The organism is Natrialba aegyptia DSM 13077 (assembly GCF_000337535.1).
Taxonomy (GTDB): Archaea; Halobacteriota; Halobacteria; order Halobacteriales; family Natrialbaceae; genus Natrialba; species Natrialba aegyptia.
The window spans coordinates 114489-170120 of sequence record NZ_AOIP01000014.1; the positions used below are offsets into that span (position 1 = coordinate 114489).

Genomic DNA, 55632 nt, shown 5'->3' on the forward strand with positions numbered 1-55632 from the left:
GGGAGCTCATCGGGGTGGCCGTAGACCGCGGCGCTCGAGGCGACGACGACCCGTGCGTCTTCCTGGCGGGCTTGCTCCAAGACGAGGAGACTGGCGTCGAGATTCGTCTCGTTGCTCCGTCTTGGCGCGTCGACGCTTCGGGAGACGCTGACGAGAGCGGCCTGGTGGAAGATCAGATCGACGCCGCGAGCGGCTCGCTGGAGCGCCATGGGGTCGCCGATGTCGCCGTCGATTACGGTGACGTTGTCGTGGATAGTCGTCGAGTCCGTCGAACCCATGGAATCCGTCGAATCCGTCGTTCCAGTCGATGTTGCTGATGATTCTGATTCTGAGGCCGATGTCGATGTTGATGTTGGTGTCGATGCCGGTACTGAGACCGCCGTCGACACGGGCGGAAGATACTCCCGAGAGCCGGTCGAGAAGTTATCGAGCACGCGAACCTCGTTGTGCGGAGCCAACGCGCCGACGAGATGGCTCCCGATGAACCCCGCACCACCGGTTACGAGGACTGTGCTGTCGCGGATCTCTGGCGAGGTCATTACTCCTGCGAGGACGGCCGCTCGGTTTAGTATAGCACTCGTACCGCCGCCGTACACGGAGCCTACACCGTACGCGAGGACGAGTCGAACTCGAGTAGGAGAGACAGAAGCTATATGCGCCCGCCTCGGCAACGCTACGGCACCCATGAGCGTCGACCTCGTCGTGCGAAACTGCACCGTCGTCACGCCCGCCGGGCGGTCGCCGAACTCGGGGGTCGCCGTCGAGGACGGAACCATCGTCGCCGTCGGCCGGAGTGACCGCCTCCCTGACGCCGACCGCGTCGTCGACGGCAAGGGCAACGTCCTCGTCCCCGGTATCGTCGACTGTCACATCCACAACCGCGAGCCAGGTCTCGAGTACAAGGAAGACTGGGAGTCCGCGACGCGCGCGGCCGCCGCGGGCGGCGTCACGACCGTCGTCGGAATGCCGAATACCGATCCCGTGATCGACCGCCCCGAGCACCTCGAGCTGAAGTTCGAGCGCGGCGAAGCCTCAGCGCACGTCGATTTCCAGAGTTACGTCGTCGTCACCTCGGAAAACCTCGACCGGATTCCGGCGCTCGACGAGGCCGGCGCGCTCGGCTACAAGATTTTCCTCGGCTCCACCGTCGGCGACGTGCCGCCGCCGAACGACGGCGAGATTCTGGAGGCGATGAAGCGCATCCGCGAGACCGGCAAACGACTCGGCTTCCACGAGGAAAACGGCGAGATCATCGATCACTACACGGCGCAGTTCAAGGCGGACGGCAAGACCGACCCGATCGACCACTCTCACTCTCGGCCCGTCATCGCCGAGCAAGAGGCGGTCGAGCGGATGATCACCTTCGCCGAGGAGACCGGCGCGAAGGTCCACATGTTTCACGTCTCCTCGGGGTCGGCCGCCGAAGCCGTCGCTCGCGGGAAGGACCGCGGCGTCGACGTGACGGCGGAGACGACGCCGCACTACCTCTGGTTCACCGAGGACGTCATGCGCGACGTCGGGAATCCCGCGCGCATCCAGCCGCCGATTCGGGACGCCGACGAGCGCGACCGACTCTGGGCGGTCGGCATGGACGAGGGCGCAATCGACTGTATCGCGACGGACCACGCCCCGCACACCCCCGAAGAGAAGAAAGTCGACGATCCGTTCGGCAACACCTGGGACGCAATCTCCGGCTTCGTCGGCCTCGAAACCGAGGTTCCCGCGCTGCTCACCTTCGTCGATCAGGGACGGCTCACGCTCGAGGAGTGGGTCCGCCGACACGCGGCGCGTCCGGCGCAAGTCTGGGGGATGTACCCACAGAAGGGATCGCTCCAAGTCGGGACGGACGCGGACTTCACGATCGTCGACCCCGACCGCGAGTGGACGCTCGACGACCGCGACGAACTCCACTCGAAAAACTGCGTCACGCCCTTCGTCGGCGAGACGTTCACCGGCGACGCGGTCGCGACGGTCGTCCGCGGCGAGTTCGTCTACGACAATCAGGAAGTCGTCGGCGAACCCGGATACGGGATGCGAGTCGACGTGAACGACGGCGACTAGTGCGGACGCTGTTTCCGTTACGCGAAGCCATCGCTCGAAGACAGCACATGCCGCCCGTATCGCAAAGCCGAAACCGACATTACCGAACCGACCACACTGTCTGACAGTGACCCGTGTCTGTCTCATCGGGACCGACGACTGTACCCTCCAGTACGAACTCCTCTCCCGCGAGACCGCTCGCGAGGCCCTGACGACCTACGATCTCCGACGCCCCTTCGAAAACACGATCGCACTACGAACCGTCAGCGTCGGCGCCGCCGTCTCCCTGCTCAACGATTTGGACTGGTATCTCACTCGCTTCGTCGACGCGGCGCTCGTCCAGGACCCCAGCGTGAGCGAAGACGAATGGCTCTCGCGTGAACTCGCGACGGAACTGCGAAACGGAGCGATCGAACCGGACGAAACCGCCGAGTTCTGTAAGATCTACGGCGTCGAACGGGTCGAACCGGCAGATGCGCCGGCGTCAGAGCCAGCGCAAGCGGACGAGTCGGCGGCGGAGATGGCTGAAACCACTGGGGTACCTGCCACAAGCGAAATCACCGAGACCACCGAGACCACCGAAACAGCCGGAGCAACCGACGAAACGACACCGCCCAACCGCCAATCGCAAACGCGGCGGCTCGTCGAACCGCTCTACGTCCGTCGAACGGACGGCAGCCTACCCGACTACGATCTCCGAGATGTCGACTCGACGCTCGTCGTTCGACTCACCGAAGCGGAGCACTCGCCCTGAACTCGGATGACCCGCCCGAACGCGTCACTTCTCTGTCTCTTCTTCCGAATCAGTATCTGACCCGGTGACGGACGTGGATGAACTCGCACTACCGCTCCCCGAAGCCATACTCTGGCTGTGTTCGTCTCCGTGTCGATCGACGACCGTCACCGAGAGTTCCGTCGTCGGTTCGTCAGGGAAGGTGGCGCGAACGAGCGCGCCGACGGTTACCTCCTGCTGGGCGCAGGCCTTTTCCGGCGACCGCTGATCGGTAACCGTTGCTTCGACCGTTAATACGCCGTCCGAGAGTTCGACCGAGTCGATAGCCATCTCGGTGCAGGGGTTCGGAGCGCCGGCCTCGATCGAAACGAGTCTCGAGTTCTCGAACTCGGTATCGTCGACGAATCGGGTCGTATCCTCGCCGACATCGCGGTCGGCGAGCCAGTCGTCAGCGTCGTCGCGCGAGTGTATGTACTCGATCGTGGGATCATCGGAGCGTGTCGGCTGTTGGTACTGGTGGGTTTTCGTGGACAGTTCGTCGTCGTTCTCGGTCTCGTCGCCGTCGCCGGTATCGTCTCCGTTCTCGTCGCTCTCGTTCCCGTTTGCCGACTCGTTCCCGTTTTCGTTCCCGTTCCCGTCGGAGTTGGACCCGGCACCGGGATCCGGATCGTCGTCATCGTCGCTGTTGTTCGCGACGCAACCGGCTGTGAGTGCAAGCAGTCCTGCGGTGCTACCGAGGAGCGTCCGTCTGGAGGGTGGTGACATTGCTATGCCGTCCTACATCGGGCCGGATAAAGACGATTACCCTAGGTGAAAGAGCGATTTTGGCTACGCGTTACCCGAACAGTCCGGTCGACAGATACCGCTCGCCGCTGTCCCAGAAGACCGTCACGACGAGCGGACAGTCCGCGACGTCCGTGCCGCCGTCGGGTTCCGGCGTCGCCGGCTGCTGGCGATCGAAGGCATCCGGGATTTCCGGACACCCACCGGCAGGGTCGGCGATTTCGGTGGCGATTCTGTTCGCGACTAGACTCGTCGCGCCGCTCGACTGCCCGACGAGAATGCCCTCTTCGCGGGCGAGGCGGCGACACTCGTCCTCGGCGTCTTCCAGTCTGACCGTCTCGACGCGGTCGACCAGGTCCAGATCGAGGTTGTCGCTGACGAATCCCGGCCCCATGCCCTGGAACTCGTCCTCGCCGGACTCGCCGGTCGAGAGGACGGCGTTTCGTTCCGGCTCGACGGCGATGATATCCATCTCGGGGAACGCTTCGCGGAGCCGGCGACCGGTTCCCGAAAGCGTGCCGCCGGTGCCGACGCCGGCGACGAACGCGTCGATTTCGCGATCGCCGACCTGTTCTAGAATCTCGACTCCGGTCGTCTGGTAGTGGGCCTTCGGGTTGGCCGGGTTCTCGAACTGACCGAGCTGAACCGCGCCCTGCGCCGCGAGTTCATCCGCGCGTTCGCGGGCGTCTTCCATCTCGCCGTCGACGAGTTCGAGTTCGGCGCCGTAGGCGGCCATGACGCGGCGGCGCTCCTCGGATTTCGAGGCGGGCATGACGATTGTGAGGTCGTAGCCGCGGGCGGCGGCGACGAGCGCGAGACCGATGCCGGTGTTCCCGCTCGTCGGTTCGACGAGCCAGTCGCCGGGTTCGATCGCGCCTTCGCGTTCGGCCGTGCGGATCATCTCGCGGGCCGGGCGGTCCTTGGCCGAGCCTCCCGGATTAAAGGATTCGACTTTTGCGGCGACGGTTGCCCCATCCGGTGAGTCGACCTGGACGAGCGGCGAGCCGACGGTGTCCAGGATGCTTCCCTTCATTAGACCAGGGTATGGAGTCGAGACGTAAACCCGTGCTGGACACAGGCAGGACGTGCCGGTGGTGTCACGGCCAGTGATAGAATCGCCGCCTCTGGCCTGCGGGGCGTCAGTTCGACGGCAGCGCCGGCGTCACCGTCTCGGACGCGTCGATGCGCTCTCGGGCGTAGGCGTCTGCCGCATCGAGGACCGTGCAGTCGTCGGTTTCGGCGCGGTCGATCATCTCGCCGAGTCGGTCACCGATCGCTTCGGCCTCCGCGTAGGCCTCGTCGTAGGTGCCGCCGAGGTGTTCCTTGCCGACGGTGATCAGCCCGCCCGCGTTGATCACGTAATCGGGCGCGTAGAGGATATCCCGCTCGGCGAGTTCGTCGGCGTGACGCCGCTCCGCAAGGACGTTGTTCGCGGAGCCGGCGACGATGTCGCACTCGAGTTGGTCGATCGTCTCGTCGTTGACGATACCGCCGATCGCGCAGGGAGCGAAGACATCACACGGCTGCTCGTAGATGTCGTCCGGTGCGACGACATCAACGTCGTGGGCCGCGGTGAACTCGTCGATAGCGTCCCGGTTCACGTCGGAAATCGTTACGGACGCGCCGTGTTCGAGGAGTTCTTCGGCGAGTAGATAGCCGACCTTGCCAAGCCCCTGGACGACGACGTCGAGGTCGCCCGCCGAGTCGGTGCCGTAGACGTGCTCGGCGCAGGCGCGGATGCCGTGGAAGACGCCGTGGGCCGTGACTTCGGAGGGGTTGCCGAGCCCGTCGCTGCCGCCGACGACGTGGTCGGTTTCGCGGGCGACGATGTCCATTTCTTCGGCTCCGGAGTTGATGTCGACCGAGGTGATATACCGACCGCCGAGACAGTCGACGGCGCGGCCGTAGGCCTCGAGCGCGTCTTCGGTTTTGACCTCGGCCGGATCGCCGACGATGACCGCTTTCCCCCCGCCAAGCGGCAGATCGGTGGCGGCAGCTTTGTAGGTCATCGCCTCGGAGAGACGAAGCACGTCCGTCAGTGCGGCGTCTTCGGACTCGTAATCACGGATGCGCGTCCCGCCGAGGCTCGGGCCGAGACTGGTGTCGTGAATCGCGACGATGGCCTGCAATCCCGTCTCCGGATCGGAAAAATACGATACTTGCTCGTGGCCCGGCTCGGCGATCGAATCGAATACCATGCTGATAACGCTTGTGTTTGGTGTAAAAATACCACCGACTCGGCGCGGGTCGCATCTATCGCGTGTCAGGTCCGCTCCGCAACTGCAATGCCTGTCGGAAACACGGGCGTTAAGCATCCCGGTTCCCAATCCGTGCGTATGAGTCTCGAAACCATGCAGCCGAACCCCGCGTGGGACGCCGCCTCTTACGAGGACGCGGTCGATACCTTGGGAGCACACGACGACCTGGTATACACGGTCTGGGGCGGAGACTGGTGTAAGGATTGCCGTCGACTCCTGCCGGACTTCGGGGCCGCCCTCGACGCGGCGGATGTCCCCGAAGACCGAATCGACGAGATCGCCGTCGACGAGGACAAGCAGGGCCCCGGCGTCGACGAGTACGGCATCGATTTCATTCCGACGATCGTCGTCGAAACGGAGGACGGCGACGAAGTGACCCGCTTCGTCGAGGAAGAAGACGTGCCGCCGGCGATCTGGCTGGCCGAGCGGATCGACGACGAGCGATAGACGATAGAGGATAGAGTCGGTAGACGCGCCGGAAGGTGCTGGCGGGACACGAGCGAGAAACGGCCCCATCCGACGCTCCGACGGTGCGAGCGAAACGGAGTCCGCTGGAGTTCTTTGCGTCGCCGTCCTGGGTGAGAGTTCAGGAGTGTATATGTGTCTAGCGGACGAGGGGACAGTATGGAGAGCCGGCTTCAGCGATTCGTGGCGGAGGAGCTCTGGCTCCTGGTCTCGATCGTGACGCTCGCGCTCATCAGTCTCGCGGGGGTGGCCGGATTCGAACTGCTCTCCGGTGCGATCGCCATCGTCGGCTGGTTTCTGCTCACGCCGATACTGCTGTTCTGGGGCGACGAGATCGCAGCGGCCCTCGGTAGCGAGCGCGAGACGCAAGCGCCGACGCGCGAGCACGATGCACTCGACGAACTCAAACACCGGTATGCAAGCGGCGAACTCAGCGAGGACGAGTTCGAACATCGGCTCAGTCGGCTGCTGGAGGCAGACGACGCGTTCGAGCGCAGCGGATCGAACGGCAGTAGCGAGAGGGAACCGAGAGCGGCCGAGACCGGGAACTCGACCGGACAGGACGCGACAGTGGATCTCGCCGGGACGGACGGGGACGATGACAAGGAGCGAGAAGTCGACCGATAGCGACGGGTTCGGGACCGAACATCGAACCCTCGACGACACCGACCGCCGACTCGTGTCGAGTCGACGCTAGAACGGACTTTCGGTCTCCGCCCCGCCGTCCTCGAGCCACTCGAGTGCCTCCTCAACATCGTGCGTCGGCGGCGAGCACGTCCGGTCGCGGCAGACGTACAGCGTCGGCTCGCCGTCTCTGGCTTCCCGTCCGGCCCAAATCGCCGGCTCGTCCGCGAGTTCGAGTTCGTCGAGCCACGGCTCGAGTTCGTCGTCGGTCGCCGGCCGCCGCGCGAACAGGCGGTCGGGAAGATAGCGCGAGGCGAACGGCTCGACGAACTCCGCGGGGAGGTCGTCCGCGGCGATCGTCACCTCGAGTGCGCCCGATTCGAGGCGGTCGGCGGCGAGACAGAGCGTCGCGTGTTCGAGCGAGTTCGTCTCCAGGCGGTTGGCGTGCGTTTCGAGCACCGTCGTGGCTATCCGTTCGAACTCGCCGCTCTCGCCGGCGAAGCCGTCGAGTTCGAGTAGCGTCTCGACCGCGACGCCCGCGGCAGAGGGCGTCGACTGGTCGCCCAATTCCTGCGGGCGGGTGACGAGGGATTCGCCGCTTTCGGGCGTGAAGTACAGCGTCCCCTGCGCTTCGTCCCAGAACTCGGCTTCGATGACGCGCGCGAGTTCGAGTGCGAACGCGAGGTGGTCGACCTCGCCGGTCGCCTCGTAGCAGCCGAGCGCGCCCCGGGCGAGGAAGGCGTAGTCCTCGAGGTAGCCGTCGATGGCGACGTCGTGGTCCTTGTACCGCCGCGAGAGGCGCTGCTCGTCGGCGTCCCAGAGCCGGTCGCGGACGAACGCGAGCGCGTCGGTGGCCATCTCGGCGTAGTCGTCCTCGCCCAGCACGAGCGCGGCTTCGGCGCAGGTCGCGATCATCAGGCCGTTCCAGCCCGCGAGCACCTTCTCGTCGCGGTTCGGTCGCGGACGCCGCTCGCGGGCCTCGAACAGGTCCCGGCGGGCGGACTCGAGCCGCTCTCGGGTCTCATCTGCGGGCAGTTCGGATCGATTCGTCAGATCGTCGATCGATGCGACGCGATTCGGCTGGTTCTTCCCCTCGAAATTGCCCGATTCTGTAATGTCGTATCGGGAGCAGAACAGTTCGGCGTCGGTCTCGTCCGCAAGGACATCGCGAACGTCGTCCGGCGTCCAGACGTAAAACGCCCCCTCCTCACGCTCGCCGGTTTCGGGATCTTCGCTCTGGGCGTCGAGCGTGCTGAAAAAGCCGCCCGCCTCGTGAGTCAGTTCGCGCTCGACGAAGTCCAGGGTCTCCGCGACTACCTCGGCGTAGCGCTCGTCGCCGGTCTGCTGGTAGCCGAGCAGGAACGCCCGCGGAATCTCGGCGTTATCGTACAGCATCTTCTCGAAGTGAGGGACCGTCCAGTCCCGATCGACGCAGTAGCGGTGGAATCCGCCGCCGACGTGATCGTAGAGCCCACCCGCCGCCATCGCGTCGAGCGTCTCGACGAGGACATCGCTGAACTCGTCTCGCCCCGTTCGGTCCGCGGCGCGGGCGAGGACGCGGAGCCGCGAGGGCTGGGGGAACTTCGGCCCGTCGGAACCGAAGCCGCCGAACTCGCGGTCCGCGCTCCGAAGGGAGGCGTTTGCGGCCGCTTCGAGCACGTCGCTCGACGGCGGCTGCGACGCGCCGACGGCATCCGGCGTCTCCTCAAGTCGGTCCGTTGCGGCTGCGGTCCACTGATCGGCGCGGTTCTCGATTTCTTCGCGGTCGCTCTCCCACGAGTTCGTCACGTTTTCGAGGATATCGAGAAAGCCGGGCTGCCCTCGCTTTGCCTCTCTCGGGAAGTAGGTGCCGACGTAGAAGGGCTTGCCATCGGGGGTGAGCCACGCCGAGAGGGGCCAGCCGCCGCGACCGGTGACGAGCTGGCAGACGGTCATGTAGATGCTGTCGATATCGGGGCGCTCCTCGCGGTCGACCTTGATCGGAACGAAGTGCTCGTTGAGTTGCGCCGCGACGGTCTCGTCGGCGAAGCTCTCGTCCGCCATGACGTGACACCAGTGACACGCCGAGTAGCCGATCGAGAGGAAGATCGGCACGTCGTGCTCGCGAGCCGTCTCGAGGGCCCGTTCGTCCCAGGGTTGCCAGTTGACGGGGTTGTCCGCGTGCTGGCGCAGATAGGGACTCTCCTCGTCCGCAAGCCGGTTTCGCTGCGTCGGGTGAGCCATAGATTCGCCTACGACTGGCAGTCCTAAAAGCCCGCCGTACCGTGGGTATGCGGGTTCTAGATCGTTACGGTCGGGTCCGCGATAGCCACTGGAAAAAACAGAGTCGGATGTGTGGTGTTGGCGTTAGTTGCCGCCACCGCCGCCACCGCCATCGCCGCCGTTGCCGCCGCCGTCACCGGTTTCGTTACCGTTACCGGCCCCGCCGTTACCGGCTCCGCCGTTTCCGTCGTCGCCGGCTCCGGGATCGTCGCCACCGTTTCCGTCGTCGCCACCGTTTCCGTCATCGCCGCCGTTTCCGCCGGCGGATGCGCCGAGACTCGCCTCGACCAGGTTCAACTCACCGCTACGGAACGAGCCGTCCTCGCCCATCGTCTCGCTGTCGCCGGCGCTGAGGTCGGCGTCCTCAGTCAGGAGGTAGCCAAGCGACGGGGCAGAACCGCCCATGTCGGTGTTGATGAGATAGAGGTCCCAGTCGTCCGGCGTGTCGAACTCGTCCGTCAGCTCGGCGGTTTCGAACACGTCGTCTTTCGTCCCCTGGTCCAGTTGCGAGGCGACTTCGAACTCGACGCCTGGGTGGTAATCGTCACCGAACACGACGACCATGTCTCCGTCTCCGCCATCGTCCTGTGCCGCAGCAGTTCCCGTCGCACCTGCACCGAGGGCAACCGCAGTCGTCGCGAGCGCGCCCTTTTTCATGAACGATCGTCTCGAATCGTCGAATAGTCCGTTATCATCGTCTGTCATATCTCTCACCTGAATCCCCGTGTCTGGGGCAAACGGTTCTTGAACCAATTTTCGCATAAGTGAACGACATTGTTTCACCGTCTAAGATAGACTGTATCTGGGAAACAGACGGTTTGATGCCCCCATACGGCCGTATTTCGGCGGAACTCGGAAACCGAAGAGAGAGCTATCAACAATGATTTTTTATCGATCCACCAGGGTACTCGGCCGGCCGAGTTTGGATCCGTTAAAACGTATCAGATACCGATAAGACGTTCAATCGAACCTGCCCTCGGAGATCGCCCGCCCCGACGCTCGAGTTCGGTGCTGTAGCCGATTCACCCGGTTTCCAACGGAAATACGGATAGGACGGCGGATCCATTATACAGTAAAACAAACGATTTCCCGGGGCTGTGCCGTCGAAAAGCGATACGAGAAACCGGATCTATCTCGTGACTGTCCACACGAGCAAGATCTCAGTCGTCGACCACCGCGACTGCGACCGACGAGTCGAGTTCCGACCGGACGCGAGCGACACAGCGCTTGTGGCGCTAGTCGGTCGTGGCGCCCCCGTCGCCGCGCGACCTAATTTCTACGACCACCGTTCCAAAACGGCGTATTGTGTCGGCGAAAGCGAGGCGTGAAACGGGATGCAACTGACGGCGCGAGCACCTGCGACGCCGCGTTTTCGCCGGTCGCGTTTTCACCGGCAACCTCTCACTCCCGACGAACGTATTCGACGAAGGTGAACTCGTCGTGTTCGTCGCGGCTCACCGTCTGAAATGACTCGCGATTCCAGTCCGGGAGACGCGCGTCGCCGTCCGGTTCGGCGTGGACCTCCGTGACGATCAGCCGGTCGAGTTCGGGCAGGAACTGTTCGTACACCGTCGCCCCACCGGCGACGAACAGGCGATCGGTGCCGCCGTGGCGCTCGTCCGCAGCGGTTTCGGCCGCCGCGATCGCTTCCTCGATCCCGTGTGCAACGACCGCGTTCGCGGGCGTTTCGAGGTCGCGACTCGTCAGGACGATCGTCGTCCGCCCGGGCAACGGTTCGCCGAGCGTGTCGACGATGCCCTCGTACGTTACCCGCCCCATGATGACGGGATGGTCCATCGTGGCTTCCTTGAAGTGCTGGAGGTCTTCGGGAATGTGCCAGGGCATGTCGCCGTCCTTCCCGATAACGCCGTTGTCGGCGACGGCGACGATGCCCACGAGTTCGCGATCGGTTTCGAGCGCGGGGTCGGCGGTCATTCGGCGACGGCGAACTCGAGTCCGTCGTGGGACTCGTAGTCTCGAAGGGAGATGTTGTCGGCGGACAGGTCGTCGATCGACGCGGCGTCGAGTTCGAGCGTCGGCCGGTCGAGCGGCTCGCGCGACAGTTGTTCGAGCAGGCCCGGGACGTGGTCCAGCCGCTCGTCGCCCTCGTCCTCGGCGGGGGCTTCGGACGCGAGCCACTCGCGGATCCCGCGGTAGTCCGCGCGCTCTTGGGCGTCGGCGAGTCGGGACTGGAGGGCGTCGAGATTGTCGGCGTACCACTCGCCGCGCGCGCCGCGGCCGCAGTAGACGTGGGCGTCGACGACGGTGTGGGCGAAGGTGCCGGGTTCGAAGCCGGTCTGCTGGGCGACGACTTTCGTCAGGAGCGCGTAGGCTGCGATGTTGAACGGAATCCCGAGCGCGATGTCGCCCGAGCGCTGGGTGAGGTGGCAGTTCAGCCGGTCGCCCTGGACGTTGAAGACGAACGAGTAGTGACACGGCGGCAGCGTCGAGACGGCCGCGTTCGCGGGGTGCCAGGCGTTGACCACGAGCCGGCGCGAGTTCGGCGAGTCAGAGAGCGTATCGATGACGTACTGCAGTTGATCGAAGGTGCGGCGGCCGTCGGCCTCTTCGGTGACCCAGCGGTGGCTCTCGTCGGGCCAGGACTCGCCGGGGAGCCGCGCGGGGTCGTCCGGAACCGGGTAGCGACGCCAGAAGCGACCGTAGGCGGTGTCGAGTTTGCCCTCGTCGTCGGCCCACGCGTCCCAGATTTTGGTCTCCTCGCGGAGGTTCTCGATGTGCTCCTCGCCGGAGAGGTACCAGCAGACCTCGTGGAGCATCGAGTTCCAGCGGTAGCCGTCCATCTGCTTGGTCGTCAGGAGGGGATAGCCCTCCCGAAGGTCGACCTCGTAGTGCTCGCTGAACGAGGAAATCGTGTCGACGCCGGTGCGATTGGGCTTGTATGCCCCCTCGCTGAGTGCCGCGTCGACGAGGTCCAGGTACTGTTGCATTGTCGCGGTATTCGCAGCGGTGACGTAAAATGGGTTTGCGTTTCCGGCGGGCGATCCACTTTCACCCCGGTGTCCAAACCGTCTTTATCCCCGCGCGCCTGCCACCGACTACGACTATGGCAGGTCGCACCGGCGCTCGAGTTCTCGCACTCCCGCCAGAAACGGTGCTCAAGCACCCGGTCGCGACCCTCCGAGATATCGACGCGACGCTCGATCCCGACGCGGTCTGGGTGCTCGGTCGCTCCCGCGAACCGACGGCCGCCGCCCGCGTCCGACACACGGTCGACGCGCCCGTGATCCACCCGCCGCTCGAAACGGGCGACGATCCGCTTTCCAGACGGTCGATCGGCGACGAACTCGCGTTCGCGGTCGCCCGGAGTGCGAGCGCGCTCCGCGCTGGCGACGGGATTCGCAGCGCTTCAGACCGGAACGAAGACGAGCGCGAGGTCGACGCCCTCATCTGCGACGACATCGCGACGACGACCCGTCCCACCGCGCTCGAGACGTCCCTCGATCACGCGGCCGAACTCGCGGCGGCGCTGCCCACCGGACGGACGACGACCGTCCTATCGGGCGGGCTACCGGCCGGCTACGACGAGCGCTGGCACGTAAACGCCGAGACGGGAACGGTTCGAACCGTCGAACACGACCCGCTGCTCTCCCCGGACTCCGTGGCCAACGACTGCGTCGCCGTTCGCGTCCGGGGTGCCGGCCCCGTCGACGGCTACGGCGGCCCGAACGCAGTCGTCGAACTCGAGTTCGCGGCCGACGGTCTCGTCTCGAGCACCGCGCACGCGGCGAGCGACTTCGGACTGGAAGCCATCAGCGGAATCGGCCCGAAAACGGCCGGCCGGCTCGCGGAGTGCGGCGTGACGACCCGATCGGAGTTGCTCGAAACGCCGGTCGCCGCGCTCGCGGACATCGAGGGCATCGGGCCCAAGGGCGCGCGGAGGATGCACCGATACGCGACGGTGCTCGAAACGGGCGAGCCGCGGCGGGTCGGCGACGCGTCGTTGCCCGGCGAGCACTGGTCGACGCCGCCGCTTTGTCTCGACATCGAAACCGACGGCCTCTCGCCGACGATCATCTGGCAGATCGGGGTCTACGACCCGTCCACGGACACCTACCGAGCGTTCGTCGAACGCGACGACCCGGCCGACCGGGCGTCGGTTCTCCGGGCGTTCTGCGACTGGCTGCTCGGCGTTCACCCGAACAGGGCGCTGCTCACCTGGAACGGCTGGGGGTTCGACTACCGCCACCTCGGGGCGTTCGTCGCCCGCCACTGCCCCGCCTACGCCGCGGAATGGGAGTCGATCCCCAAGTTCGACCTCTATCTCTGGGCCGACGGCGACGACAACGCACTCCTCCCCGGCCGGACGAACGAACTCGACGTCGTCGCCGCCGAACTCGGCTACGACGGCGCGGCGACGGGGCTCGACGGCGCACGGACTGCAGCAGCATATCAGCGATTTATGCGAACGGGCGACGAATCTGAACTCGACTGGGACCGCCACGAGGCCTACTGCGAGGACGATTGCCGGGCGCTGTGGCACGTCTACGAACGGCTTCGGGATGCGCCGCAGGTCTCGGTCTCAGCAGGGTCGTCCGCGAGCGGGACCGCCTCGAGTTCATCGACCGCGGAGCAGGCGAGCGGCGAGCAGACCGGATTGGGTGACTTCTGAGTATGGGGATCGATACCGACAGCGACACTGATGTAGAGGGGGACAAAGACAAAGACGGAGACGGAGACGGCGACGGAAGCACGGACACCGACGCCGATGTCGATACCGACCGAAGCAGCGGCCGAACCGACGACCGACAGAACGTTCCGATCACCGGCGACGAACTGCTCGAGACGTTTCCCCGCGCTCGTTCCCGCGAGTCCGACGACGTTTCTATCCTCGAACTCCCGGGCCGCGACGCATCGGCAGTCCCGAACGCCGAGGTGCTCCGCCCCGAACTCGCCGACCCGCTCGATGACGACCTCTACACTCACCAGGCCGCGGCGCTCAGGGCTCTGGGTCGCGGCGAGAACGTCTGCGTCGCGACGAGCACCGCCTCCGGAAAGACGCGCATCTACGCGCTCCAGATCGCGCGCCACTACCTGGACGCACGCGCCCGCGGCGACGGCACGGACGCGACCGCCTACGTCTGCTACCCCACGAAAGCCCTCTCGCGCGACCAGGAGCGCGAACTGAACGACTTCTACGATACCCTCGGGCTCGACATCTCCGTGCGCGTCTACGACGGCGACACCGAACGCGGGGACACCCGCCGCCACATCCGCGAGGAAGCCGACGTGATCATCACCAACTTCGCCGGCGTGAACACCTACCTGCACGACCACGACCGGTGGGCCCGCTTTCTCTCCGCGTGTGAACTCGTCGTCGTCGACGAATCCCACACCTACACCGGCGTCCACGGCATGCACGTCGCCTGGATCGTCCGCCGGTTGAAGCGCGTCCTCGAGTACTACGACGCCGACCCGCAGTTCGTGCTCACGAGCGCGACGATCGGCAATCCCGGCGCGCACTCGAGTTCGCTCGTCGGCGAGCCGGTGACCGTGGTGGACGAAGACGGCTCGCCGACGGGGCCGCGGGAGCTGGTGCTCTGGAATCCGCCGCCGCAGGCGCGCGAGGAGAGTGATGAGGAGCACGCCAGCGGCAGTTCGGGTGACGAGACTCCTGCCGATGGCGGCGAGGACGCCATCACCGACCGCGTTCCCGCAACCGTCGAGGCCCCGAAACTCCTCTCGCATCTGGCCTACCACGACGCCCAGACGCTCCTGTTTACCCCCTCGCGAAAGCTCGCCGAACTCTCGGTCAAGCGCGCGTCGAAACACCGCCGCGACCGGAGCCGGTACTACGCGAACCCCGACCGCGGAAGCGCCATCGAACCCTACCACGCCGGCCACTCGCGGCGAAACCGCCACGGAACCGAACACCGACTCAAGACCGGCCTGCTCGACGGCGTCGCCTCGACGAACGCGCTCGAACTGGGGATCAACGTCGGCGAGATGGACGCCACCGTCCAGCTGGGCTATCCCGGCCAGCGCCAGTCGTTCTGGCAACAGCTCGGCCGCGCCGGCCGCGGAACGAAACGCGCCCTCTCCGTGCTCGTCGCCGGCCACCGGACGTTAGACCAGTACGTCGTGAACAACCCCGACTACCTGCTCGAAACCGACGTGGAAGACGCCGTCGTCGACACCGAGAACGACGCCGTCTTCGCCCGACATCTGCTGTGTGCGGCGGACGAACTCGCGCTCGACGAGTCAGACGGCAGTGCCGCGGGATTCGCCGATCGCGACCGGCTCGAGCGCGCCGTCGAGATGTGGCGACGCGCAGGACGGCTGGCGGGATACCTCGAAACCGGCGTCTCGTACACCGGCCCGCCCAGGCCGCAGGGATCGATCTCGCTGTACGCCACCACTGGCGAGGAGTACGCCGTTGAACTCGCCGAGGGCGTCGACGAGCGCCACGATCCCGAGATGGAACCGCTCGCGGAAGAACGCGTCCTGCGGGACTTCCACGAGGGCGCGGTCAGACTGCACGAAGGCAAACAGTACGAAGTGTGTGCGGTCGACCACACGACGCCGCGACCGTCGGTGACGCTCCGGCCCACCGACGTGGATTACTACACGCGGACGCGCACGGACGTGACTGTCCTCGACGCCGTCTCGGAGGAGTCCCGCGACATCGGCTCCGTTAGGCTGCACTTCGGACGCGGGCGAGTACTCGTCTACCACGGTACCTACGACAAGGTCGCCGTCCACGGCGGGCAGAAAAAAGAACGGATGATTCCAACCGAGAACCCGCCGCTCTCGATGGAGACACAACTCTGCTGGCTCGAGGTCCCCGACCGCGTCGAAACGGCGCTGGTCGAGAAGTACCGCGAGTTCTCGGTTCCGGAGCTGGACGGCGGACTCGCGGAAACCGCTCACCTCGGCTACGCCGGCGGCCTCCACGCCGCCGAGCACGCCACGATCGGCGTCGCGCCGCTCGAACTGATGGTCGACAAGCGCGATCTGGGCGGCCTCGCGACGCTGTCGATCGATTCGCACCTCGCCACCGCGACGGAAAACGGCGAGACCGACGCCCGAGAGAACGCCAATGCCACTCCACAGAACATCGCCGCCGCCGAAGCAACCGTGAGGGAGATCGCAAGTGAACTCGAGCACGAACCCGCCAGCGGCTGGTTTATCTACGACGGCATCGACGGCGGCCTCGGCTTCTCGCGGGCGATTTACGAGAATTTCGAGGCCGTCGCAGCGCGGGCGCGCGACCTCATCGCCGACTGCGACTGCGGGCACATCGACGGCTGTCCTGCCTGCGTGATGGACGACCAATGCGGCAATAACAATCGACCGCTGCACCGCGACGCGGCCGTCGACGTGCTGGACCAGGTGCTCGGGAACGCGGACGTGGACGACCTCGAACCCTACCTGCCCGACGACGAGTTCGGCGGCGATCGGCGACCGCCGCTGTTCTACGCCTGACGGGTTCGGTCGGCCGCGTTACGACGAGGACGCCTCGTCCCGCAGTTTCCACACCTCGAACAGTCCGCGAGCGCACAGGCCGAGAAATCCGACCAGCAGCACCGCCGCGAGACTCGCACCGAGGAAACGGGGGACAGCAACAAGCGTTCCCTCACGAAGTCCGGTCACCAGTCGAAGCCCCGCCCAACAGCAAAACGCCGGGACGAAGTATCGGCGGCTTCGGTTGGTCTCGGCGATCTTCGGGAGGGTCACGAGCGCGAGCAAGCCGAACAGCGGGATGGCGAGATTGAAGACGTTCGACGTCCCGCCGAACCACTCGAGCATCGCCCAAACTGGTTTAGGAAGTGTCATAACTGTTCCGCACTCTCGAGGGTCACCGCTCCGAATCGCTCTCAGCGGAGAGGACCCGGTCGGCGATCGAGAGGTCGCCGTAGGTCGCGTACACCCAGAGGCAAAGCAGCGCGACGCCGAAGAGTAGCCTGACGAACCAGAACTCGACGCCGACAAGGAGCGACGGGTCGCTGGTCTGCTCGGCGACGACCAGCGACGGCAGCGTCAGTTCGGGATCGGTCGAGACGGGTTGCTGGTGAACGCTGAGGATGGCGACGCCGCCGAAGTGGACGCCGATCGGCAGCGCCAACTGGCCCGTGAGGACGTAGGCCGCCGCGAACAGAACGCCACCGATGGCGCTCGTGACGATGGCTGCGAGGCCGCCGCTAAGCAGGTGAAGCACGCCGAATACGGGAAGACTGACGGCGATCGCACCGACGACGGCCGCCGTCGGACCCACCGATCTGGATCGGAGCCCTTCGGCCGCGGTCCCGATCAGAACGGCGCGGAACACGATTTCCTCGAATGTATTGTTCGCGAGGAGGAAGACCACCAGCACCAGAAGGATGAGTCCGCCCAGCAGCGGGGAGTCGACGCCGACGCCGGTCACCGCCGTATCGAGCGTGGCGTACCCCCGAGCAACCTGATAGGCGACCGCTCCCGCACTGGCGACGACGCCGACGAGGACGCCCGCAGTGAAGTCCGCGACCCACCGGCGGGACGCGTCGAACCCGTAGCTCGAGAGGGGCCGTCGATCGAGCCGCGACGCGACGAGCAGTCCGGCGACGCCCGCGAGAGCGACCGCTGCCGCCAGCGCGAGGAGCAACGCTGCGGTCGCGATCACCTGCGAGGTTTCGTCCGCGAGCGGCTCGAGGGCCCCGGCTGCGTAGCGGGTGAGGAACTGCTGACCGACGACGTAGATTGCGACGGCGACGGCGAGCGGGACGAGCACCCGCCAAGTCGCGCGCAGCCGGTTTCGACTCGAGTCGTACAGGAGCCGCTTTCTGGCGGATCGATTCGGCGTTCCGTCGACCGCTGATTCGGTCATGGATCCGACTACCGGATCGGATTCCAAATACCGACCATCGCGGCTTCAAAAGCAGAAGCCGCGTTCGCCGAGAGCGTCCGACGCCGTGCGCGTGAGATCAGTTCGACGATTGACCGCGTCGGTCAGTAGTCGCGACGGCCGCGACCGTCGTCGGCCCGCGAGCGATCGGGATCCATCGTGATCGCGCGGAGGATACAGAGGAACGCGAAGACGTTCGTCACCTGGTAGACGGTCACCGTCTCGAACTGCGAAATCGCGACGAAACGCGTGACGACCGCCATCGCCATCTCGGGGACGATGATCGCGGCGAAGCCGATCGCGAGGAACAGCATGGGACGGCTCCGGTTCCGTCGGTATCCCTGAAACGCGAAGTAGACGATCGCGAGACCGAGGACACTTAGGACGAGAAACAGGCTTCCCTGAACGATCGCTTCCATCGGCAGGTCGGTGGTCGGAATCATGATTACATTTCCTCGATTAGTCGGGTGAATCGGTCGGCGGGCGTGTCCGCGCGCTCGATATCTAGCTCGAACCCCTCTTCAGTGAGCTCGACCGTCAGGCGACGGACGTTCGTCCGGTACACCTTGTAATGGTTCCCGTCGCTCTCGGGAACCGTCGACGCCGCGACGAGGTCGTGCTCGCGAAGCGTCTCGAGGCGCCGGTAGATCGTCACCGTCGAGACGTCGCACCGCTCGGAGAGCGTGCTCGCCGACAGCGCTTCCGTGCGAGCGTGAACGAGGATGGACCGGGCGACGTCGTCCTCCAGAACGCCCCCTATCGTTTCGACGTCGCAGTCCTCGTCCATGCGTGGCACTCCGCTTCGGACGCCGTAATGTAACCCCCGCAACTTCAGGATCTGAAGCCGCGAACACGGCGGCTCGAGGACCGGACCCGCGGCGGACGAAACGTGCCGAGTCCGAAATCGCCACTGCGTCCCCCGCTCCAAGACCGGCTATCGCGGCTCGCCTAGAGAGCGCGGTGGAGGGACGGGAGTCCGAATCGCGTTGCGAGATCATGAGGCGACGTTCCGTCGATCACGTGATGATATTCTCGGTCGACTAGAAGTCACGCCTCGCCGCTCGTAGTGACCACAATTGTGCATACTTTCGTTCGCGGAAAGAGCAACGCTTACAGGTTCGTGCGTTCCGATACCGACCATGACAGAGACCGTACTCCTGATCGGCGGCGGCGGTCGCGAACACGCCATCGCCCGCGCGCTCGCGGACAGTGAGATTGACCTCTACGCCTGCGCCGGCAACCGCAACCCCGGCATCGCCGACATCGCGACCGAGTTCGAGACGCTCGAGACGACGAACCCCAGAGCCGTCGTCGAGTTCGCCGAGTCGGTCGGCGCGACGCTCGCCGTCGTCGGCCCCGAAGCACCGCTGCAGGCCGGCGTCGCGGACGAGCTCGAGGCCGCCGGTATCTACGCGTTCGGTCCGAAGGAAGACGAGGCGCGAATCGAGACGGACAAAGCCTTCCAGCGGCGGTTTATGGCCGAGCACGACATTCCGGGCTGTCCGGATTTCGAGACGTTCGACGACACGGACGCAGCCTGTGACTTCATCGACGAGTACGACGGCGATCTGGCGATCAAGCCCGCGGGTCTCACCGGCGGCAAGGGCGTCAAAGTCATCGGCGATCAGGTCACCGCCGAGGAGGGCAAGGAGTACATCCGCGAGTCGGACTACGACCGGATCGTCTTGGAGGAGCGCCTCGTTGGCGAAGAGTTCACGATTCAGGCGTTCGTCGCCAACGGCGACGTGCGAACGGCACCCGCCGTACAGGACCATAAGCGCGCCTACGAGGGCGACGAGGGGCCGAACACGGGCGGCATGGGAAGCTACTCCGACGCGACGGCCGCGCTGCCCTTTATGACCGAGGGGGACTACGACGCGGCCGTTTCGATCATCGAGGCGACCGTCGACGCGCTCGAGGACTACCGCGGAATCCTCTACGGGCAGTTCATGCTGACTTCGGAGGGCCCGAAAGTCATCGAGTTCAACGCGCGCTTTGGCGACCCCGAAGCGATGAACACGCTGCCGGTGCTCGAGACCGACTTCCTCGACGTGCTGACGGCTGCGCGAGACGGGGAGTCGCTCCCCGAACTCGAGTTCGCCGATCAGGCGACGGTCTGCAAGTACGCCGTTCCCGCGGGGTATCCGACGGATCCCGACGCGGGCGCGAAGGTACAGGTTGACGAGGAGAGCGCCGGCGGTGCGCTGCTGTACTACGCCAGCGTGGACGACCGCGACGACGGCATCTACACGACCACCTCGCGCTCGTTCGCGCTCGTGGGCGTCGCCGACTCGATCTCGGCCGCCGAAGAACTCGCCGAAGACGCCCTCGGCGTCGCCGGCGAGGAGGGACTACACATCCGCCACGACATCGGCACCGCTGAACTCGTCCAGCAGCGGATCGATCACGTCGACGAACTCCGCGGCGAGTAAGCGTCACAACCGATTACTGATCGGCCGACTCTTCGTCGCCGCTGAACTCGATCGGCTGGGAGTCGCTCTCGTCCCCTGTAAACGCCTCGTTGATCCCCTCCGGATCGATCGCGTCGCCGAGCGTCGTCGGATCGGCGACCGCGCCGACGCCCTCGTTCTCGACCGCGGTCTGGATGGTCTCGACGTCGACGGCGTTCGGCACGCGCTCCGAATCGGCGGCCCGATCGAGTGCGCGGCGCAGGAGGACGTAGCCGACGAGTGTGAGCGCGCCGAGTGCGAGCGCTCCCGGGACGCCGTAGCGCCGGTAGCCGATCGTCATCGCTTTCTTCCCGACGGTGAGTAGCCCGATCATAGCCATGGTACCTGTTGTAGCCGCGGCAGGTGGATGAACCTGCGCCCTTCGTGTGGAGGCCGAGCGGCACAGAGCGAACGCGGATCCGACCACCGATCAGAGGACGACGACGGCCGTCGCCACCGCCCCGCCGACCAGCAGCAACCCGCTGTACAGGGCGACTTGATTGCGAAAGCTCGTATTTGGCGAGGTGGCTGCGAGCATCGCCTTGACGACGATACTCGACACTGTCGCGAGCAGGATGGCGATCGTCGCCTCCGGCGGACCGAGTTGGCCGCCGCGATAGAGGACGACCGCGGACGTGGTCGCGCCGGCGCTCGAGACGAATCCGCTCGCGACGGCCGTCGCGTAGAACCCGAGCGTTCCGAACCAGGTCTCCGCGAGCGACCCGAACACGAGCACGACGAGGAAGACGGCCCCGAACGCGAGCGCGTTCTTCAGCGAGAACGGACTTTCGAGATCCATCGCACTCGACTCGCGCCAGTCCGCGGTGAGCGCCGCGATGACGAACGCGACGAGGATAACGGCCCCGAGCGGCACGATCGCTTCGACGAGCACGTCCGTCTCCGTTCCCATCGTAAAGCCGACTGCAATCGCCAGGTTTCGGGTCGCCATCGCGGCGTTTGCGAGCAAGATTGCGGCGACGGCATACGACGCCGCATCGGGACGCTGCCTGACGTGATCGAGCATCGTCCCGACGACCGCCGTCGAGGACGCGAGCCCCCCGAAGAAGCCGGTCACGGCGATGCCGCGCCCGCCGTAGGTCGAGACGATCGCGTAGTTGACGATCCCGATCCCGGCGACGGCCACGACCATGAGCCAGATAACCTGCGGTTCGAGCGGGATCGTCAACCCGCCGAGTTCGAGTTCCGTCTCCGCCGGCAAGAGCGGGTAGATGACGAACGCCAGAATCGCAAACTCCGTCGTCGAGCGCATCTCCTCTCTGGTGAGTCCCCAGGCGAACTCGTGGAGTTCGCGCTTTAAGACGAGCAACAGCGACGAGAGGACGGCCACGGTGACGCCCTCGATGATGAACCCCGCGGCGACGAGCGAGCCGACGCCGTAGGCGACGAGCATCGAGACGGAGGTCGTCAGCGAAAGGCCGGCATCCTCCTCGCCGAGGAGTCCCTGAACCGCGAGTAACACGCCCTGGACGATCACGAGCAGGCCGCCGAGGAACAACAGACTCTCGCCGATGTTCGTTTCGAGCACGAGGATCGTAAAGACGGAGGCAAGCAGACTAACGAGGGAGAACGTGCGAATCCCAGCCGACTTCTGTGACCACTCCCGTTCGAGTCCAAGAAACATTCCGAGCGCACCCGCGAGCGCGATGCGAATGACCGTCTCGTCGAGTGGCGCATCGGCGAGTTGCAACACGACCTCGTTCACTTACTGCTGTTCTTCGCGGTCCTACATAAGCCCCCTGTCGGACTCGACAGCGATTCGGACCCACCGACCGGACCGACTCGAGACCTATAGATCGACGTACTGTGCTTCCCACTCCCGCCGAGCTTCGAGTTCGCGTCGGCCGCGCCGGGTGAGCGTATAGAAGTTCGTCCGCCGGTCACGGTGGCCCTTCTCGACGAGTCCCTTGTCGACCAGCGTGTCGAGATTGGGATAGAGACGACCGTGATGGATCTCCTTCTCGTAGTACTGCTCGAGTTCCTCCTTGATCGCCAGTCCGTGGGGCTCTTCCTCGCCAGCAATGACGTACAGCAGATCACGCTGGAATCCTGTCAGGTCGTACATTGGGAAAGTACCATCTGCACTTACTGTCGAATTTTAATAAGGCTATCGGGTTGTTTCGATAGAAATAGGCCTATTACCTGGATAGCAGGTTGTTTCGCCGAATTTCGAATACTAACACCCATGACGCATTTTAGATGGAAACACACATAATGAGCGGTTCATGTTTAGTGTCCGTCTCATTTCGGCACGTATCTTACCGGCCGAACGAGTTCGCTCGTCGGTACCGAGATGGGCGAGACGGATAGTACAGCCGCTCACGAGTATAGTAAACAGGAAAGCAAATCGCGTGGCGGGAAAAACGCCACGCGATCGCTTGCCGCCCTGAATTGGTCCCCGCTGACGCTTCGGCCCTCCAAGCGAAGCGTCACCTGAAAGATTCCGCTGGTCCTACTTAAACCTACCGACATAGTGTCGATTTATGATGTATTCACGCCGGATATCACATATGCTCTTCCTCTAACACCCACCCGATGGCCCGTTTGTAGTAGGTGAACATCTGCTCGACGCCGTCGTGATTCATCTCCTCGCTTTCGAGGTGTTCAGTCAGGAACTCGTACTGCTCGCGGATTTCGTCTTCGTCGCGCATAGTCCCGTGTTTTCCCGAGAGACACAAAAGACCGCCGGGAGTCGTGTCCCGTGTTGCCAATAGGTCATTGTCCAGCGGCTGTCGCTCGCTCGCCGTTGTTTCACGTGGTAGTCGGGCGTTTTCGTCCCCGATACGGACCGCTGTCAGTCAGTTCCGGCGCACCCGCAGGACGGGTCACGAGTGCGCTGGGAAAGCCACAGCAGACCGTCTGACTCGACGGCACCGATGGCCGATCACCGGCCAATCAGTTGTTACGAGCAGCGTCCACGACCGGGGGAGTCCGTGAGGACTTTTTGTCCACTCACCGTACGACCGCGCATGAAAATACGGGGCGAGCGCGAGTGCACCGAGTGTGGAACTCGGTGGTCGTACTACGAAACCGGAAGCATCGACTGTCCCGCCTGCGGCAGCCTCCACAGCGTCGGCATCGACGACCGATCCGAACACACCGACCAACCGGTCTCGTTCGATCTCACGTCGATCCGGAACGCGATCGATGACGTCCCGACCGACGAACTCGCCGACCGCACCCGCGATCACTGTCGCGAGTTCGTCCGCCAGCGCGGGTTCATCAGCGGTGGTTCGCTCCGCGATCTTACCGACACCTATCTCGTTGCCGCCGAACTGCACCACGTCGCCGATATCATCGCCCGCGAATCGTCGGTCGCCCTCGACGAGCGCGAGGAACTGTACTTTCTCTCCTTGCTGCGCGACGCCGATACGGGGACGCGCCCGCCCGCCGACGAGGTTCCGCCGCCGCTTCGAGCGGCGCGCGGCCTCGCATACGCGAACGCAATTAGCGCGTACCGCCGCGACCTCCGAACCTGGCTCGACGAGCGCGACCACGATCTGACGAGTCCCGAACGCGCCGCCCTCGAAACGCTCGGCGAGCACGTCACCCGCGTGCGAATGCTCGACGGCGATATCGAACCGGAGGTCGCCGACCGCCTCGTCGAGGTAACGCGCGACCTCGCGGACGGCCTGCGGGGGCGAGGAGCCGGCAACGAAGACGCCGTCTCGCGCGCCCGAGATCAGTTAGCTGAACTCGAATAACGGCAGTGTCACTTGTTTTCACTCAGTTGACGGTGACTGAGTGCTGTTCTCATCGCCCAACCATGAGAAACGACAACATATAGTATTCGGTCGGTCCAAATCTTACCACATTTATACGCGCGATCGGTTACCGTTCAAGCAGACGTAGTGGACGTCTGCCATGGACAGACCTGTCGGACGAACGCTCCGATGAGCTACCCTTCGGTTTTGACAGCCTGATTGGGGCACGCGGCCGACGGATGCCGCCCATCCAAGGCGTCTGCTGTACGTGACCATGTCACAGAGATCATCGGAAGAACAAGTGGAAGCAGGCGGTAGTCGAACAGCAACTGAACCGAGTTCAGCAGGCGGCGGCCCGAGTCCGTACATCCCGGCGGGGCAAAGTATTGCTGAACTCACGATCAAGGCGGTCGTGATCGGCCTCGCGCTCAACGTGGTGATGCTCACCGCGAATATGTACCTCGGGATGCGCTCGGGGATGACGATCAGCGCCTCCATCCCGGCCGCAGTCATCAGCATGGGGATTTTCTACGGCCTTCGCCGGGCCGGTATCGGCGGGACGATCCTCGAAAACAACATCGTCCAGACGATGACCTCCGCTGGCGAGGCACTGGCAGCCGGTGTGATCTTTACGATCGCCGGCGTCACGTTCCTCGATCAGCCGATCGACATCGTCGGAACCGCAGCGGTCGCGGTTCTGGGCGGACTGCTCGGGGTTCTGTTTATGATCCCGATGCGGCGGTATCTCATCGTCGATAAACACGAGGAGCTTCCCTACCCCGAGGGGACTGCGTGTGCGGACGTTCTCGAGGCCGGCAACGAGGGCGACGACGGCGTGAAGCTCATCTCGTTCGGCTTCATCGTGAGTTTCATCTACATGTGGCTGGCCAACGGGATGGCCGCCTTTCGGACGACGCTCCAGACGGCGTTTTCGGCGGGTCAAACCCGCGGGTTCGCCATCGGCGGTGACTTTACACCTGCGCTCGTCGGCGTCGGGTACATTATCGGTCCGAAGATCGCCGGCTACGTCTTCGGCGGCGGACTCATCGCCTGGATGATGCTGATTCCGCTGCTCATCACGGGCGGATTCGTCCCCGAATCAGCCGCTGACGCGGCACTTATCGCCCAGGCCGACGCAGTCTGGGACGAATACATCCGCTACGTGGGTGCCGGCGCGATGATCGTCGGCGGATTCTACGCCATCGTCTCGATGCGCGGCACGATCGTCGACGCGCTCGGAACCGCGTTCGAGGAACTCCGCGGCTCCGCAGCGACCGCGACCGACTCTCGAAAGCGCACGCAGCGGGACCTCCCGATGAAGCTCGTCGTCGGCGGTGCCGTGCTGATCGCGCTCGCGCTGGTCGCCGTCCCACAGGTGCAAGTCGGGATTCTCGGCGGCTTCATCGCGGTCATCGCCGCGTTCCTCTTCGTCGCCGTGTCGGCCTACCTCGTCGGGGTCGTCGGCAGCTCGTCGAACCCCGTCTCCGGGATGGCCGTGGCGACGATCCTGATCGCCGCGCTGGCCCTGAAATCGACCGGCGTGAACGACCCCGTCGTCGTGCTGATGACTGCCTCTGTCGTCGCCATCGCCGCAGCCGTCGCCGGCGACACGTCTCAGGACTTAAAAACCGGCTACCTCCTCGGTGCGACGCCGCGCAAACAACAGATCGCACAGGTGATCGGCATCGCCCTCTCGGCGCTGTTCGCCGGCTGGATTCTGTACTTCTTCAACGAAGCCTACGGGATCGGCAGCGACACCATCCCCGCCCCCCAGGCCGGGATGATGGCGCTCATCTCCGAGGGCGTCCTCACGGGCACCGCCCAGTGGGGGATGATCCTCATCGGTGCCGTCTTCGCGTGCGTCCTGATCCTCATGGACGTTCCCGTCCTGCCGTTCGCGGTCGGCATCTACCTGCCGATCACGCTCGCGACGCCGATCTTCCTCGGCGGCCTGCTCCGCGCGGGAATCGATAAGTACGTCGCACGAAAGGACGACGAAGACGGTACGCTCGCGGCACAGGCGACCTCTCGCGGCCGGATCGTCGCGGCCGGGTTGATCACCGGCGAGGCGATCATGGGGATCGTCATCGGCGCGCTGTACATCACCGGCACCGGTGCCGCAAGCGGCGCACCGTTCGCGCTGGGTCTCGCCGGTGACACGCAGACGATCCTCGGCGGCGTCGCAATCGTCGCCCTGATCGGTCTCTTTACGGCCAGCGTGCTCCGGAACACCGGTAACGTCGCCGACGCGTAAACAGAACCAGAACCAGAACCAAAGAACCAAAATCAGAACTATGAGCTCACACGGGCCGACGGCAACACCGGTTCGAGCCGCCGACGACTGGGAAGCGACGACCGTCGACGGCGAGTCTCGGGTCACGATCACCTGGACGAAATCGCCGCGAAACCGGCTCGATCGGTTCCTGTTCGACCTCTTCGGGACGAGCCGGGAACGCGACCTCACGCTCGACCCCGTCGGCGCGACCGTCTGGAAACACTGCGACGGCGAGCACACCGTCGCCGAACTCGCGGCTATCGTCGCGGACGCGCACGAGGCTGAGCGCGTCGAACCGGTCGACGAGACGCTCGCTCACTTCCTCATGCAACTCGAGGAACGCAACCTGATCCGGTTCGACGACGAGCGGACTGGGTGAACCGCGCTCACCGCCGGAGACAACCGGGCGGACGGCAAAACGGAACTGACGACTGAAACTGACGGCCGAGAACGAACGGTCTGACGGCGTCGCTCGAGCTGAACTCGGGGCGACTTAGGGAAGGTCGACGGCGACGTCTTCCTGCAGACTCGCTGCTTTGACGGTATTGTACAGTAACATTGCGCGCGTCATCGGTCCGACGCCGCCCGGAACGGGCGTGATTGCGCTCGCTTTCTCCTTCGCGCTCTCGAACTCGACGTCGCCGACGAGTTCGTATCCCTTCTCGGTGTCAGACTGGTCAGACGCCGTCTGACTGTCCTCCGAACGCCGTTCGGAGACATCCACGCGATTGACGCCGACGTCGATCACGACTGCGCCCTCGCCGATCATCGAGCCGTCGATCAGTTCGGGGACGCCGACGGCGGCGACGACGATATCCGCGCTCCGGGTCTTCGCGCCGAGATCGTCGGTGCGGGAGTGACAGACCGTCACCGTGGCGTTGCCGTCTTCGGCCTTCTGGATCAGGAGGTTCGCCAGGGGCTTGCCGACGATGTCCGAGCGGCCGACGATCGTGACGTCTTTTCCTTCCGGTTCGACGCCGGCGGTTTCGAGCAATTTCTGGATCCCGTGGGGCGTGCAGGGCCGAAAGCGGGCGTCGCCGGCGACGAGGCGACCGACGTTCTCGGGGTGGAAGCCGTCGACGTCCTTGATCGGGTCGACGCGGCGGATGACCTCGCGGTAGTCGACGTGGTCCGGGACCGGAGCCTGGACGATGTAGCCGTGAACGTCGGGGTCCTCGTTGAGGTCGGCGATGGCGTCGTACAGTTCCGCGGGCGAGGCGTCCCCGTCGACATCGACGTGGTGGCTCTCGATGCCGACCTCCTCGCAGTCGCGCTGTTTCATGTTCACGTAGGTCTGGCTGGCGGGGTCGTCGCCCATCAACACCGTCGCCAGTCCCGGCCGCGCGCCCGCGTCGGCGAGCGTCTCGATAGCGGCCGTTAGATCGTCACGAATCTGGCTCGCGACGGCGTTGCCGTCGATGATCTCCGTCATAGTGCAACCGGCGGTCGCGACACTAATCAATGCTCGGGTTCGTGCCTACCACGGCGTGTAGAATGACCTAAAATATGCACTCTTGTGGATACTATTTGAGCGGAATCGAGTTCAGGTGAGCAACAGCACGCAAGCCGTGATCGCTCTCCCACATCTGTTTTGATGCTCCGCGGAATACGGTCCCCTATGGAGTACACCACGCTTGGTAACACCGGAACGACCGTCTCGAAACTCTGCTTTGGCACCTGGCGATTCGGCATGACACACGGCGATACCGTCGAAACAACCCGCGAGGAGGCCCACGACCTACTCGATGCCGCCTGGGATCACGGCATCAACTTCATCGACACCGCAAACGTCTACGGCGATCCCAACGGCACCAGCGAGGAGTGGATCGGCGAGTGGCTCGACGACCGCGACCACGACCGCGAGGACCTCGTCATCGCCTCGAAGGTCTACTTCCCCTTCGACGGCTGGGGCGAGCCCGGCCCGAACGACTCCGGACTCGGCCGCAAGCACATCCGCGCCCAGATCGAGGGCACCCTCGACCGACTCGGCACCGACTACCTCGACCTCTACTACATCCACCGCTGGGACGAAAACACCCCCATCCGAGAAACCCTCTCCGTCCTCACCGAACTCGTCCGCGAAGGCAAAGTCCACTACCTCGGTGCCTCCACGATGGCCGCCTGGCAACTCACCAAGGCGCTGTGGACCAGCGACGTCGAGGGACTCGAGCGCTTCGACGTGACCCAGCCGATGGTCAACGCCGCGGCCTACGACGCCGTCGGCGACTACCTCGACGTCTGTGCCGATCAGGACCTCGCGGTCTGTCCGTACTCCCCGCTCGGCGGCGGCTTCCTGACTGGCAAGTACGAACGCACCGACGACGGCGGCGTCGAGGCACCCGACGGCTCTCGAGGCAGCCTCTCCGAGATGTTCGAAGATCGCTACGCGACCGACCAGGCCTGGGACGTACTGGAAGCCGTCGAATCAGTCGCCGGCGACGTCGACGCCACGCCAGCCCAAGTGTCGCTGCGCTGGCTGATCGAACAGGATCGCTTTACGTGCGTGCCGATCGTCGGCGCGCGAACGCCCGACCAACTCGAGGAGAACGTCGCCGCGGTTGAACTCGATCTGACGGCCGACCAGTTCGAACGGATCGACGAGGCACGACAGGGCGACGCCTAGCCCGAATCTAAAAGATCGGCGACGTGAGCACGAGCGCGTCCACGAGAATCGCGACGAGGACGGCACCGAGGAAGGCGTTCGACGCGTGGAACGCGTGAAACGCTGCGGCCTCGGTCTGCTTGAAGTGGAGACGAACCGCCGCCCAGAGGAAGAGTCCGCCGAAGACGACGACCGTTCCCGCATACAGCGCGCCGAGATCGGAGATCCAGGCCAGCGCGACCGTCCCGACGAGCGTCGCCGCGAGGTAGTAGAGGATGTGTTTTCGCGTCGCCGTCTCGCCGCGAACGACGGGCATCATCGGGAAGCCGCCGCGGGCGTAATCGTCCTTGTAGGCCAGCGCGAGGTTGTAGAAGTGCGCCGGCGTCCAGAGGAAGATCACGCCCGCGAGAGCGAGCCCCCCGAGACCGATCTCGTTCGTGACCGCAGCCCAGCCGATCATCGCCGGCAACGCGCCAGCGAACCCGCCGATGACCGTGTTCTGGACGGTATTCGGTTTGAGAACCAGCGTGTAGATGACGCTGTAAAACAGAATTGCGGCGAGGCCGAGTGCGGCCGCCAGCACGTTGATCGTCAGGAATACGGCGAGCGAAGCCGCCGTCAGACCGATGCCGAAGAGCAGGGCGTTTCGGACCGGAATCAGCTCGGTCGCAAGCGGCCGGTCTGCCGTCCTGGACATCCGTTTGTCCACGTCGCGCTCCAGGATGTGGTTGAAGGTTCCCGATGCTCCGATCGCGAGGACGCCCCCGCTGAGCGTCGCGAGGATCGTCGGCACTTCCAAATTGCGACCGGCGGCGAGGGCCATCCCCGCCGCGGCGACGAGACAGAGCAGCCACATCAGCCGCGGCTTCATCATCTTGAAGTAGGCAAAGGCGGTGAGGCGAGCGCGAGCGAGGCGACCGGTCGGCAGATCGAAACCGGAACCGGTCGCGTCGGAATCGACTCCGGAGTCGGCGTTGTCGGCTGCGATCGGTTCCGGTTCGGTATCCGCTCCCCCGAGTAGTCCGCTTTCGCGGTCGATGCCGTCGTCGTGTTTATCCCCGGTCGTCCGTTCGAGATTCCAGGCCAGCGCGAGCACGATCGCTCCGAAGAGAACGACGCCGAGTCCGAGGTGCAATCCCGGCACGATCGCGGCATCGCCCACGGTCGCCGTCATCGCACCGACGCCGATCTGGACGACGTACAACACCGCGCCGACGAGAATCGACGCCCGAACGCCGCGCGAAACGTCGCCGGCGATCGCGCCGAACGCCGTCGTCGCGACGAGTATGCCGACCAGAACAGCAGCGATGCGGTGACCCCACGCGATCACGAGTTCAGTCTGGTTCAGCGGGTCCGCCGGGGCGTGACAGGTTGGCCACGTCGAACACGCTGCAGCCGCGTCCGTTAGCGATGTCGTTGCGCCGATGATCAAGAGCAGATAGACGCCGAGGGCGGTCGCTGTGAGCAGTCCTGAGAAGCGACGGCGCGTGCCGATCGGACGAGGGAACGGCGCGGATGCTGATGCCACGACTAGTCTCATCTAGAGCCTTCGCGTCCGTGTATTTATGGCTCCCGTTTTTCCGGACCAGTAACGCCGCCCACCGACACCTGCACTCAGTCCGGGCACGGCACCGATTCACAGCCCGGGAGAGACCCAGTTTTCATAGCCGTTGACGGCATATGTCTGCACCCGTGCAAAGCGAGAACAGACCGGCCGACGCGTCGGATGCACCGATTCGCTGTCCGGACTGCGGGCAGCCGTTTCACACCCGGCGGCTCCAGCGACTCCACCGCGGGCTCGAGCATCCGGACGAACTCGCCGATCGAGAGCGCGCCGCCGTCGAGCGCGCCCACCGCGAGGAAACCGCCGAGATCCGCCGGTTTCGGTTGCTTGCACTCGGCGCTGTACTCTTGCTTTACTTCTGTACGCTGTTTCTGTACGCCGTCGTCACCTGATCTCAGAGTTCACAGTCACGACCCGTTCACATCCCCATATCCGCCGCCGCCTCCGGAACCGGCAATGCCCCGGGCGACACCTCGAGCAGCTCCGCGACGTGATCGAGTGCCATGTCGAAGCCATAATAGCGCTCGAGTTCGTCGCCGTCGGCCGTCGGTCGGACTTTGAGCATGGCGTACCCCTCGCGATTCTGTGCGATTGCGGCGGTCGTCCCCGCGCCGGCCGAACTCTCGGCGTCTGGCGTCACGACGCTGAACTCGAGACGCCGCTCCGTCTCCGTCTCGTCGTAGGTCGCTCGGATGCCGTTGCCGTGTTCCTCCGTCGTCACTGTCTCGTCGGTCATGCGCTGCACTCGTGTGCGGGCCATCGGGAAAGTATCGGTTCCGGTCGGGACGCTGTGAACAGCGTTCGCGATGGCGCAGTGGATTCGCCGACTGTCGCCGAACGGGACCGTCTGTCACGGACGGCTGTCGACGAATCGATACCGCTTTTTTGCCGCCACCACGAGTGTTTCGCGTGCGCGAGAGCGAGTCCGAGAGCCGGTCGGCCGGGCGCTGGCAGTCTCCGCGGCTGCTCGCGGCGTTTCGATTGACGAGATTGGTCGCGCTCCAGTGGCTCGTCGTGGCGGTCGTCGGGTTCTTCGCGTTCGCCTACTGCGGTGTGCGACTGGCGGCCGCGCTACAGGGGCGACACCTAGAGCGGATCGCCGTGCCGGCGGTCCCGCCGGAGACCGCCGTGCTCTGGGGCGGGCTCGCCTTCGTGATACTGGCGCTCGTCGTCGGACTCCACGAGTGCTTCCACGGCGTCGCGATGGCCCGATACGGCAGCGATCCCTCCTACGGAATCGGGGTGTCGTACTTCGTCCTGCCCTACGCCTACACCGAGGTCGAGCGCGCTCGCTACACCAGAGCGCAGATGCTCGTCGTCCTGCTCGCGCCGGTCGTGGGGATTACGGTGCTCGGGCTCGCACTCGTGGCCCTGATCCCGAAGCTCTCGGCTGTCGTGCTGGTCGCGCTCGCGGCCAACGGTGCCGGCTCGATCGGCGACCTCTGGATGGCCGGCGTCCTGCTGCAGTATCCTGCGGGGGTCCGCGTCGACGCGCTGCCGAACAGTACCGTGCAGGGGTTCGGCGTCTACGGCCCGCCCGACGAGTCGATCGCGCGACGGTCCGCCAGCGAAGTGCTCTCGCGGATCGCCGCCGGCGCGATCGCCACGCTCGCCCTCTTCGGCGCGCTCGCCATCGTGCTCGCCCTCGCCTCGCTCGCCGTCGGCTCGGGAACGGTCGAACTCGGACCGGTCGCCGGTCGCTGGGTTCTCTTCCGCCACGAGGTGGACGCGACCGGGACGGCGTGGATCGAGATCGGCGAGTGGCCGGTTCTCGGGCTGGCGATCACGGGCGGTCTCCTCTGGGCCGGGTTCGGTGCTGTTCGCGCGCGCTTCAGGAACTACTAACACGAACCAAACCTGAACTCGCGGCTGCCGGAGCGGTACCGACCGCGCCCGTTTTCGCTTTCGATCTTCCTGAAATCGGATCATCAACCAGAATACATTACTGCGAGAGAGTTCACATGTCCGTGATGGTCGATCCAGAACGGCTTCTCGAGCGACCGGACGTATTGTCGACCACTGAGACCGTTCGAATCAGTCCGAAAGCGGTCCCGGAGTATCGCACCCTCGACAGCCACGCGGCGGTGGGGATCACGAACGAACGCGGGGAGGTGCTCCTCGCCGACGACGGCGCTCACGGTCCGGGGCTTCCCGCGCGGGCGGTGAGTCGGAACGATCGCTGGATCGACGCAGCGACGGCCATCGTCGAGGGGATTTGCGGTGAACTCGAGTATGAATTGGCCGTCAGAAAGGTTCGCCGAACGAGATTCGCTGTCGAACAACGCGACGAACGGATCTCGATGTACAACGTGATATTCGACGTGGAGAGCGAGGAGACGGCGAAGGTAACGCCGACGGGAGCTGCCCACGAGCAATACGACTCGGTCGAGTGGGCGTCGTCCGTGCCGGTCGAGCAGAGCGGTGCCATGGCCGAGGATATCCGGTTATTCGTCTGAACTCGCGCGGGAATCGTAACGCTCGTGGGCTATTCTCGCCGAGTATAGAATATGGGAAAGTGGCTTCAGAGCGGACGGCGGCGTGATCTCTGCGTGCTTCTTGCGGCCGCAGGGAGAGCGGACGGCGGGACGACGAAAGCGACAACCGAGGACGAATCGGAAGACGAGAACGGACGGGAAGAGGCAGGCGGAACAACCGGAGAACTGCGCGGCCAGCGGCTCAAATCGCAACTCGAATCGCACTACGACGATCGTATCGAACCGAAGGCGTTCTACGGCTCGCTCTCGGCGCTCGTCGATGCGGGATTCGTCGAGAAGCGAACGGCTGGCATCCACGACGCGTACGCGCTGACGGCGGCCGGCGAACGCCGACTGGACGACCACTACGAGTGGATGCGCGACTGTTTGGAGACTTCGTGACCGTTCTGCGTACCGCTTCATCTCCTGAACTCGGTGAATCAGTCACGTCCCGGCCATCACTCTCGATCCTGGCCGATCAAGAATCCGAGCGCCGCACCGGAGAGCGTGAACGGCCACGTGACGGTCACGAACGCGAGGACGGAACAGAGTTCACCGACGCCGCCGACGCCGGACCGCCACCGTTCGCGGCGAGTGCAGACGCCGAGGACGAGTCCGATCGCGGGCAAAATCCAGACGGCGGTGCCGATAATTGCACCGGCGGTCGAGGGGAGTTCAGTGCCGACGAGCGGAATCTCGCGGACGGTAGTGAGAGCCACCCCCGAAAAGCTGCCGTCGTAGGCGGCGGTTCCGAAAAGAACGGCGGTCCAGACGCCGACGACGGCCCACGCGTTTCGTGGCGTCAACTGCGGCGTTCCGTGCCGCGCCATCATCGCGCCGAGCGTCAGTGCGAGCGCCCCGGCGAAGCCGACCGGAATGCGGTACGATTCGGGGAGGACGGGCGGCGATCGGTCCATCTTGACGATGCTGAGCCTGTATGCGGTATCGTCTACCGTAACGACTTCCGAGACGTGTTCGAACAGCCCGGCCGTCGGAACCGCCTCGCGGCTTTCGTATCGGGGCCAGTCGTGCCCGCCGCCCTGATCCTCGCGGAACCAGCCGTCGGGGAGGTCGTCGGCTGCCTCGGTCGTTTCGATCGCGGCCTCGACGGCTGCTGCCGTCTCGGGCGGCAGCGATTCGATCGGGACCCGCTCCGCGTCCGACACGGAGTGAACCTCGCCTGCGCGGAGTTCGTATGCATCAGGATGGTGCGGCCAAAGATAGAACGGGTTGACGAGTAATCCGATGCCGAGGACGATCAGGAGGGCGGCTCGAACGCGGGCGGACATGAGTTCGTTTTCCTCGTCTAATTCACGTTAGATATATGTAGTGAATCGCGCCGGTGATCTCGAAAAATCGTCCGCCGTCGACTGTCTCGCGAAAACCGAGTTCAGCTAGTTGTCGAGCAACTGGTCGCCGATCGTGTTCCGCAGCACTTCGCTCGTCCCCTCGTAGATCTCGTTGAGTTTAGCGTCGCGGTAGAACCGCTCCGCGGGGAAGTCCTTGGTGTAGCCGTAGCCGCCGTGGATCTGGATGCCCTCGTTTGCGACCTCGCGGGAGATTTCGCTGGCGTAGAGTTTGGCCTGCGAGGAGTCTTTGATGTAGTCCTCGCCGCGGATCTTCTTGTCCGCGGCTTTGTGCATCAGCATCCGAGCCGCCTGGATCTTCGTGTCCATGTCCGCGAGCTTGTGTTTGATCGACTGGAACTCGCCGATCGGCTGGCCGAACTGCTCGCGCTCGCCGGCGTACTCGCGGGCCTCGTCGAACGCCGCTCGCGCGATCCCGAGACTGCGCGCTGCGATGGTGATCCGGCCGCCATTGAGCGTCTTCAGCGCCTGAACGAAGCCCTCGCCCTCCTCGCCGAGCAGGCGGTCCTCGGGCACGCGGAGGTCGTCGAACCGGAGTTCGGCCGTCGGACAGCCCTTGTCGCCGAGTTTCTCCTCCGTGTTCTCGACGATGAAGCCGTCGTCTTCCTCGGGGCGCACGACGAACGAGGAGATGCCCTTGTTGCCGGCGTCGGGGTCGGTCTTCGCGAACACCGTGACCGTATCGGCGACGGAGCCGTTCGAAATCCAGAGCTTGCCGCCGTCGATCACGTACTCGTCGCCGTCCTTCTCGGCGGTGGTCTCCATCGACGGCACGTCGCTGCCCGCACCGGCCTCCGAGAGGGCGAACGCACCGACATCCTCGCCCGCCGCAAGTGGCGTCAGGTACGACTCCTTCTGGGACTCGTTGCCGAACTCGTAAACCATGTTCCCCGCGAGCGAGGTGTGAGCCGCGACGACCGTTCCGAGGCCGCCTGAGCCGCGCGAAATCTCTTCGATTCCGATCGCGTAGGAGTGATAGTCGAGGCCGGCCCCGCCGTACTCCTCCGGGAAGGGCATCCCCATCAACCCGAGTTCAGCCATCTCATCGACGAGTTCTTGGGGGAACTCGTCCGTGTGGTCGATCTCGTCGGCGACGGGGACGACCTCCTCGTCGACGAACTCCGAGACCATGTCGCGGATCTGTTGTTGCTCAGCCGAGAGTGCGAAGTCCATAGCGGAGCTATTGCGGGGTCGATTCTTTATTGTTGTCTCTCCGCGTCGTCCACTGACGGTCGGTTGTATCGGGTTTATTCACTTCGACGCCAGCGACGCCAGCGCGTCGTCGATCGGATCTTCGCCCGCAAGGAGTTCGAACGTCTCGTCGACGAGCGACGAATGGTCGAGCGCGGCGACGAGAACGGTGGCCACGTCCTCGCGCGGAATATCGCCATCGCCCAGTTCGAAGTCCGTCCCGACCCGAACCTCGCCGGTTCCGGGCTCGTTCGTCAACTCGCCCGGCCGAACGATCGTGTGCGCGAGCGAACTCTCGCGAAGGTAGGTGTCGGCTTCGGCCTTCGCGATTAGATAGCTCCGGAGCGGGTCGGGACCGGATTCGGGATCGTCCGCACCCATCGAACTGAGCATGACGAATCGGTCGATACCCGCCTCTACCGTGGCATCGATGAGCCGGATTGCTCCGTCCCGATCGACGCCGTAGACGTCTTCACCGCCGGAGCCGGCGGCGAAGACGACCGCATCGCAGCCCTCGACGGCGTGATCGACGGCGTCGGTCAGGTCAGCGACGACCGCCTCCGCGCCCATCGCTTCCATCTCCTCGACCTGGTCGTCCGCCCGGACCATCGCGCGGACGGCGTGATCGCTCGCGACGAGTTCAGTCGTGACGTGCTGGCCGACCTGTCCGTGGGAGCCGGCGACGAGGACGGTCGTATCCGAATCGGTGGTGTTCGCCATACGTCCCAGTCGGCGATGAAAGGGGATAGTGTTGGTCCCGAGGACTGCCGGGGTGAGTGTGGCACGAGCACTAACGGCAGTGATTCCGTGGCGCGAGTTCCAACAGAATGAAATGTTTGGACCGCGGTGTTTTTCCGGGATGGGGTCGAAATAGGACCGAGTAGATGACTACGGGCCAGTCCGAATACACAACTGACGCCGACATGGAGTGGTGTTACGATGCGGTGCATGGCGTTTCGCGGACCTTCTCGATCACCATCGATCGACTCGAGGAACCGATGGCGAAGCACATCTGCCTGGGCTACCTCCTGTGTCGGGTTGCTGATACTATCGAGGACGCGGGCCACATTCCGCCGGCGGAACAGACTGTCCTGCTCTCGACGTACGACCGCCTGCTCGATCCGAACGCAGCACAATCACTGGAGTCGTTCATGGACGACATCGAGCCGTGGCTTCCAGGTCCGGAAAACCGATCCAACGACTGGGAGGTCGTCGCCAACACGCCGCGCGTGGTAGCCACGTTCGAAACCCTCGACGAGGAACCCCGCGAGATCATGCGCGAACCCGTTCGTGAACTCGTCGACGGGATGGCGATGTTCACCGATCGGTACGCCGACGAGGGCGGACTGCGCCTCCAGACGCTCGACGAACTCGAGGAGTACTGCTGGTACGCCGCCGGGACCGTGGGCACGCTCATCACCGGACTGGTCGCCCGCGGTGCCTCCCCCGACCGAGCCGCGGAGATGCGGGACAACGCCCGATCGTTCGCGTTGCTCTTACAACTGGTCAACATCGCCAAGGACGTCGAGACGGACTACCACGAGGAAAACAACGTCTATCTCCCCGCCGAGTGGCTGGCCGAGGAGAACGTCGACGTGGAGGCCGTCACCGAGGTGGAAAATCAAAGCGGCGTGACGAACGTCGTCGAACGAATTACGGGCCGCGCGGAAACCTATCTCGACGATGCCCAGCGGTATCTCGAAGTCGTCCCCGAATGCCACGGCAACCGCCTTTCGGCGTGGGCGATTCCGTATTTGCTCGCGGTCGGGACGATGCGCGAACTGCGCGAACGCCCCGAGGATGTCGTCGAGGAGGGGAACGTAAAGATCGCGCGCGCAGAGGTCTACGCGCTGATCCAGCAGTTCGAGGAGGGCATGTCCCGCTCGCGGCTCGACGAACTCCGGAGCAAGATGGCCGAACAGCCGCTTCACCACTAACGGACCGTCGAATTCTACAGCACAGAAGGCGTGTCGACGACTGGAAGTGCCGACGGTGAGTCACAACGACGAGAATCACTCGGTTGCCACGCGCCGGCCGATCAGGGAGAGAACGTATCCGACGAGTCCGGCCCCGAGCGACCACGGGAGAAACAGCAAGACGCCGACGTACAGCAGTGAAAGCGAACTGCCGTACGGCGCAAAGGCAGTCGCTGCTGCGAGCGGTCCCAGAACGGCGAGTGCGCTATAAGCCCACACAGCAGCGGTATCGCCGCGTTCGAGCGCGTGCCCGAGCGGGAGGAACGTCGCGGCGGCGAGGACGAACGAGCCGACGAGGACTGCGTTCGGGAATCCGAACGCGACCCAGGTCCCGACAGTGAGGACGGCTCCCGCGCCGAACGCGAGCAGCGAAAGCGTTCGTCGTCCGGGGGAGAGACCGAGTGCAGCACAGCCCGTCTCGATCGCGGTGTAACCGCGGGCGCTGATCGAGCGCCGAGCATCGAACCTCCCGACCCGTCCGTTCCCTCCGATCCCGAACCGCCTCGTCGTCCCGATTGCAAACCCGAGAACGACGACGGGAACGACGCCGGCGCGGGCGGCGTGTACCGTTACCAGCGGCCCGAACGTCACCGCCGCCCCACTCCAGGAAGCGAGCGTGCCGGCAACGCCGGCCGGTCCGTAGGTAACGTACGTCCGACTGCTGAACTCGTCAGTAGCGAACTCGTCCGCAGCGGACTCACGAGTCCACGTCAGCGTTCCATCCTCGGCGGCGGAACCCGACGGCGAGTTCGTCGCCGCGTACCCGTCCGGCAGGTGAATCGAAACGCGCTCGGCGACGAGGTCGTACCGGTCGGACGTATCGCCGGCGTAGAAGTAGTCGAGAACCCACCCGTCGCCGACCGCTGAACTCGCGACGCCCGGAACGGTATAGTTGACGCGGACCGTCTGGCTTTCGGGATCGATCGACGGCGTAATGTCCCGCGCATCGTCGGCAGCGACGTCGTAGCGATGCCAGCCGTCCTCGACGGCGGTCTCGAGTGCGGTGGTATTCGTGCGGTAGGTTTCGGCCGCCGTGTTGTTGACGGGGACGCGGGCGACCCAGCGCGAGTCACCGGTTTCGTCGACGTGGATGTCGAGCGTTCCCGACCCGGTCGCTCCGTCGATCGAGTCCGGACCGCAGACGCCGCAGATGGACAGCGGTGGTGGAGCAGCAGCGACGAGCGAGACTGCCGTGAGACAGCAGAGGGCGACGAAAGAGAGAGCGAGCGCCGAACGCGCGACCACAGCGGGGGACGGGAGTGAGCGCATATCCCACAATTGATGTTGGAAATTATAATTGTTTGGATCAATTGAACGACCGTCGCTGGGAACGCGATCGTCGAACTGTTGTACGGGCTGTCTGTCAGCATAATCGATAGGCGAACCACCGAATGTAGCCCGGGTGTCCCGAGTCCGTCGCAGCGTCCGTCTCCCGCCCGCTGTTCGCGCTCCGAACGCGTCTGACGGGAGTCAACTCGAGGACAAGTTTCAAGGCTAGACAGTGAGAGCTACGGACGAGCGGTGACTCGCGTGAGTAAAGAACAGTTCGTAACCGAGTCGGGGGAGCCGAGTTCGGGGCGCGACCGAGAGCGGGGTACGGGGGCGAGAACGGGAAGCCAACACGAGGACGATACCGATCGATCGGCGGTCGCAACGAGGGCCGAAGACGGTGGGAGTGAGCGCGATACCGAGCCCAGTAGTGATGCTGACGCTGACAACGACGCCGATATCGATGCCAGCAGAACCGACACCACCGAAAGCGGGGCGCAGGAAACGGACGCCGGAACGCGAACGATCAGCCTTGACATCGGCCTCGGCATCGAACTCGAGATCGATCCCGACGCCGACGAGGTGTTCGAGGTGGAGACGACCGGGCAATCACGGGGGCTTCCCAGATCGAACTCGCGGTTCGAGTCGGTCGAACGCGAGTCGCTTGCGGCCGCGGATATCGAGCCCGAGGCAGTTGCGAACAAGGAGTACTCCTACCAGATGCTGCTCGAAACGGAGATCGACGACGCCCTTGCGGACCGCCTTCGGCGGCGATTTTCGCTGCCGTGGTCGTTCCAGACCGACGACGATCACAGTCTCGACCGGCGCTCGAACGAGGTTCGCGGACTCGGGGCGGCCGAACGCGCCTGGATCGCAGCGAGCGATGGCGAGGCGTGGCAGACCTTCGAGGAAACGGCTCCGGACGCCGATGACGACGAGGCAACCGTGATCGACGGGGACCGGACAGACGCCGAACGCGATAGCGGGAGCCGACCCTGGCCGCGACCAACGCCGGTGACGACGGTAACCGGAGTCGGCCCGGACGACGCCGAGACGCTCGCCGAGGCGGGCATCCGCTCTGCGGAACGACTGGCGACCATCAACGCCGCGACCGTTGCCCGCCTCCTTGAACTCGACGTGCTCCACGTTCGGACGTGGCGTCACAACGCGCGCGAAGTCATCAACTAATCACGTACTGGCGAGTGTAACCAGCTCACAAACCCCGGACTGGACGCCGGTTCCGAACACTTACTACCCAAATGAGTAATTTCGATAATACGGACCATCAGAGATATATAGCGGCCTAGTGGACCATCAAACAGATGATTCCGATCGACGATTCCCCGATCGTTCGTGACGGTAAAACACTGATCCTCGCGATGGACCACGGGCTGGAACACGGACCGACCGATTTCGCGGACGTGCCGGAGAAACTCGACCCGGAGACGGTCTTCGAGACGGCGACCCACGACGCCGTCACCGCGATGGCCGTCCAGAAGGGAATCGCGGAGGGGTACTACCCGAGCTACGAGGACGACGTGAATCTGCTGGCCAAACTCAACGGCACCTCGAACATGTGGATGGGCGAACCCGACTCCTCGATCAACTGGTCGGTCGACTACGCTGCAGAGGTGGGAGCCGACGCCATCGGCTTTACCGTCTACAGCGGTTCGAACCACGAGGTCGAGATGTACGAAGAGTTCCGGAAGGCCCAGGAAAAGGCCCGCGAGTACGACCTGCCGGTCGTCATGTGGTCCTACCCGCGCGGACAGGGGCTCAAGAACGACACCAAACCGGGCACGATCGCCTACGCCAGCCGCATCGCGCTCGAACTCGGAGCTGACATTGCGAAGGTCAAGTATCCCGGCAGCCCCGAGGCGATGCAACACGCCTGCAAGGCTGCGGGCGATATGAACGTCGTCATGAGCGGCGGCTCGAAAACCTCGGATTACGAGTTCCTTTCGACGGTCGAGGCGGCGGTCAACGCCGGCTGCACCGGCCTCGCCGTCGGCCGGAACGTCTGGCAGCGCGATGACCCAACCCGCCTCCTCGATGCGCTCGAAAAGGTTATTTACGAGGAGGAAACCGCCGACGCTGCACTCGAGGACTAACGCTGCATGACGGTATCCGATCCGATCGTCGAGAGCGTCATCACGACGCTCAGTCGTTCGGTAACGGAGATTCGACAGGGATTGGTCGGTCGCCGCGGGAGCGCAAACGCCGAGAACCCGAGCGGCGAAACCCAGATGGAAGCCGACATCTGGGCGGACGATCTGCTCGCAGACCGTCTCTCCTCGATCGACGGCATCAGCCAGTACGCAAGCGAGGAGCGAGACACGGTTCTCGACTGCGGGGACGGGGACGGCTACGCCGTCGCAGTCGACCCGCTCGACGGCTCCTCGAACCTCAAATCGAACAACGCCATGGGGACCATCGTCGGCGTCTACGACGCCCCCCTGCCAGCCCGCGGCGACGAACTCGTCGCGGCGGCGTACGTGCTCTACGGACCGATCACGACGATGGTCCTGGCGACCGACGAGACCGTCTCGGAGTACGAATTGACGGGTGGCGAGCGACGACTCGTTCGCCGCAACGTGACGCTCCCCGAGGACCCCGTCGTCTACGGCTTCGGCGGCCGCGTTCCCGACTGGACCGACGAGTTCAGAAGCTACGCCCGCGAGATCGAACAGGAGTACAAACTCCGGTACGGTGGCGCGATGATCGGCGATATCAATCAGGTGCTGACCTACGGCGGGGTGTTCGGCTATCCCGGACTCGTCTCCCGTCCGGAGGGGAAGCTTCGGTTGCAGTTCGAAGGAAATCCGATCGGGTACATCGTCGAACGGGCGGGCGGCAGGTCCTCGAACGGACACCAGTCGCTGTTGACGGTTGCTCCGAACGCCGACGACATCCACGAGCGGACGCCGGTATTCGTCGGCAACGACGCGCTGATCGATCGACTCGAAGCTGAACTCGCGGAAGCGCGCGTGTAACCGAGTGCGATCGATCGCATCGGTCGCTGTTCGGTGTTGTTCGTAGCTGTCTAATACTTCTCGCTGCGATTCGATACTGTTCGATTCTTTTCGCTGTTCCTTGCTGCTCCTCGCTGCTTCTCGCTGCTTCTCGGTGGCGGCGTGGGTGCGGCAAACGCGTGCCGACTGCGAGACCGTCGCTCCAGTTCGGGCTCAGCTACTGAGCCAGGGTCGAGTTATGGAAACGTAGCCGCCAACGGAGACCACGACCAGTCCGTAGAACGCCACCCGCGGTATCCCGGTTCGGAGGGCAACTAGTGTCAACAAGAGGACGAGGGCCAGAATCGCGATAGCATCGACGACGATCGTGAGGCCGGCCATGGTGACACTCCCCAGTCCTGCTTCGGCCGGTGAACGCCCGGAATCGGACGGGGAGGCGGTCGCCGTCTCATCCGCGGATGTACCTCCGGAACCACCGTCGGCGTCGGATCCGGAGGAGGGACTGGAGCCGGCAGTGTGACGCCGAACGCGCGTTGGCTCTCGATCGCGCTCGTGGGGTGATCGTCGATCACTCATCGTTCACTCATCGTTCACCGAGCGGTATTCACGGCAGGACGTACTCGCCGAGGCCGGTTCGCTGGTCGGTTGTTGGTTAGAAGTGATAGCCATGGCGCTCAGTCATCTTGTACGCACCAACGCCCCAGACGTAACTCTGGCCGGGCCACCAGGTACGAGCGTTGTTGAATCCCGCAATCAGGACATCGCCGTCCTCGCCGTCTGGATCTTCGTGAAAGCTAACCGAGCCGCTATCCCCGTCGGTCAGATCCATTTCGCCACCCCAGCGAATCTGTCCACGCCGACAGAACGCCTCCGTGAAGCAGGTAACGGCGTCGATTCCCTGAATGGCGCCGGTCGTATGGCCGGTCATCGCACCGACTTTCTCGAGGCGCTCGCCGCGAGCCATGAGATCTGCAAGGCCGAATCTCGTGTACTGTCCGCGCACGCGGAAGGGTGATGGCGAGTCAATTAGACTCATCGGCTCGAGTTCACCGGTCGGTTCGACCGTCGCGAGGTCGAGGACGGGGTGGGTAGCTGAGAGCGTGCCGATCGCGACCGGATCGCCCCCCTCGATGGGAAGCGTGAGGCGCGTCTCATCTTCCGATGCGGACTTGAAGGCGTGATTCGCGGTGACGAAGAGCGACCGTTCCGTCTCCGGGTGATACAGTGCTGGTCCGAGCGTCGCCAGACTCGTGGCTGTCTCACAGGCAACGCCGCTCGGAGCGTACCCGTTGTGGGCCTGTTCGACGAGTCGCGGTTCGAACGAATCCGCACCCCCCTCGAGATCGTCAAGGTCGTCGATGCCCTCGTCGTCGAAGTCGTCGCCCTCGAAAATCGTCTCGATATCGACCGGGAAGCCGGCAATGAGCCGTTCGATGAACTCGCGCAGTGACACCCAATCCCGAGAGATACCGACCGAGACGGCCGCCGTTCCGTTCTCGTAGGAACCGGGGACGACCGCACTGCCTAGATACCCGGTAAAGGCGACCTGTGCCAGGAGTTCGTTCAGTTCAAACGCTTTCTTGACGGCAGCGTACCACTCCGCAGGGACGTATCGCGTCCGCTCCGTCAGCGACCAGGGATCATCCGGATCCTCCCTGACCAGCGCAGTGACGACCGGAACCTCCCCGTCGCCGGCCGAGAGAAAATCATCAACACCGAGAAACTGCGCGACCCCGATCGCGTACCCGCCGGTCGCAAGCGTCCGAATGAACTCGCGGCGGTCCATCCCCCCATCGAGTTGTTCACGGAGCATCGATAGTCGCTGAACAGCTCCCGAATTACTCTTCTCTGACATAAACTGATAGCCGGTTCCGTCTTCGGTTCCACCCCCTCACGCTAAAGCTAATATTCACGTACACGGGTTACTCCAGTACGCCTCGTAGGATCGAGCGAACTGCGAATAGCCGTTTTGCCTGCAGTCGCTACCATTTTGTCTCTTACAAATAAATTATTTGATACCTATTGGTGGGGAGAATTTGCTTATAATATCTGTCTCACTGAACGCAACCGTTCGTGGGTCCCGAGCCACTACCTGAACTCGTCTCCGTGCTGGTGACCGCGGAGACACCACCGAACCGACACACCGCTACGCGAGTCGTGCCAGCCGTTCCCGCACGCCCCTCTCTTCGCCCGTTCGAGGGAGTTGCCGCCCTGTCGTGCAACGGGTGGCTCGACTCGTCGTCCGCTCTCGTTATGACTCCCGTGAATCCTCGTGAGTAACTGACCGGAGCGGGCGCTGGCTCTCTACAGCACTTCGCCGGCCCGCATTCGTCCGCGTCCCTCGTTCGAGTTTATCACTGCTTACTCGGCCGTAATGACCGATGATACCGATCTATGGTTCGGATAACAATACTGCCGCTTCGCGACCCATCGATCGTAAGAGCCTCTCGATGGGCACGTGGCCAGTCTCGGGCCGCTCCCGGTTCGATTCCGGGCGAGAGCCTATGCAATCCAACGGCGTCCTCCGCTCTCGCGGATTAGCGGTCGCCATTACGCCGTCCGAACTCGAACGGCTGCTCTGGGGACTCGTCGCCGTCTCACTCATCGGGGACGTACTCACGACCTTCGTCGGCCTGCACCTCGGCCTGACGGAGTCGAACCCGGTCGCTCACAGCGCAATCACGGGCTACGGCGTCATCGGAATGCTCGCGCTCAAAGCCGGCGCACTGGCCGTCGGCCTCGCCTGTCGACCCCTGCTTCCGCCAACGTACCGGGCTGTCGTTCCAGCCGGCCTCGCGATTCCGTGGACGCTCGCCGTCGGCATCAACATCTACATGATCTCGACGGTCGTCTGATATCGCCCGATCGGCGTCGCACAAACTGACCGATTTTCACCGACGCTCTCACCGAAACGCTTCGCGTTCATCGAGCGCCCGGCGCACCGCCCGAACCTCTTCGCGGACCGCCTGCCACTGCGCGAGCGTTCCCGGAACCGGCTCCGAACGATCCGAGCGCGAGGCAGCCTCGTTTTGCAGTCGCCGATCACGACACCGGGACCGATACCGGTCGAGCGTCCGCCGAACTGAACTCGGGTCATCGACGTTCCAGAACGCGAGGGGCGCGCCGCCAGCAGTATCGATCGAGACGGTGCCATGCCCGACAAACCGACCCGCAACGCCCTGCGTGACCGTCGTATTCTGGATGTGTTCGAGTGAAACCGTCCGGACGGAGCGTCCGAGCACCCCCTGCCTGATCGCAACTCGCCGCGTCGTGATCACGAATACCGTTCGCGAGAGACGCGCGTACTGCCAGGCCGTCGGAACGGCAAGGAGCGCCACCAGTAGAAGTCCCTGCCAGGGGACGAGTTCACTGACGACGGCGGCGAGGAGTGTGAGCGTTCCCAGGAGCGTGACGGCGAGCCAGGGATAGATGGTCTGGATACGCGGGCAGCCACGCCACCGGACGGATTCGTCGGGAGCGAGTGCAAGCCAGGCGAGTTCGGCGTCACCGAGCGCCGTGGGGTCGGATGGAGCCGGAGAGTCGGCTGCGGCCTCGCGTTTGCCGGCAGGCTCACCGGACGTGCTATCGTATGAGTTCATGACCGGGACGATTGGTCGTCGTACGTGTGCGTGCGTGACCGGTTCGCGTTCGTCTCTGCGTTGTCGTTTGCGTCTGTATTGTCGTCCGTCTCTGTGTTGTCGGAGGTGTGAGTTCGATCGGTTGCCGTGCGAGCACCGGCCCCTGCGTGGCGGTCACGGTCGTCCGAGGGGCCGGTCCCGTGAGCGCCCTCCGACTCCTCCAGCAGTTCGCGGATCGTCCGGAGTTCGGTGCGAATATCGACGAGTACGTCCGCTTTCGTTGCATCACTGCCCGCTTGCGGTTCGGAATCGGTCTGTTGCGGTGCTCCTCGCCCGCGGCGACCGCGTCGCGTTCGATCGAGTTGTTCGCTGAGCAGTTGCTGTACTCCCGTCGGATCCGGCACCGATTTGAACGACATTTCGACGCCCGACCCGCCCGCAGTGCTGATCTCGACCGTTCCGTAGCCGAGTCGCGTTCCGAGGGCGGATTGGGAGTAGGAACTGTCCTGTACCTTCTCGTGTTCGATGCGCTTGACATCTCGCGAGAGGATACCCGTCTTCCGGTAGAGCGCACGGTTCGTGACGACGTACTGGGTGTTCGTCACGCGAAGATACTCGGCCGCGATGATGACGAGCCCGATCAGCACGATCGAGAGCGGAATGCCGATGAGCACCACCGGCAGGAGCGTTCGCCGATCCGGGCCGCTCTCCCACACGAGTTCTTCGTCGTCGTCTATCGTGAGCCACTCCAGGTCGGCGTCGGTCTGTGGCGCGCTCATTGGGCGGAGTCGTCGGCGAACTCGCGTTTCAACGAGAGGACGGTCCGGTCGAACGCGCAGACGAGTTCGTCGTCCTGGTTGAAGGCCTCGACGTGCATGGTGACGACGCCGCGCTCGCCGTCGCTGGTCTCGCGCTTGTCCGTGACCGTCGACCGGGCGCGGATGGTATCGCCGTGAAAGACCGGCTGGGGATGTTCGACGTCGTCGTACGAGAGGTTTGCGACGATGGTTCCGTCGGTCGTCTCGGGGATCGAAACGCCAACGGCAAGGCTCATGGTGTAGAGGCCGTTAACCAGTCGTTCGCCGAACTCGGTGTCGCCCGCGAACTCGGCGTCGAGATGCAGCGGTTGCTGGTTCATCGTCATATCGCAGAACCGTTGATTGTCGCTTTCCGAAATCGTCCGTCGTCGCTCGTGGGCGATCGTCTCGCCGACGGTAAACTCCTCGTAGTACAGCCCGGTCATAGAGTCGCAGTGGGCCAGCGCCACCAAAAAACTAGTGTCGTGCGTCGAGTTTCGGCGGCGGTCGATGCGATATCGTGTTCGCGTCTCGCCTATGGTGCTGCGATATCGTATTCGTATCCCGGCGCAGTCACCGGTCGGGACATTATTTTTCACTGCGCCCGCTCGTGCGGACGAGCGAGAGCGCGAGAGCGTTACTCGACTAAATCCGTCTCCTCGCCCGCGTCCCGCTGCACCCAGATCGTCTTCGTGTTCACGAACTCGCGAATGCCCTCGCGCGCGAGTTCGCGACCGTAGCCCGAATCTTTCACGCCGCCGAAGGGCAGTCGCGGGTCCGACTTGACGAGTTCGTTGACGAACGCCAGGCCGGATTCGAACTCGCGGGCGACGCGCTCGCCGCGGTCCAGGTCCTCGGTCCAGACGCTCGCTCCCAGCCCGAACCGGGTGTCGTTCGCCTTCTCGATCGCGGCGTCCTCGTCGGGGACGCGAAACACCGTCGCGACGGGGCCGAACAGTTCCTCGCTGTCGGCGGGCGCGTCCTCGGGAACGTCCGTCAGTACCGTCGGCGGGTAGAAGGCTCCCTCGCGGTCCATCGGCTCGCCGCCAAGTCGAACCTCGCCGCCCTGATCGACCGTCTCCTGGACTTGCTCGTGAAGCTGGTCGGCCAGGTCCTCGCGGGCCTGCGGGCCGATGTCCGTCTCCTCGGCCATCGGATCGCCGACGACCTGCTCGTCCATTGCCTCGATAAAGCGGTCGATGAACTCGTCGTAGACGTCCTCGACGACGATGAATCGCTTGGCTGCAATACAGGACTGCCCGGAGTTCAGCAGTCGGGCCTGGACCGCCGTCTCGACCGTCTCGTCCATCGGGGCGTCCTCGAGCACGACGAAGGGATCGCTGCCGCCGAGTTCGAGAACGGTCTTTTTGAGTTCGCTGCCGGCGGTTTCGGCGACGGCTCGGCCCGCCCCGTCGCTGCCGGTGAGCGTAACGCCGGCGATGCGGTCGTCTTCGATCACCGCGTCGATCTCGTCGGAACCGATCAACAGCGTGGAAAAGACGTTCTCCGGGAAGCCCGCTTCGCGGAACACGTCTTCGATGGCGCGCGCACAGCCGGGGACGTTCGAGGCGTGTTTCAACAGCCCCACGTTGCCCGCGACGAGGTTCGGCGCGGCGAATCGAAACACCTGCCAGAACGGGAAGTTCCACGGCATGATCGCGAGGATCGGCCCCAGCGGCTGGTGGGCGACGACCGTCCGCGCGTTCGGCTCGCCCGCGACGACCTCGTCCCCTAAGAACTCGGCCGCGTGCTCGGCGTAGTAGTCGCAGACCCACGCGCACTTTTCGACCTCCGAGCGCGCCTGGTCGATCGGTTTTCCCATCTCCGCCGTCATCAGTTCCGCGTACTCCTCGCTGCCGTCTCGAAGCACCTCGCCCGCGGCGGCGAGCAGTTGCTGGCGCGTCTCGATGGGGACCGTCCGCCACTCGTCGAACGCCGCCGTCGCGTTCTCGAGGTGGTCGTCCCACGTGTCCGAGTCCGCCTCGTAGGTGTCGATGGTCTCGCCGGTCGCCGGATTCGTACTCTCGATACTCATGCGGAGAGCCACCACGAGGAGACACTTGAACGGCCCCGGTTAGGACGCAACCACACCCCGCGTCACCCGGTGCCGTCGCGCTGAACTCGGCGGATGACAGAGAACGTAGCTGCTTCCGTCGAGGCGGCCACGACAGGATCGACCGGAGACCGATCGAGCCGGCGAGTGCAAGTATTGCGCGAAACCAGTCCGAGTAACAAGGGTTATGGCAGTGGACCGGAAACTGCCACATCTACACCCGCCTGACAGTCACGCTGTGACTGCCCATTCACTATGGGACGTCCGATCGTCGTTCCACGCGGGGACTCCACTCTCTGACTATGACAGCAGCCGAACCGACAACGGAATCGGAAATAGAGGAGGAGGAAAGTGCCGTCGAAACAGCCCGTCGCCAGCTCGAACGCGCAGCCGCCCATCTCGATGTCGACGAGGGCATCGTCGAACGGCTCCGCCATCCGACGAGCGTCTACCGCGTCACGATTCCGCTCGAGCGCGACGATGGAACGCGCGAGATGTTCACCGGCTATCGCGCCCACCACGACAGCGTTCGTGGCCCCTACAAGGGCGGGCTACGCTATCACCCTGCCGTCAACGAGGAGGAGTGTGTCGGGCTCTCGATGTGGATGACCTGGAAGTGCGCCGTGATGGACCTTCCATTCGGCGGCGCGAAGGGTGGCGTCGTCGTCGACCCCAAGGAACTCAGCTCCGACGAAAAGGAACGGCTCACCCGCCGCTTTGCTGAAGAACTCCGTCCCGTTATCGGCCCCAAGACCGACATTCCCGCGCCCGACATGGGAACCGATCCGAAGACGATGGCCTGGTTCATGGACGCCTACTCGATGCAGGAAGGCGAAACCGAGCCCGGCGTCGTCACCGGCAAACCCCCGGTCATCGGCGGCTCTTACGGCCGCGAGAAGGCACCCGGCCGTAGCGTCGGCATCATCACCGAACAGGCGATCGACTACTACGACTGGGACGTTACTGACACGACCGTTGCCGTCCAGGGATTCGGCAGCGTCGGGGCGAATGCCGCCCGCTATCTCGACGATCTCGGCGCTTCCATCGTCGCCGTCTCCGACATCGACGGCGCGATTTACGACCCAGACGGCTTCGATACGAACGACGTCGAAGACCACGACGAAACCCCCGGCATGGTCTCCGGCTACGCTGACGCGCAGTCGCTCTCGAACGAAGAACTCCTCGAACTCGACGTCGACGTGCTCATTCCCGCCGCAATCGGCAACGTACTGACCGGCGAAAACGCTCGCCGCGTCCAGGCGGACATGATCGTCGAAGGGGCAAACGGACCCACGACCTCGACGGCGGGTCAAATCTTCGAAGAGCGCGATATTCCCGTCATCCCCGACATCCTCGCCAACGCCGGCGGCGTCACCGTCTCGTACTTCGAGTGGCTGCAGGACATCAACCGGCGATCCTGGCGACTCGAACGCGTCCACGAAGAACTCCAGACGGAAATGCTGCGCGCCTGGGGGTGCGTCCGCGACGAGTACGACGCCCGCGATATCACCTGGCGCGATGCAGCCTACATCGTCGCACTCGAACGAATCGCCGAGGCACACGACGCCCGCGGCCTCTGGCCATAACGCGACCGCGACCGATTCTCCGCTTCAGTATCGCAGTGATTCTCGCCGCCCCCACCCCCTGTTCAGACTGAAAGCGGCGCGAACCGCCCCGGGGTAGAACTCGACATACTCACGCGAGATTCTGTCTCCCCCTACCCCCGTCGTTCAGACTGAACTCACGAGAACGAGGAGAGGTCCGTCTCGATGTCGCGCTTGTGCGAAGAGCCGCCGGTATTCGCGAGCTGATCGTAGGCTGGTAACTCTTCGAGCGAAGAGTCGCGTCGAACCGCCTTGACGATGTGCTTCGGGTCCGTCACGAGCCGATGGAGGAGATAGCTCCCCTGCGAACGGCCGCCGCCCGTTTTTTCGGACTCGATGACGCCGAGAAAGGCCTGTTCTTTGAGCTGTCGGTACAGACCGTTCTCCGTGATCGGATCGTTTGCAACCATCTCGCAGATTCCGACGTATCGCTGGTAGATTTCCCTCGTCTTGTACGTCTCGCGGTCACCGGTGATAATACGGCTCGCAAGCGAGTAGAGCGCGAGTTTTGCGTGGACCGTCGCCCCGCTCGTCAGTTCTTCGATCCGATTGATCTCGGCGACCTCCTGGGCCTGCTGGATGTGACTCTCGGAGACGGTCTCCGAACCGGTTCGCCGAGCGAGTTCACCCGCTTCCTTGAGAATCTCGATGGCTTTGCGGGCGTCGCCGTGTTTCTTCGCGGCGAGGGCGGCGCAGAGTTCGATCGTCCCGTCCTCGAGAACGTCGGGCTGGAAGGCGTCCTCGCGATTTCGCATGATCTCACGGAGTTGGGAGGCGTCGTAGGGGTGAAAGAACAGTTCGCGATGGCCGAAACTGCTGTCGATGCGTTCGTCGAGCGTTTCACGGTACTGGACCTTGTTGCTGATGCCGATCACGCCGATGTAGGCGTCGGTTTTACGCGCCTCGCGAGCGCGGGAGAGTTGCATCAGGATGTTGCTGTTATCGAGTTTGTCGATCTCGTCGAGGATGATGATCGTCGCGTCGAAAAACGACTCCAGGATTCTCCAGATGTGTTGGTAGTACTCCATTGTCCCGACGCCGCGAAGCGGAATGTGGTCCTGGTAGCTCGTTTGTTCCGTGAGGTTGAGCGCGAGTTGTCGCGTTGCCCGCGTTTCCGTATTCGCCTCGGAGCAGTCGACGTAGAGGACGCTACAGTCGATATCGTTGTCCCGAGCGGCATCCTGTGCTCGCGTCGCAACGTGGCGAGAGATGAGACTCTTTCCGGTACCGGTCTTGCCGTAGATCATCACGTTGTTCGGCGGATCGCCGCGAGTGATCGCGCCGACTTCGGCAGCAACTGACTGAATTTCGTTGTCCCGGCCGACAATGCGATCCTCATCGGGAACGTGTCCAACGTGTAAGAGTTCTTTCCGATTGAAAATCGGATCGTGAGATTGAAAGAGCGGGTCCCCACCAGCCGTATCAGCCATGCTTCTATTCTGGAAGACGGGTATTATAAAACCAGGGGAAAGAATTCAGACTGATAACGAACAGCAATGATAGAACTATTCCGAAATGAGCGTTAGATGACGCCGTATAGCGCGAGTTCGTGTTCGAGTTCTCGGAACCAGTGCTCCGAACGGGCCCGCCCCTGATTCAGAGTGAAACGGGCGAAGGTGGGGATGGGTCACGACGGGTCGGTACCGAGCGTACCGTTGCGGTGGTCCTAAATAGAGCGATACGGCGAGGAGGGACGGATCGCCAAGTACGGGTCATCAAGTACGGACTATCAAGTACGGATCACCAAGCGGACGAAACTGTGGGCCGTTTCTACTCGAACTGCCAGCGCGTCGAGGAAACCGACGCATCCAGACCGAAGCCGAAGACCGTCACCGGGGTTACTTCGTACACCTCGTACGGTGGGTCCCCCGCAGTGGGAGCGCCAACAGCGTAAAATGCACCGTCACGAACCTCAACCTCCCACTCGTATTTAGTCGCATACACATCGGCCGCGTTCTGGAGCGCGGTTTCGTCGCTCCGCTTCGCCGCCTCGCCTTCGATCACGAAGTGGAACGCGTCCGTTTCGGCCGCGAGACTGCAGGACGGAACGGCTGTGAGATTCCCAACCTTCCGCGTGGCTGCCCCCGAACAGAAGTACATCGCGTCCGCAACCCAAACGGCGAGCAACGGCCGAACGTGTGGTCGCCCGTCCGGATGCACCGTTGCGAGCCAGTAGTAATCGGCTGCCCCAAGCTGCTCGCGCGCATCCGCCCACGCAGTCGCGTTACCGTCTTCGAGGGGCTGTGTTTCCGGTTGTTTTCTTCGAGTCATCGATGCTCACCACATTTTCTTCGGTCGCTACCCACATGAACAGCGCGCCACACGGCAAATAGACGATAGAACGACGATAACCAGTGTGTAACCGCTCTGTCCAATCTGTACCCGTTCTTTCCCCGGTTGTTCTTCCGTCCTAGTCTAGTCTCGTATTGTATGTTCCGATATCAGAAATTCTCGCCGAAAACGGCCCACCTATATTTCACGCTCGTCCCTCACCGAAACCGGCGACGAAACCCCACCTCTTCCAACCCCCTCCCGGCCCTCGACCGAATACACTCTGAATTGGGGGTGCCCCTGGGTGAGTACATTCGACTCGTCGGTTCGACAATCACTGCATCGGCTCTCATCCGCTATCTCGCTCGAAAACAGGTACTGCTCACCGTGAGAACCGTCGATAGCTCGGGAGAACACCACCCCTGATTCAGAGTGAAAACAATTCGACGGACATCGATCCTCCGCGCCGGCCGTTTCAGTTTCACTTTGAACGAGGGGTGTCTCAGCGGGCTACCGGTCGGTGAGCGCACCCGGGTACACCACGAGGGGGCGAACTTCGTAATCCGTACTTTCACGTCACCGCTTCACGCACACTGAGACATGGTACGGCGTAGTCTCCTCTTCACACCCGGTGATCGCCCGGAAATGCTCCGCAAAGCACCCGAATCCGGTGCCGATACGATCGTCTTCGATCTCGAAGATGCAGTGGCACCCGGTCGGAAAGATGCGGCCCGAGAAACGGTCCGCGAGGTCCTCTCGGACCCCGAGTTCGCGCCGGACTGTGAAGTCTGCGTGCGCGTCAATGCGTCATCCGCGGCCATCGCCGCAGATCTCGAGGCGCTTCTCGGTCGCGGCCCCCTCCGACTTGACAGTCTGTTGCTCCCCAAGGTCGAGCGTTCCGACGACGTCGAAGCCCTCGCGGGTGAACTCGAACAGTTTGACAGCGGCGACGCTGACGTTCCCGTTCTCGCGTTGATCGAAACCGCTCGCGGCGTCCTCGCCGCACCCGACATCGCCGCCGTTCCGGAAACCGATGCACTCGTCTTCGGCGCTGAAGACCTTTCAGCCGATATCGGAGCCACGCGAACCGACGACGGGACTGAAGTACTCTACGCCCGCGAGCGCGTCGTACTCGCCGCCGCTGCGAACGACTGTTCCGCAATCGATACCGTTTTCACCGATTTCGGGGACGAGACGGGACTGATCGACGAAACCGAGTTCGCGATCCAACTCGGGTACGACGGCAAACTCGCGATTCATCCCGCGCAAGTCGACCCGATCAACGACGCGTTCACGCCGACGGCCGAAGAACTCGAGTGGGCAAGGGACGTGCTGGACGCGAAACGAGACGCCGACGCTGACGGCCGCGGTGTCTTCGAGGTCGACGGGCAGATGATCGACGCGCCACTGATCGCACAGGCAGAACGAATCGAGGCCCGGGCCGCGGCCGATTCCACGGCCGAAGACGATAGTCCCGACAGCTAGCTGCTCCGCCTGTCACCGATCCACGCCACTCGTTACTCAGTGCTATTGCACAGAATATAATGGGATCTATAATCCTTATATTGTGATTTACTTACTATGGATGTCTTCGTCACGCTTATTTCCGGTTCGCTAGAATAGGAGCGTAATGGTAGCAGACATCAATCCATTCGAGAGCCTCCAGTCGCAAATCGACGACGCGGCGGCGCACCTCGACGTCGGCGACGACGTCATCGAACGGCTCAAACACCCGGAACGAGTTCTCGAAACGAACCTCACGGTCGAACTCGACGACGGTGAACTCGAGCGGTTCAAAGCCTTCCGCTCGCAGTTTAACGGCGACCGCGGCCCGTACAAAGGCGGTATCCGCTACCATCCAAACGTCTCCCGCGACGAGGTCAAGGCCCTGTCGGGCTGGATGGTCTACAAGTGCGCCATCGTCGACATCCCCTACGGCGGCGGCAAGGGCGGTATTATCATCGACCCCGATGACTACTCCGAAAGCGAACTCGAACGCCTGACGCGGTCGTTCGCAACCGAACTCCGTCCGCTCATCGGTGTGGACCGCGATATCCCCGCCCCCGACGTGAACACGGGTCAGCGGGAGATGAACTGGATCAAGGACACCTACGAAACGCTCGAGAACACCACCGAACCAGGCGTCATTACGGGGAAAAACATCGCGAGCGGAGGCAGTGAGGGTCGCGTCGAAGCGACCGGTCGCTCAACGGTGATCGCCGCGCGCGAGGCGTTCGATTACCTCGACAAGGATCTCGAAGGCGCGACCGTGGCCGTCCAGGGCTACGGGAACGCCGGCTGGATCGCCGCCAAGCTCATCGACGAGATGGGGGCCACCGTCGTCGCCGCGAGCGACTCGAGCGGCGGTATCTACAATCCCGACGGCTTCGATCCGGTTGCCGCCAGGGACCACAAAAACGAAACCGGCAGCGTCGTCGGCTACGAGGACAGCGTCGAGGAGGTAACCAACGAGGACGTACTCACGATGGACGTGGATCTGCTCATCCCCGCCGCACTCGAGAACGCAATCGATCGTGACCTCGCCACGGACGTCACCGCTGACGTCATCTCTGAGGCCGCGAACGGGCCGTTAACGCCCGAAGCCGACGAAGTACTCCAGAAACAGGACACCTTCGTCATCCCAGATATCCTCGCAAACGCCGGCGGTGTTACCGTCTCGTACTTCGAGTGGGTCCAGAACCGCCAGCGCTTTTCCTGGAGCGAACAGCGCGTCAACGACGAACTCGAGACGCTCATCGTCGACGCATTCGATGCTCTCGTCGATACCTACGAAACATACGACCTCGACAACCCTCGGACTGCCGCCTACGTTGTCGCAGTCGACCGCGTCGCCGACGCTTACGAGGAAGCGGGTAGCTTCCCCTGATCGCCTCGCTAGCGGTAGCGTCGCTCTCGCCCGCCAGTTCCCGCGAGTTCCCGTGAAGTTCTGTTCGAGCGATACGTAGTTCTTCACCGACCGCGGTCTTTTTCCACGTCCGCCTGGATAGGACACATGGACAACGCGTGAGCATACGGGACCGACTCGATCACTATCGCGAAGAGGCCCTCCACAAGCTTACCGTCGCGATCCAGGAGGAACACACGCCCCACGAGGTCGCCGCCAGTTTCGCCATCGGGATTTTCGTGACGGCATTGCCATCCGGTGGTCTCGGTATCGGCTTGTTCTTCGTGTTCAGTGCCCTGTGGTCGTGGATCTGCAAGCCGGCGCTGTTCGCCTCCATCGCCGTCCTCAATCCGTTCGTCAAACCCGTCGTCTACCTTTCGAGTGTTCACGTCGGCGGCGTCCTCCTCGGCACCAGTCCGATCCGTTCGCAGGAAACGATAACCGAATCCGCCACCGCCACCGTTCACCAACTGATCGTCGGCAACGTCGTGTTCGCGACGGTACTTGCGGCCATCGGTTACGTTATCGTTCGGCGACTGACGCGGCTTCACCGCCGCC

The 55632-nt window shown here is 64.1% G+C and carries 55 protein-coding genes (2 of these 55 running past the window's edge); 24 read left to right on the plus strand and 31 right to left on the minus strand.

The genetic code is table 11. The features are described 5' to 3' along the window. Positions 1-539, minus strand: the 5' end (the start) of a protein-coding gene (locus C480_RS03420) for an NAD-dependent epimerase/dehydratase family protein (protein WP_006664226.1). It extends 592 nt beyond the left edge of the window; 539 of the gene's 1131 nt are visible here — the first part of the coding sequence; the start codon lies at positions 537-539; the stop codon falls past the left edge of the window. Between the two features lie 145 nt (positions 540-684). On the opposite strand from C480_RS03420, the gene allB reads away from it, so the two are divergent. Next, positions 685-2061, plus strand: a complete 1377-nt coding sequence (gene allB / locus C480_RS03425; RefSeq protein ID WP_006664227.1) for an allantoinase AllB — start codon at positions 685-687, stop codon at positions 2059-2061. Positions 2062-2167: 106 nt separating this feature from the next. Beyond that, the gene (locus C480_RS03430) at positions 2168-2794 is read left to right on the plus strand and encodes a DUF5804 family protein (RefSeq protein WP_006664228.1); all 627 of its coding nucleotides are present in this window, start codon (positions 2168-2170) and stop codon (positions 2792-2794) included. A 24-nt stretch (positions 2795-2818) separates the two neighbouring features. Here the strand turns inward: C480_RS03430 and C480_RS03435 are convergent, their stop codons facing one another. The 3 genes from C480_RS03435 to C480_RS03445 form a co-directional block, all read right to left on the minus strand. After that, on the minus strand, positions 2819-3538 hold the full coding sequence (locus C480_RS03435) for a hypothetical protein (RefSeq protein WP_006664229.1): 720 nt from the start codon (positions 3536-3538) through the stop codon (positions 2819-2821). A gap of 70 nt (positions 3539-3608) precedes the next feature. Then, complete coding sequence (locus C480_RS03440) at positions 3609-4589, minus strand: PLP-dependent cysteine synthase family protein (protein ID WP_006664230.1); 981 nt, start codon at positions 4587-4589, stop codon at positions 3609-3611. Between the two features lie 106 nt (positions 4590-4695). Further along, entirely contained in the window at positions 4696-5754 is a 1059-nt protein-coding gene (locus tag C480_RS03445) for a Leu/Phe/Val dehydrogenase (protein WP_006664231.1), read from the minus strand. Between the two features lie 138 nt (positions 5755-5892). On the opposite strand from C480_RS03445, the gene C480_RS03450 reads away from it, so the two are divergent. Then, positions 5893-6261 carry a TlpA family protein disulfide reductase gene (locus tag C480_RS03450; RefSeq protein ID WP_006664232.1) on the plus strand — a complete coding sequence of 123 codons (369 nt, stop codon included), beginning with the start codon at positions 5893-5895 and terminating at the stop codon, positions 6259-6261. Positions 6262-6438: 177 nt separating this feature from the next. Next, positions 6439-6906, plus strand: coding sequence for an SHOCT domain-containing protein (locus C480_RS03455; protein WP_006664233.1), 468 nt, complete (start codon positions 6439-6441; stop codon positions 6904-6906). Between the two features lie 66 nt (positions 6907-6972). On the opposite strand, the gene C480_RS03460 is transcribed toward C480_RS03455, so the two are convergent. From C480_RS03460 to thyA, 4 genes are all read right to left on the minus strand, one after another. Continuing rightward, the gene (locus C480_RS03460) at positions 6973-9126 is read right to left on the minus strand and encodes a thioredoxin domain-containing protein (protein WP_006664234.1); all 2154 of its coding nucleotides are present in this window, start codon (positions 9124-9126) and stop codon (positions 6973-6975) included. 123 nt (positions 9127-9249) lie between these two features. Further along, positions 9250-9870: a hypothetical protein gene (locus C480_RS03465; protein ID WP_006664235.1), complete on the minus strand. Its 621-nt coding sequence runs from the start codon at positions 9868-9870 to the stop codon at positions 9250-9252. Positions 9871-10566: 696 nt separating this feature from the next. Next, a complete protein-coding gene (locus C480_RS03475) occupies positions 10567-11100 on the minus strand; it encodes a dihydrofolate reductase (protein ID WP_006664237.1) in 534 nt (177 codons plus the stop codon). Continuing rightward, positions 11097-12113, minus strand: a complete 1017-nt coding sequence (thyA, locus tag C480_RS03480) for a thymidylate synthase (RefSeq protein WP_006664238.1) — start codon at positions 12111-12113, stop codon at positions 11097-11099. The genes C480_RS03475 and thyA overlap by 4 nt, the downstream gene beginning before the upstream one ends. Positions 12114-12229: 116 nt before the next feature. On the opposite strand from thyA, the gene C480_RS03485 reads away from it, so the two are divergent. Then, positions 12230-13795: a ribonuclease H-like domain-containing protein gene (locus C480_RS03485; protein WP_006664239.1), complete on the plus strand. Its 1566-nt coding sequence runs from the start codon at positions 12230-12232 to the stop codon at positions 13793-13795. 2 nt (positions 13796-13797) lie between these two features. Beyond that, positions 13798-16608, plus strand: a complete 2811-nt coding sequence (locus C480_RS03490) for a DEAD/DEAH box helicase (RefSeq protein WP_006664240.1) — start codon at positions 13798-13800, stop codon at positions 16606-16608. Positions 16609-16626: 18 nt separating this feature from the next. On the opposite strand, the gene C480_RS03495 is transcribed toward C480_RS03490, so the two are convergent. The 4 genes from C480_RS03495 to C480_RS03510 form a co-directional block, all read right to left on the minus strand. Continuing rightward, positions 16627-16932, minus strand: coding sequence for a hypothetical protein (locus C480_RS03495; protein ID WP_006664241.1), 306 nt, complete (start codon positions 16930-16932; stop codon positions 16627-16629). Positions 16933-16981: 49 nt separating this feature from the next. Next, positions 16982-17986, minus strand: a complete 1005-nt coding sequence (locus tag C480_RS03500; RefSeq protein ID WP_006664242.1) for a CPBP family intramembrane glutamic endopeptidase — start codon at positions 17984-17986, stop codon at positions 16982-16984. A gap of 122 nt (positions 17987-18108) precedes the next feature. Further along, on the minus strand, positions 18109-18447 hold the full coding sequence (locus C480_RS03505) for a DUF7521 family protein (protein ID WP_006664243.1): 339 nt from the start codon (positions 18445-18447) through the stop codon (positions 18109-18111). A 2-nt stretch (positions 18448-18449) separates the two neighbouring features. Beyond that, positions 18450-18791, minus strand: a complete 342-nt coding sequence (locus tag C480_RS03510; protein WP_006664244.1) for a winged helix-turn-helix domain-containing protein — start codon at positions 18789-18791, stop codon at positions 18450-18452. A gap of 352 nt (positions 18792-19143) precedes the next feature. Here C480_RS03510 and purD point away from each other — a divergent pair, with 352 nt between their 5' ends. Further along, the gene (gene purD, locus C480_RS03515) at positions 19144-20436 is read left to right on the plus strand and encodes a phosphoribosylamine--glycine ligase (RefSeq protein WP_006664245.1); all 1293 of its coding nucleotides are present in this window, start codon (positions 19144-19146) and stop codon (positions 20434-20436) included. A 13-nt stretch (positions 20437-20449) separates the two neighbouring features. Here purD and C480_RS03520 read toward each other — a convergent pair whose 3' ends face one another. The 4 genes from C480_RS03520 to C480_RS23720 all read right to left on the minus strand — a co-directional run bounded on the left by C480_RS03520 (position 20450) and on the right by C480_RS23720 (position 23123). Continuing rightward, complete coding sequence (locus tag C480_RS03520) at positions 20450-20788, minus strand: hypothetical protein (RefSeq protein ID WP_006664246.1); 339 nt, start codon at positions 20786-20788, stop codon at positions 20450-20452. Positions 20789-20884: 96 nt separating this feature from the next. Then, positions 20885-22177 carry an MgtC/SapB family protein gene (locus tag C480_RS03525; RefSeq protein ID WP_006664247.1) on the minus strand — a complete coding sequence of 431 codons (1293 nt, stop codon included), beginning with the start codon at positions 22175-22177 and terminating at the stop codon, positions 20885-20887. An 84-nt stretch (positions 22178-22261) separates the two neighbouring features. Then, entirely contained in the window at positions 22262-22537 is a 276-nt protein-coding gene (locus C480_RS03530) for a PadR family transcriptional regulator (protein ID WP_006109721.1), read from the minus strand. A gap of 439 nt (positions 22538-22976) precedes the next feature. Beyond that, a complete protein-coding gene (locus C480_RS23720) occupies positions 22977-23123 on the minus strand; it encodes a hypothetical protein (protein WP_006109722.1) in 147 nt (48 codons plus the stop codon). Between the two features lie 318 nt (positions 23124-23441). Here C480_RS23720 and C480_RS03535 point away from each other — a divergent pair, with 318 nt between their 5' ends. The 3 genes from C480_RS03535 (at position 23442) to C480_RS03545 (ending at position 26830) form a co-directional block, all read left to right on the plus strand. Beyond that, on the plus strand, positions 23442-24176 hold the full coding sequence (locus tag C480_RS03535) for a DUF7117 family protein (protein WP_006664248.1): 735 nt from the start codon (positions 23442-23444) through the stop codon (positions 24174-24176). 274 nt (positions 24177-24450) lie between these two features. Beyond that, positions 24451-26430, plus strand: coding sequence for an OPT family oligopeptide transporter (locus C480_RS03540; RefSeq protein ID WP_049903150.1), 1980 nt, complete (start codon positions 24451-24453; stop codon positions 26428-26430). Between the two features lie 40 nt (positions 26431-26470). Beyond that, on the plus strand, positions 26471-26830 hold the full coding sequence (locus tag C480_RS03545) for a PqqD family protein (protein ID WP_006109725.1): 360 nt from the start codon (positions 26471-26473) through the stop codon (positions 26828-26830). Positions 26831-26944: 114 nt separating this feature from the next. On the opposite strand, the gene C480_RS03550 is transcribed toward C480_RS03545, so the two are convergent. Beyond that, the gene (locus C480_RS03550) at positions 26945-27883 is read right to left on the minus strand and encodes a bifunctional methylenetetrahydrofolate dehydrogenase/methenyltetrahydrofolate cyclohydrolase (RefSeq protein WP_006664250.1); all 939 of its coding nucleotides are present in this window, start codon (positions 27881-27883) and stop codon (positions 26945-26947) included. 186 nt (positions 27884-28069) lie between these two features. Between C480_RS03550 and C480_RS03555 the strand changes: the two genes are divergently transcribed. Next, on the plus strand, positions 28070-29074 hold the full coding sequence (locus C480_RS03555; RefSeq protein WP_006664251.1) for an aldo/keto reductase: 1005 nt from the start codon (positions 28070-28072) through the stop codon (positions 29072-29074). 7 nt (positions 29075-29081) lie between these two features. Here the strand turns inward: C480_RS03555 and C480_RS03560 are convergent, their stop codons facing one another. Then, on the minus strand, positions 29082-30581 hold the full coding sequence (locus C480_RS03560; RefSeq protein WP_049903194.1) for a heme o synthase: 1500 nt from the start codon (positions 30579-30581) through the stop codon (positions 29082-29084). Between the two features lie 152 nt (positions 30582-30733). Here C480_RS03560 and C480_RS03565 point away from each other — a divergent pair, with 152 nt between their 5' ends. Then, positions 30734-31009: a hypothetical protein gene (locus C480_RS03565; RefSeq protein WP_006664253.1), complete on the plus strand. Its 276-nt coding sequence runs from the start codon at positions 30734-30736 to the stop codon at positions 31007-31009. Between the two features lie 26 nt (positions 31010-31035). Here the strand turns inward: C480_RS03565 and C480_RS03570 are convergent, their stop codons facing one another. Then, a complete protein-coding gene (locus tag C480_RS03570) occupies positions 31036-31353 on the minus strand; it encodes a DUF7111 family protein (protein WP_006664254.1) in 318 nt (105 codons plus the stop codon). 164 nt (positions 31354-31517) lie between these two features. Here C480_RS03570 and C480_RS03575 point away from each other — a divergent pair, with 164 nt between their 5' ends. The 3 genes from C480_RS03575 to C480_RS03585 all read left to right on the plus strand — a co-directional run bounded on the left by C480_RS03575 (position 31518) and on the right by C480_RS03585 (position 33493). Continuing rightward, positions 31518-32462 (plus strand): DUF3267 domain-containing protein, encoded by a 945-nt coding sequence (locus tag C480_RS03575; RefSeq protein WP_006664255.1) that lies wholly within the window; start codon positions 31518-31520, stop codon positions 32460-32462. Positions 32463-32587: 125 nt separating this feature from the next. Further along, on the plus strand, positions 32588-33073 hold the full coding sequence (locus C480_RS03580) for a hypothetical protein (RefSeq protein WP_241433778.1): 486 nt from the start codon (positions 32588-32590) through the stop codon (positions 33071-33073). A 51-nt stretch (positions 33074-33124) separates the two neighbouring features. After that, positions 33125-33493 carry a helix-turn-helix transcriptional regulator gene (locus C480_RS03585; RefSeq protein ID WP_006664257.1) on the plus strand — a complete coding sequence of 123 codons (369 nt, stop codon included), beginning with the start codon at positions 33125-33127 and terminating at the stop codon, positions 33491-33493. A gap of 56 nt (positions 33494-33549) precedes the next feature. On the opposite strand, the gene C480_RS03590 is transcribed toward C480_RS03585, so the two are convergent. The 3 genes from C480_RS03590 to C480_RS03600 all read right to left on the minus strand — a co-directional run bounded on the left by C480_RS03590 (position 33550) and on the right by C480_RS03600 (position 36369). After that, a complete protein-coding gene (locus tag C480_RS03590; protein WP_006664258.1) occupies positions 33550-34380 on the minus strand; it encodes a hypothetical protein in 831 nt (276 codons plus the stop codon). 105 nt (positions 34381-34485) lie between these two features. Beyond that, entirely contained in the window at positions 34486-35631 is a 1146-nt protein-coding gene (locus C480_RS03595) for an acyl-CoA dehydrogenase (RefSeq protein ID WP_006664259.1), read from the minus strand. Positions 35632-35709: 78 nt separating this feature from the next. After that, entirely contained in the window at positions 35710-36369 is a 660-nt protein-coding gene (locus C480_RS03600; RefSeq protein WP_006664260.1) for an SDR family oxidoreductase, read from the minus strand. A 164-nt stretch (positions 36370-36533) separates the two neighbouring features. Between C480_RS03600 and C480_RS03605 the strand changes: the two genes are divergently transcribed. Continuing rightward, complete coding sequence (locus C480_RS03605) at positions 36534-37586, plus strand: phytoene/squalene synthase family protein (protein WP_006664261.1); 1053 nt, start codon at positions 36534-36536, stop codon at positions 37584-37586. Positions 37587-37661: 75 nt separating this feature from the next. Here C480_RS03605 and C480_RS03610 read toward each other — a convergent pair whose 3' ends face one another. Continuing rightward, positions 37662-38894, minus strand: coding sequence for a hypothetical protein (locus tag C480_RS03610; protein ID WP_049903152.1), 1233 nt, complete (start codon positions 38892-38894; stop codon positions 37662-37664). A 261-nt stretch (positions 38895-39155) separates the two neighbouring features. Between C480_RS03610 and C480_RS03615 the strand changes: the two genes are divergently transcribed. The 3 genes from C480_RS03615 (at position 39156) to C480_RS03625 (ending at position 41887) form a co-directional block, all read left to right on the plus strand. Continuing rightward, positions 39156-40082, plus strand: a complete 927-nt coding sequence (locus tag C480_RS03615; RefSeq protein ID WP_006664263.1) for a helix-hairpin-helix domain-containing protein — start codon at positions 39156-39158, stop codon at positions 40080-40082. 134 nt (positions 40083-40216) lie between these two features. Then, positions 40217-41005, plus strand: coding sequence for a class I fructose-bisphosphate aldolase (locus C480_RS03620; RefSeq protein WP_006664264.1), 789 nt, complete (start codon positions 40217-40219; stop codon positions 41003-41005). A gap of 6 nt (positions 41006-41011) precedes the next feature. Then, complete coding sequence (locus C480_RS03625; RefSeq protein WP_006664265.1) at positions 41012-41887, plus strand: class 1 fructose-bisphosphatase; 876 nt, start codon at positions 41012-41014, stop codon at positions 41885-41887. A gap of 192 nt (positions 41888-42079) precedes the next feature. Here C480_RS03625 and C480_RS23620 read toward each other — a convergent pair whose 3' ends face one another. Next, positions 42080-42442, minus strand: coding sequence for a hypothetical protein (locus C480_RS23620; RefSeq protein ID WP_006664266.1), 363 nt, complete (start codon positions 42440-42442; stop codon positions 42080-42082). Between the two features lie 76 nt (positions 42443-42518). Further along, positions 42519-43679 (minus strand): hypothetical protein, encoded by a 1161-nt coding sequence (locus C480_RS03635; protein ID WP_006664267.1) that lies wholly within the window; start codon positions 43677-43679, stop codon positions 42519-42521. Positions 43680-44370: 691 nt separating this feature from the next. Here C480_RS03635 and C480_RS03640 point away from each other — a divergent pair. Then, a complete protein-coding gene (locus C480_RS03640) occupies positions 44371-44721 on the plus strand; it encodes a DUF5658 family protein (protein ID WP_006664268.1) in 351 nt (116 codons plus the stop codon). A 48-nt stretch (positions 44722-44769) separates the two neighbouring features. Here the strand turns inward: C480_RS03640 and C480_RS03645 are convergent, their stop codons facing one another. The 4 genes from C480_RS03645 to C480_RS03660 are packed head-to-tail and all read right to left on the minus strand — an operon-like array spanning position 44770 to position 48276. Then, a complete protein-coding gene (locus C480_RS03645; RefSeq protein WP_006664269.1) occupies positions 44770-45465 on the minus strand; it encodes a PH domain-containing protein in 696 nt (231 codons plus the stop codon). Next, the gene (locus C480_RS03650) at positions 45462-46223 is read right to left on the minus strand and encodes a PH domain-containing protein (protein WP_006664270.1); all 762 of its coding nucleotides are present in this window, start codon (positions 46221-46223) and stop codon (positions 45462-45464) included. The genes C480_RS03645 and C480_RS03650 overlap by 4 nt, the downstream gene beginning before the upstream one ends. Further along, on the minus strand, positions 46220-46840 hold the full coding sequence (locus tag C480_RS03655) for a MaoC family dehydratase (RefSeq protein ID WP_338044708.1): 621 nt from the start codon (positions 46838-46840) through the stop codon (positions 46220-46222). Before C480_RS03655 ends, C480_RS03650 begins: the two co-directional genes overlap by 4 nt. Before the next feature lie 38 nt (positions 46841-46878). Beyond that, on the minus strand, positions 46879-48276 hold the full coding sequence (locus C480_RS03660; protein WP_006664272.1) for an NAD-dependent succinate-semialdehyde dehydrogenase: 1398 nt from the start codon (positions 48274-48276) through the stop codon (positions 46879-46881). Positions 48277-48596: 320 nt separating this feature from the next. Between C480_RS03660 and gdhB the strand changes: the two genes are divergently transcribed. Then, positions 48597-49880: a glutamate dehydrogenase GdhB gene (gene gdhB / locus C480_RS03665; RefSeq protein ID WP_006664273.1), complete on the plus strand. Its 1284-nt coding sequence runs from the start codon at positions 48597-48599 to the stop codon at positions 49878-49880. A gap of 155 nt (positions 49881-50035) precedes the next feature. On the opposite strand, the gene C480_RS03670 is transcribed toward gdhB, so the two are convergent. Both C480_RS03670 and C480_RS03675 read right to left on the minus strand, forming a co-directional pair. Continuing rightward, positions 50036-51328 (minus strand): Cdc6/Cdc18 family protein, encoded by a 1293-nt coding sequence (locus C480_RS03670; RefSeq protein ID WP_006664274.1) that lies wholly within the window; start codon positions 51326-51328, stop codon positions 50036-50038. 340 nt (positions 51329-51668) lie between these two features. After that, on the minus strand, positions 51669-52169 hold the full coding sequence (locus C480_RS03675) for a pyridoxamine 5'-phosphate oxidase family protein (protein WP_006664275.1): 501 nt from the start codon (positions 52167-52169) through the stop codon (positions 51669-51671). 600 nt (positions 52170-52769) lie between these two features. Between C480_RS03675 and C480_RS03680 the strand changes: the two genes are divergently transcribed. The 3 genes from C480_RS03680 to C480_RS03690 form a co-directional block, all read left to right on the plus strand. Then, on the plus strand, positions 52770-53654 hold the full coding sequence (locus C480_RS03680) for an HpcH/HpaI aldolase/citrate lyase family protein (protein WP_049903160.1): 885 nt from the start codon (positions 52770-52772) through the stop codon (positions 53652-53654). 145 nt (positions 53655-53799) lie between these two features. Next, on the plus strand, positions 53800-55056 hold the full coding sequence (locus tag C480_RS03685; RefSeq protein WP_006664277.1) for a Glu/Leu/Phe/Val family dehydrogenase: 1257 nt from the start codon (positions 53800-53802) through the stop codon (positions 55054-55056). A 137-nt stretch (positions 55057-55193) separates the two neighbouring features. Further along, a protein-coding gene (locus C480_RS03690; RefSeq protein WP_006664278.1) for a DUF2062 domain-containing protein crosses the window boundary here: on the plus strand, positions 55194-55632 show its 5' portion. It continues 65 nt past the right edge of the window; the window shows 439 of its 504 coding nt (coding positions 1-439); its start codon is at positions 55194-55196; the stop codon falls past the right edge of the window.

What these genes read in the sequence shown, in the direction of transcription:
- C480_RS03670 (WP_006664274.1), bottom strand. Translation starts at nt 51,328, where the DNA reads ATGGCTGATACGGCTGGTGGGGACCCGCTCTTTCAATCTCACGATCCG.
- C480_RS03595 (WP_006664259.1), bottom strand. Translation starts at nt 35,631, where the DNA reads ATGGACTTCGCACTCTCGGCTGAGCAACAACAGATCCGCGACATGGTC.
- C480_RS03535 (WP_006664248.1), top strand. Translation starts at nt 23,442, where the DNA reads ATGAAAATACGGGGCGAGCGCGAGTGCACCGAGTGTGGAACTCGGTGG.
- C480_RS03640 (WP_006664268.1), top strand. Translation starts at nt 44,371, where the DNA reads ATGCAATCCAACGGCGTCCTCCGCTCTCGCGGATTAGCGGTCGCCATT.
- C480_RS03605 (WP_006664261.1), top strand. Translation starts at nt 36,534, where the DNA reads ATGACTACGGGCCAGTCCGAATACACAACTGACGCCGACATGGAGTGG.
- C480_RS03685 (WP_006664277.1), top strand. Translation starts at nt 53,800, where the DNA reads ATGGTAGCAGACATCAATCCATTCGAGAGCCTCCAGTCGCAAATCGAC.
- C480_RS03555 (WP_006664251.1), top strand. Translation starts at nt 28,070, where the DNA reads ATGGAGTACACCACGCTTGGTAACACCGGAACGACCGTCTCGAAACTC.
- C480_RS03635 (WP_006664267.1), bottom strand. Translation starts at nt 43,679, where the DNA reads ATGCTCCGTGAACAACTCGATGGGGGGATGGACCGCCGCGAGTTCATT.
- C480_RS03460 (WP_006664234.1), bottom strand. Translation starts at nt 9,126, where the DNA reads ATGGCTCACCCGACGCAGCGAAACCGGCTTGCGGACGAGGAGAGTCCC.
- C480_RS23720 (WP_006109722.1), bottom strand. Translation starts at nt 23,123, where the DNA reads ATGCGCGACGAAGACGAAATCCGCGAGCAGTACGAGTTCCTGACTGAA.
- C480_RS03675 (WP_006664275.1), bottom strand. Translation starts at nt 52,169, where the DNA reads ATGACTCGAAGAAAACAACCGGAAACACAGCCCCTCGAAGACGGTAAC.
- C480_RS03495 (WP_006664241.1), bottom strand. Translation starts at nt 16,932, where the DNA reads ATGCTCGAGTGGTTCGGCGGGACGTCGAACGTCTTCAATCTCGCCATC.
- C480_RS03600 (WP_006664260.1), bottom strand. Translation starts at nt 36,369, where the DNA reads ATGGCGAACACCACCGATTCGGATACGACCGTCCTCGTCGCCGGCTCC.
- C480_RS23620 (WP_006664266.1), bottom strand. Translation starts at nt 42,442, where the DNA reads ATGAGTGATCGACGATCACCCCACGAGCGCGATCGAGAGCCAACGCGC.
- C480_RS03660 (WP_006664272.1), bottom strand. Translation starts at nt 48,276, where the DNA reads ATGAGTATCGAGAGTACGAATCCGGCGACCGGCGAGACCATCGACACC.
- C480_RS03435 (WP_006664229.1), bottom strand. Translation starts at nt 3,538, where the DNA reads ATGTCACCACCCTCCAGACGGACGCTCCTCGGTAGCACCGCAGGACTG.
- C480_RS03540 (WP_049903150.1), top strand. Translation starts at nt 24,451, where the DNA reads ATGTCACAGAGATCATCGGAAGAACAAGTGGAAGCAGGCGGTAGTCGA.
- C480_RS03455 (WP_006664233.1), top strand. Translation starts at nt 6,439, where the DNA reads ATGGAGAGCCGGCTTCAGCGATTCGTGGCGGAGGAGCTCTGGCTCCTG.
- C480_RS03440 (WP_006664230.1), bottom strand. Translation starts at nt 4,589, where the DNA reads ATGAAGGGAAGCATCCTGGACACCGTCGGCTCGCCGCTCGTCCAGGTC.
- C480_RS03645 (WP_006664269.1), bottom strand. Translation starts at nt 45,465, where the DNA reads ATGAACTCATACGATAGCACGTCCGGTGAGCCTGCCGGCAAACGCGAG.
- C480_RS03585 (WP_006664257.1), top strand. Translation starts at nt 33,125, where the DNA reads ATGGGAAAGTGGCTTCAGAGCGGACGGCGGCGTGATCTCTGCGTGCTT.
- C480_RS03500 (WP_006664242.1), bottom strand. Translation starts at nt 17,986, where the DNA reads ATGACCGAATCAGCGGTCGACGGAACGCCGAATCGATCCGCCAGAAAG.
- C480_RS03550 (WP_006664250.1), bottom strand. Translation starts at nt 27,883, where the DNA reads ATGACGGAGATCATCGACGGCAACGCCGTCGCGAGCCAGATTCGTGAC.
- C480_RS03625 (WP_006664265.1), top strand. Translation starts at nt 41,012, where the DNA reads ATGACGGTATCCGATCCGATCGTCGAGAGCGTCATCACGACGCTCAGT.
- gdhB (WP_006664273.1), top strand. Translation starts at nt 48,597, where the DNA reads ATGACAGCAGCCGAACCGACAACGGAATCGGAAATAGAGGAGGAGGAA.
- C480_RS03590 (WP_006664258.1), bottom strand. Translation starts at nt 34,380, where the DNA reads ATGTCCGCCCGCGTTCGAGCCGCCCTCCTGATCGTCCTCGGCATCGGA.
- C480_RS03565 (WP_006664253.1), top strand. Translation starts at nt 30,734, where the DNA reads ATGTCTGCACCCGTGCAAAGCGAGAACAGACCGGCCGACGCGTCGGAT.
- C480_RS03570 (WP_006664254.1), bottom strand. Translation starts at nt 31,353, where the DNA reads ATGACCGACGAGACAGTGACGACGGAGGAACACGGCAACGGCATCCGA.
- C480_RS03465 (WP_006664235.1), bottom strand. Translation starts at nt 9,870, where the DNA reads ATGACAGACGATGATAACGGACTATTCGACGATTCGAGACGATCGTTC.
- C480_RS03445 (WP_006664231.1), bottom strand. Translation starts at nt 5,754, where the DNA reads ATGGTATTCGATTCGATCGCCGAGCCGGGCCACGAGCAAGTATCGTAT.
- C480_RS03580 (WP_241433778.1), top strand. Translation starts at nt 32,588, where the DNA reads ATGGTCGATCCAGAACGGCTTCTCGAGCGACCGGACGTATTGTCGACC.
- C480_RS03520 (WP_006664246.1), bottom strand. Translation starts at nt 20,788, where the DNA reads ATGATCGGGCTACTCACCGTCGGGAAGAAAGCGATGACGATCGGCTAC.
- C480_RS03485 (WP_006664239.1), top strand. Translation starts at nt 12,230, where the DNA reads ATGGCAGGTCGCACCGGCGCTCGAGTTCTCGCACTCCCGCCAGAAACG.
- thyA (WP_006664238.1), bottom strand. Translation starts at nt 12,113, where the DNA reads ATGCAACAGTACCTGGACCTCGTCGACGCGGCACTCAGCGAGGGGGCA.
- allB (WP_006664227.1), top strand. Translation starts at nt 685, where the DNA reads ATGAGCGTCGACCTCGTCGTGCGAAACTGCACCGTCGTCACGCCCGCC.
- C480_RS03505 (WP_006664243.1), bottom strand. Translation starts at nt 18,447, where the DNA reads ATGATTCCGACCACCGACCTGCCGATGGAAGCGATCGTTCAGGGAAGC.
- C480_RS03650 (WP_006664270.1), bottom strand. Translation starts at nt 46,223, where the DNA reads ATGAGCGCGCCACAGACCGACGCCGACCTGGAGTGGCTCACGATAGAC.
- C480_RS03490 (WP_006664240.1), top strand. Translation starts at nt 13,798, where the DNA reads ATGGGGATCGATACCGACAGCGACACTGATGTAGAGGGGGACAAAGAC.
- C480_RS03530 (WP_006109721.1), bottom strand. Translation starts at nt 22,537, where the DNA reads ATGTACGACCTGACAGGATTCCAGCGTGATCTGCTGTACGTCATTGCT.
- C480_RS03450 (WP_006664232.1), top strand. Translation starts at nt 5,893, where the DNA reads ATGAGTCTCGAAACCATGCAGCCGAACCCCGCGTGGGACGCCGCCTCT.
- C480_RS03510 (WP_006664244.1), bottom strand. Translation starts at nt 18,791, where the DNA reads ATGGACGAGGACTGCGACGTCGAAACGATAGGGGGCGTTCTGGAGGAC.
- C480_RS03680 (WP_049903160.1), top strand. Translation starts at nt 52,770, where the DNA reads ATGGTACGGCGTAGTCTCCTCTTCACACCCGGTGATCGCCCGGAAATG.
- purD (WP_006664245.1), top strand. Translation starts at nt 19,144, where the DNA reads ATGACAGAGACCGTACTCCTGATCGGCGGCGGCGGTCGCGAACACGCC.
- C480_RS03475 (WP_006664237.1), bottom strand. Translation starts at nt 11,100, where the DNA reads ATGACCGCCGACCCCGCGCTCGAAACCGATCGCGAACTCGTGGGCATC.
- C480_RS03610 (WP_049903152.1), bottom strand. Translation starts at nt 38,894, where the DNA reads ATGCGCTCACTCCCGTCCCCCGCTGTGGTCGCGCGTTCGGCGCTCGCT.
- C480_RS03545 (WP_006109725.1), top strand. Translation starts at nt 26,471, where the DNA reads ATGAGCTCACACGGGCCGACGGCAACACCGGTTCGAGCCGCCGACGAC.
- C480_RS03620 (WP_006664264.1), top strand. Translation starts at nt 40,217, where the DNA reads ATGATTCCGATCGACGATTCCCCGATCGTTCGTGACGGTAAAACACTG.